Annotated in this window: 43 protein-coding genes and 3 pseudogenes (2 of these 46 running past the window's edge); 19 read left to right on the top strand and 27 right to left on the bottom strand. The window is 47.7% G+C overall.

The window, feature by feature from the left end; genetic code table 11:
• Positions 1–668 carry the 3' end of a diguanylate cyclase gene (locus CEQ32_RS08340; protein WP_122040752.1) on the top strand. It extends 1,000 nt beyond the left edge of the window, so only the last 668 of its 1,668 coding nucleotides appear in the window; its start codon lies off the left edge, out of view; it ends in the stop codon at positions 666–668.
• Between the two features lie 60 nt (positions 669–728).
• Here CEQ32_RS08340 and CEQ32_RS08335 read toward each other — a convergent pair whose 3' ends face one another.
• The 5 genes from CEQ32_RS08335 to CEQ32_RS08315 all read right to left on the bottom strand — a co-directional run bounded on the left by CEQ32_RS08335 (position 729) and on the right by CEQ32_RS08315 (position 7,450).
• Positions 729–3,854 carry an NAD(P)-binding protein gene (locus CEQ32_RS08335; protein ID WP_122040751.1) on the bottom strand — a complete coding sequence of 1,042 codons (3,126 nt, stop codon included), beginning with the start codon at positions 3,852–3,854 and terminating at the stop codon, positions 729–731.
• Positions 3,855–4,093: 239 nt separating this feature from the next.
• Positions 4,094–4,252: a hypothetical protein gene (locus CEQ32_RS08330; protein ID WP_011626757.1), complete on the bottom strand. Its 159-nt coding sequence runs from the start codon at positions 4,250–4,252 to the stop codon at positions 4,094–4,096.
• Between the two features lie 288 nt (positions 4,253–4,540).
• Positions 4,541–5,914 carry an RsmB/NOP family class I SAM-dependent RNA methyltransferase gene (locus CEQ32_RS08325; protein WP_088586964.1) on the bottom strand — a complete coding sequence of 458 codons (1,374 nt, stop codon included), beginning with the start codon at positions 5,912–5,914 and terminating at the stop codon, positions 4,541–4,543.
• Positions 5,915–6,094: 180 nt separating this feature from the next.
• Positions 6,095–6,763 carry a glutathione S-transferase family protein gene (locus tag CEQ32_RS08320; RefSeq protein ID WP_037416621.1) on the bottom strand — a complete coding sequence of 223 codons (669 nt, stop codon included), beginning with the start codon at positions 6,761–6,763 and terminating at the stop codon, positions 6,095–6,097.
• Positions 6,764–6,823: 60 nt separating this feature from the next.
• The gene (locus CEQ32_RS08315; RefSeq protein ID WP_088585843.1) at positions 6,824–7,450 is read right to left on the bottom strand and encodes a glutathione S-transferase; all 627 of its coding nucleotides are present in this window, start codon (positions 7,448–7,450) and stop codon (positions 6,824–6,826) included.
• Between the two features lie 153 nt (positions 7,451–7,603).
• Between CEQ32_RS08315 and CEQ32_RS08310 the strand changes: the two genes are divergently transcribed.
• Complete coding sequence (locus tag CEQ32_RS08310; protein ID WP_088585842.1) at positions 7,604–8,215, top strand: TetR/AcrR family transcriptional regulator; 612 nt, start codon at positions 7,604–7,606, stop codon at positions 8,213–8,215.
• A gap of 86 nt (positions 8,216–8,301) precedes the next feature.
• Here the strand turns inward: CEQ32_RS08310 and CEQ32_RS08305 are convergent, their stop codons facing one another.
• The gene (locus CEQ32_RS08305; protein WP_088586963.1) at positions 8,302–9,009 is read right to left on the bottom strand and encodes a DUF2461 domain-containing protein; all 708 of its coding nucleotides are present in this window, start codon (positions 9,007–9,009) and stop codon (positions 8,302–8,304) included.
• 631 nt (positions 9,010–9,640) lie between these two features.
• On the opposite strand from CEQ32_RS08305, the gene CEQ32_RS08300 reads away from it, so the two are divergent.
• The 3 genes from CEQ32_RS08300 (at position 9,641) to CEQ32_RS08290 (ending at position 12,001) form a co-directional block, all read left to right on the top strand.
• A complete protein-coding gene (locus CEQ32_RS08300; RefSeq protein WP_037416634.1) occupies positions 9,641–10,204 on the top strand; it encodes a PhnA domain-containing protein in 564 nt (187 codons plus the stop codon).
• Between the two features lie 174 nt (positions 10,205–10,378).
• Positions 10,379–10,918 carry a MarR family winged helix-turn-helix transcriptional regulator gene (locus CEQ32_RS08295; RefSeq protein ID WP_069454586.1) on the top strand — a complete coding sequence of 180 codons (540 nt, stop codon included), beginning with the start codon at positions 10,379–10,381 and terminating at the stop codon, positions 10,916–10,918.
• 69 nt (positions 10,919–10,987) lie between these two features.
• The gene (locus CEQ32_RS08290) at positions 10,988–12,001 is read left to right on the top strand and encodes a succinylglutamate desuccinylase/aspartoacylase family protein (protein WP_037416636.1); all 1,014 of its coding nucleotides are present in this window, start codon (positions 10,988–10,990) and stop codon (positions 11,999–12,001) included.
• A gap of 119 nt (positions 12,002–12,120) precedes the next feature.
• Here CEQ32_RS08290 and CEQ32_RS08285 read toward each other — a convergent pair whose 3' ends face one another.
• Entirely contained in the window at positions 12,121–14,148 is a 2,028-nt protein-coding gene (locus CEQ32_RS08285; protein WP_069455418.1) for a methyl-accepting chemotaxis protein, read from the bottom strand.
• 208 nt (positions 14,149–14,356) lie between these two features.
• Here CEQ32_RS08285 and CEQ32_RS08280 point away from each other — a divergent pair, with 208 nt between their 5' ends.
• From CEQ32_RS08280 to CEQ32_RS08270, 3 genes are all read left to right on the top strand, one after another.
• Positions 14,357–14,983 (top strand): fumarylacetoacetate hydrolase family protein, encoded by a 627-nt coding sequence (locus CEQ32_RS08280; protein WP_055646825.1) that lies wholly within the window; start codon positions 14,357–14,359, stop codon positions 14,981–14,983.
• Positions 14,984–14,987: 4 nt separating this feature from the next.
• Entirely contained in the window at positions 14,988–15,596 is a 609-nt protein-coding gene (locus tag CEQ32_RS08275) for a Crp/Fnr family transcriptional regulator (RefSeq protein ID WP_055646839.1), read from the top strand.
• Between the two features lie 136 nt (positions 15,597–15,732).
• On the top strand, positions 15,733–16,251 hold the full coding sequence (locus CEQ32_RS08270; RefSeq protein WP_055646826.1) for a YgjV family protein: 519 nt from the start codon (positions 15,733–15,735) through the stop codon (positions 16,249–16,251).
• Here the strand turns inward: CEQ32_RS08270 and CEQ32_RS08265 are convergent.
• Entirely contained in the window at positions 16,248–16,490 is a 243-nt protein-coding gene (locus CEQ32_RS08265) for a hypothetical protein (protein WP_055646827.1), read from the bottom strand. The genes CEQ32_RS08270 and CEQ32_RS08265 overlap by 4 nt on opposite strands.
• A gap of 262 nt (positions 16,491–16,752) precedes the next feature.
• On the opposite strand from CEQ32_RS08265, the gene CEQ32_RS08260 reads away from it, so the two are divergent.
• Both CEQ32_RS08260 and CEQ32_RS08255 read left to right on the top strand, forming a co-directional pair.
• A complete protein-coding gene (locus tag CEQ32_RS08260) occupies positions 16,753–17,562 on the top strand; it encodes a hypothetical protein (RefSeq protein ID WP_055646828.1) in 810 nt (269 codons plus the stop codon).
• Positions 17,563–17,685: 123 nt separating this feature from the next.
• Complete coding sequence (locus tag CEQ32_RS08255) at positions 17,686–18,096, top strand: DUF3224 domain-containing protein (RefSeq protein WP_088585841.1); 411 nt, start codon at positions 17,686–17,688, stop codon at positions 18,094–18,096.
• Between the two features lie 142 nt (positions 18,097–18,238).
• On the opposite strand, the gene CEQ32_RS08250 is transcribed toward CEQ32_RS08255, so the two are convergent.
• Positions 18,239–18,787 carry a BON domain-containing protein gene (locus CEQ32_RS08250; protein ID WP_037425750.1) on the bottom strand — a complete coding sequence of 183 codons (549 nt, stop codon included), beginning with the start codon at positions 18,785–18,787 and terminating at the stop codon, positions 18,239–18,241.
• 271 nt (positions 18,788–19,058) lie between these two features.
• Positions 19,059–19,523 (bottom strand): hypothetical protein, encoded by a 465-nt coding sequence (locus tag CEQ32_RS08245; protein ID WP_047536301.1) that lies wholly within the window; start codon positions 19,521–19,523, stop codon positions 19,059–19,061.
• A 253-nt stretch (positions 19,524–19,776) separates the two neighbouring features.
• Here CEQ32_RS08245 and CEQ32_RS08240 point away from each other — a divergent pair, with 253 nt between their 5' ends.
• Positions 19,777–21,186, top strand: coding sequence for a sigma-54 interaction domain-containing protein (locus CEQ32_RS08240; protein ID WP_088585840.1), 1,410 nt, complete (start codon positions 19,777–19,779; stop codon positions 21,184–21,186).
• Positions 21,187–21,278: 92 nt separating this feature from the next.
• Here CEQ32_RS08240 and CEQ32_RS08235 read toward each other — a convergent pair whose 3' ends face one another.
• The 3 genes from CEQ32_RS08235 to CEQ32_RS08225 form a co-directional block, all read right to left on the bottom strand.
• Positions 21,279–23,015, bottom strand: coding sequence for a diacylglycerol kinase family protein (locus tag CEQ32_RS08235; RefSeq protein WP_088585839.1), 1,737 nt, complete (start codon positions 23,013–23,015; stop codon positions 21,279–21,281).
• A gap of 154 nt (positions 23,016–23,169) precedes the next feature.
• Positions 23,170–23,364 carry a hypothetical protein gene (locus tag CEQ32_RS08230; protein WP_088585838.1) on the bottom strand — a complete coding sequence of 65 codons (195 nt, stop codon included), beginning with the start codon at positions 23,362–23,364 and terminating at the stop codon, positions 23,170–23,172.
• 22 nt (positions 23,365–23,386) lie between these two features.
• Complete coding sequence (locus CEQ32_RS08225; RefSeq protein ID WP_011626732.1) at positions 23,387–23,563, bottom strand: DUF1328 domain-containing protein; 177 nt, start codon at positions 23,561–23,563, stop codon at positions 23,387–23,389.
• Positions 23,564–23,987: 424 nt separating this feature from the next.
• Here CEQ32_RS08225 and CEQ32_RS08220 point away from each other — a divergent pair, with 424 nt between their 5' ends.
• Positions 23,988–24,488: a hypothetical protein gene (locus CEQ32_RS08220; RefSeq protein ID WP_037430880.1), complete on the top strand. Its 501-nt coding sequence runs from the start codon at positions 23,988–23,990 to the stop codon at positions 24,486–24,488.
• Positions 24,489–24,719: 231 nt separating this feature from the next.
• Here the strand turns inward: CEQ32_RS08220 and pfaD are convergent, their stop codons facing one another.
• The 5 genes and pseudogenes from pfaD to CEQ32_RS08195 form a co-directional block, all read right to left on the bottom strand.
• Positions 24,720–26,387, bottom strand: coding sequence for an eicosapentaenoate synthase subunit PfaD (pfaD, locus tag CEQ32_RS08215; protein WP_088585837.1), 1,668 nt, complete (start codon positions 26,385–26,387; stop codon positions 24,720–24,722).
• Between the two features lie 142 nt (positions 26,388–26,529).
• The gene (locus tag CEQ32_RS08210) at positions 26,530–32,487 is read right to left on the bottom strand and encodes a beta-ketoacyl synthase N-terminal-like domain-containing protein (protein ID WP_181159800.1); all 5,958 of its coding nucleotides are present in this window, start codon (positions 32,485–32,487) and stop codon (positions 26,530–26,532) included.
• An 8-nt stretch (positions 32,488–32,495) separates the two neighbouring features.
• On the bottom strand, positions 32,496–34,922 hold the full coding sequence (locus CEQ32_RS08205; protein ID WP_088585835.1) for a PfaB family protein: 2,427 nt from the start codon (positions 34,920–34,922) through the stop codon (positions 32,496–32,498).
• Entirely contained in the window at positions 34,919–42,793 is a 7,875-nt protein-coding gene (locus tag CEQ32_RS08200; RefSeq protein WP_088585834.1) for a type I polyketide synthase, read from the bottom strand. The genes CEQ32_RS08205 and CEQ32_RS08200 overlap by 4 nt, the downstream gene beginning before the upstream one ends.
• Positions 42,790–43,658, bottom strand: a pseudogene (locus tag CEQ32_RS08195) (transcriptional regulator). Before CEQ32_RS08195 ends, CEQ32_RS08200 begins: the two are co-directional and overlap by 4 nt.
• A 368-nt stretch (positions 43,659–44,026) precedes the next feature.
• Between CEQ32_RS08195 and CEQ32_RS08190 the strand changes: the two are divergent.
• Positions 44,027–45,007, top strand: coding sequence for a 4'-phosphopantetheinyl transferase family protein (locus CEQ32_RS08190; protein WP_088585833.1), 981 nt, complete (start codon positions 44,027–44,029; stop codon positions 45,005–45,007).
• 157 nt (positions 45,008–45,164) lie between these two features.
• Positions 45,165–45,710 (top strand): hypothetical protein, encoded by a 546-nt coding sequence (locus tag CEQ32_RS08185; protein ID WP_088585832.1) that lies wholly within the window; start codon positions 45,165–45,167, stop codon positions 45,708–45,710.
• 63 nt (positions 45,711–45,773) lie between these two features.
• Here the strand turns inward: CEQ32_RS08185 and CEQ32_RS08180 are convergent.
• The 3 genes and pseudogenes from CEQ32_RS08180 to CEQ32_RS08170 all read right to left on the bottom strand — a co-directional run.
• Positions 45,774–46,682: pseudogene (locus CEQ32_RS08180) on the bottom strand (alkyl sulfatase dimerization domain-containing protein); the annotation flags it as partial.
• Between the two features lie 13 nt (positions 46,683–46,695).
• Complete coding sequence (locus CEQ32_RS08175; protein WP_088585327.1) at positions 46,696–47,595, bottom strand: IS982 family transposase; 900 nt, start codon at positions 47,593–47,595, stop codon at positions 46,696–46,698.
• A gap of 98 nt (positions 47,596–47,693) precedes the next feature.
• A pseudogene (locus tag CEQ32_RS08170) lies at positions 47,694–48,782 on the bottom strand (MBL fold metallo-hydrolase); the annotation flags it as partial.
• Positions 48,783–48,904: 122 nt separating this feature from the next.
• On the opposite strand from CEQ32_RS08170, the gene CEQ32_RS08165 reads away from it, so the two are divergent.
• Complete coding sequence (locus CEQ32_RS08165) at positions 48,905–49,849, top strand: LysR family transcriptional regulator (RefSeq protein ID WP_088585831.1); 945 nt, start codon at positions 48,905–48,907, stop codon at positions 49,847–49,849.
• A gap of 47 nt (positions 49,850–49,896) precedes the next feature.
• On the opposite strand, the gene queF is transcribed toward CEQ32_RS08165, so the two are convergent.
• The gene (gene queF / locus CEQ32_RS08160) at positions 49,897–50,757 is read right to left on the bottom strand and encodes an NADPH-dependent 7-cyano-7-deazaguanine reductase QueF (protein ID WP_037416675.1); all 861 of its coding nucleotides are present in this window, start codon (positions 50,755–50,757) and stop codon (positions 49,897–49,899) included.
• Between the two features lie 59 nt (positions 50,758–50,816).
• Here queF and syd point away from each other — a divergent pair, with 59 nt between their 5' ends.
• The gene (gene syd, locus CEQ32_RS08155) at positions 50,817–51,467 is read left to right on the top strand and encodes a SecY-interacting protein (RefSeq protein WP_088585830.1); all 651 of its coding nucleotides are present in this window, start codon (positions 50,817–50,819) and stop codon (positions 51,465–51,467) included.
• Positions 51,468–51,552: 85 nt separating this feature from the next.
• Here the strand turns inward: syd and CEQ32_RS08150 are convergent, their stop codons facing one another.
• Together CEQ32_RS08150 and CEQ32_RS08145 are read right to left on the bottom strand one after the other, a co-directional pair.
• Positions 51,553–52,326 carry a Zn-ribbon-containing protein gene (locus CEQ32_RS08150; protein ID WP_037416681.1) on the bottom strand — a complete coding sequence of 258 codons (774 nt, stop codon included), beginning with the start codon at positions 52,324–52,326 and terminating at the stop codon, positions 51,553–51,555.
• A complete protein-coding gene (locus CEQ32_RS08145) occupies positions 52,326–52,709 on the bottom strand; it encodes a hypothetical protein (protein ID WP_088585829.1) in 384 nt (127 codons plus the stop codon). Before CEQ32_RS08145 ends, CEQ32_RS08150 begins: the two co-directional genes overlap by 1 nt.
• A gap of 147 nt (positions 52,710–52,856) precedes the next feature.
• Here CEQ32_RS08145 and CEQ32_RS08140 point away from each other — a divergent pair, with 147 nt between their 5' ends.
• Positions 52,857–53,255, top strand: a complete 399-nt coding sequence (locus CEQ32_RS08140) for a DUF3192 domain-containing protein (RefSeq protein ID WP_047534614.1) — start codon at positions 52,857–52,859, stop codon at positions 53,253–53,255.
• A gap of 39 nt (positions 53,256–53,294) precedes the next feature.
• Here the strand turns inward: CEQ32_RS08140 and CEQ32_RS08135 are convergent, their stop codons facing one another.
• Positions 53,295–53,528 carry a DUF2789 domain-containing protein gene (locus CEQ32_RS08135; RefSeq protein WP_055648607.1) on the bottom strand — a complete coding sequence of 78 codons (234 nt, stop codon included), beginning with the start codon at positions 53,526–53,528 and terminating at the stop codon, positions 53,295–53,297.
• A 145-nt stretch (positions 53,529–53,673) separates the two neighbouring features.
• Between CEQ32_RS08135 and CEQ32_RS08130 the strand changes: the two genes are divergently transcribed.
• Together CEQ32_RS08130 and CEQ32_RS08125 are read left to right on the top strand one after the other, a co-directional pair.
• A complete protein-coding gene (locus tag CEQ32_RS08130) occupies positions 53,674–54,312 on the top strand; it encodes a GNAT family N-acetyltransferase (protein WP_037416694.1) in 639 nt (212 codons plus the stop codon).
• The gene (locus CEQ32_RS08125; RefSeq protein WP_055648606.1) at positions 54,305–54,610 is read left to right on the top strand and encodes a DUF962 domain-containing protein; all 306 of its coding nucleotides are present in this window, start codon (positions 54,305–54,307) and stop codon (positions 54,608–54,610) included. The genes CEQ32_RS08130 and CEQ32_RS08125 overlap by 8 nt, the downstream gene beginning before the upstream one ends.
• Before the next feature lie 1,831 nt (positions 54,611–56,441).
• Here the strand turns inward: CEQ32_RS08125 and CEQ32_RS08115 are convergent.
• Both CEQ32_RS08115 and CEQ32_RS08110 read right to left on the bottom strand, forming a co-directional pair.
• Positions 56,442–56,828, bottom strand: a complete 387-nt coding sequence (locus CEQ32_RS08115; protein ID WP_047534621.1) for a DUF3301 domain-containing protein — start codon at positions 56,826–56,828, stop codon at positions 56,442–56,444.
• On the bottom strand, positions 56,825–57,671 hold the 3' portion of the coding sequence (locus CEQ32_RS08110; RefSeq protein ID WP_037416706.1) for a DUF3549 family protein. It continues 167 nt past the right edge of the window; only the last 847 of its 1,014 coding nucleotides appear in the window; its start codon lies off the right edge, out of view; its stop codon occupies positions 56,825–56,827. The genes CEQ32_RS08115 and CEQ32_RS08110 overlap by 4 nt, the downstream gene beginning before the upstream one ends.

Genomic DNA, 57,671 nt, shown 5'->3' with positions numbered 1-57,671 from the left:
TACCGGGCAATATGGGGATTACTCCTGATTTTATTGAGCATGCTGAATTTGCTACTTTGCTCGGCGGCACTGTAGATGCCTTACTGTTATCTCTTGCCTTGGCTAATAAACTTAAACTCCTTTCTGAAGAACGTAAGGCGCATATCGAAGAGTTAGGGATCGCTTGGGAAAAAGCAAGGCTTGATGGCTTAACGCGAGTCGGTAACCGTTATGCCTTTGATGAGTTTATGAATTCTCAATTGGCCTTTTCCAATAAGGTGGTTAACCCTATGGCGTTGGTGCTGCTGAATGTCGACAATCTCAAGATGGTAAATGATACCTTGGGACATCAAGAAGGGGATCGTTTACTACAAAGACTTGTGCAATTTTTGCAAGCGACCCAAATTGCTCACCTCAAGATTTACCGGATCAGTGGTGATGAGTTTGTGCTTATTCTGCCTGCAAATAGCATGGAAACCTTAAGTACAAGCTTAAAGGAATTAACGGTACAATTTGCCGCAGAAGGCTTAAAGGATTGTCAGTTTAGCTTTGGTTTTGCCATCAATAGTGATGTGTCAGATCCCCACGAATGGCTACGCTGCGCCGATAGCAACTTATATCAATCGCGAATGGAAAAACGTCGTCAAGAATACGCCGATAGCCGCGCGGGAGAGATAGCTTCGATCTGAGCTTGAACACATTCAAAGATTTGGACTACAAAGGGGCTGCATAACACAGCCCCTTTGTATTTAGGCAAAGTCTTTTTCACCTTTGATAATGGCCGGATGGCCGCAGATGGCTTTAGCGGTATGCATGCCCGCCATGGTTGCTGCCTCGACACAACCGGCGTTGAGGCCGGTTTTAATCCAGTCACCCGTCATATACAGATTGTCGATACCTGTACCATCCGTGGTGATCCGATATTGTGAGCTGCCTTTAACGGATAAGACATAACGCTCCGAAGGATCCACATTGGCGCGCCAATATTGGCTATCGAATCGCGCTTCGCCTTGGCGGTTTTGTTCATCGTGCAACCATTCCCAGGGGAAGGTATCGCCAACATGCTGCCACAGTTTATGAATTTCCGTATTGAGCTGATTGATGGCGCCAGCCTTAGCCTCGGCGGTTTTTCGCTGCTGGAAACCGATATCCGAGCTAGGAGGATAGGCATCCACGGGTAAAGCCGAGCAGAAATAACTGGCATTTTTAGGCTCTAGTCCGCGCCAGTCTTCTTTATCGAGTAATTGGTCCATTGATGCCCACGTATCGAAGGGCTCGGTAAAGCCTGATAAGACAGGCTGCTCGCCATTCTCAGAATAATTGGGCCAACCAATACCATTAAGATCTTGATTCATCCACAGTTGATAGGCTTGGGTCGCGACTGTTTGTACTTTATCGACACAGGTTTTGAGCGCCGGACTCTGCGCCATGACCTCGCTCGCCACATGGGGGACAGAGCCAAGAGACAGCCCAAAAATGACTTTGTCGAAATCTACACCTTTGATTAGACGTTTTTTCGGAAGTGCTTGACCAAATTGCGCCTCGTATAGATTGTCCCAATCGCTCCAGAAGTGCTCAAGATTAATATCATGGGCTTTTAGCAAAGCGGCTTGTGCAGGCTCTAGCTGATCATAATTTGGGGTACTTGGCCAGCAGGCTAAGCCTTTGACATCCACGAGTGGATTATACTCTTTGACAGAAGGTGCCAGAGCTACTTGCTCAGTGATTTCAATCGCTTGAATGCTGTTATTGCGACATTCTAAATTATCGACCCGATTGAAAAAGTGGAAATTAACCCCGCGACGTTTTAGCACTTCATAGTAGGGGGTAAAGACCACATCTCCCATGCCAGCTTGCATTTTCCACATAATCCCGCCTTGATAACACAGTGCGATACGCAGCATAGAGCGGATAATGGTGCCTGCTTCGACATTCGGTTTGTCAAAATTGCCTTTTTCGTAGGCAAACACCAGATCATAAAAACCGCGTACTGGCGCGCTGTCGACCGTGTATTTTTGACTTGCACCGTGTTTGATTAACCATTCGCGGTAATCGTAGTCGTTGATGGCATCGAAGCCCTTTTCAAACACATCGTCGACAAACATCCCTTTTAAGATGGTTAAGCCTAAATCGACGGCGATATACAGATGACGCAACTCGTCGTTAGTGTCTAAATGGTCGCTAAAGCGTTTAACCAGCCTTTGGTGCAGGGCATCGACGGCGGACTCGACCAAACCATCGTCACTCTCGCTGTGGACATGCTCATCGCATTCGAGGCCAATCATTTGATTAAAATGGCATTCTAGCTTGTCACCCAGGGCGTCGAGGGATTCCATCGCATCTTCTACCGAATCCTCTAACTTATCCTTAAGTCGTTCAAACCAGCTGGTATCGAGCCAGTTTTTCGGTGTCGCCATGGCTTTTTCATCGGCCTCCAGCAGGGAGTCCATGTCCTTTAGCCATTCTTTTATCCAAGCAAAGGCGGCCTTAACTACCTTCCAGAAGGTTAAAGTTTCGGTACCATCTCCAGGGATCCCTGGGAGTGTTGGAAAGGTGATTGGCCAGCTAACGGAGCGACCATTAATTTCCTCCTGTAGCACAATAAAGTTATGGGGTTTAAAGGCATCGAAGAAGGTGGCCAGCGGTGCTTCGGGCGGGCGGTTTAATTCTTCATAGGCTTTACGCATCAAGGCGCAGGCATTTTGATAAAAACCAAACCAGATATGCAGGCCATGCTCTTCAATCCGTTGCCCCATCGCGGCATTGCGGCCACTTGCGCCCTTGCCGCCGATTCGCCAGCCTAATTGATAGACATCAATCTCATATTGGTTCTGCCAGCCGGGTCTGTCGGTGAGATAACAGGCGGCGGTCATGGCGGCGACACCTCCGCCGAGAATGGCAATTTTTTGTTTTTTGATTTCAGAGTTATCGACCAGCACTTCGCCCGGCGGTACTTCAAAATCAAAGTTCACATGGTAGGGCAGTAATACATGCTGCTCGCCGACCTCGACGCCTAGGGTCTCTTTGAGTGGGAAGCTAGCGTTATCAAAAATAGTGGCGACAAAGTCATTTTCCAACAGGGCGACACTGTGCACTTTGTTGACCTGTGCGGGCGATGCAGTAATCGCCTGATAAACCGCTTTTTGGCCTGAAGCGTCCGGAAACTGCTTTAAAAACACTTGGTCGATAGCGGGCTTAAACAGCAAATGGAAGAGTTGCTCCTCACCGAGCTTATCCAGCTCTGGAATAAAATCCGTTTGTTCTTTAAAGAGTTGCCAGGTTTGGGCTATGGCTTCTAGCGTGGTGAGCTGCGCCTCGGGCTTGGCATTGCAATTCACCTCAATCAGCGGGTGCATGGCAAGTTCAGTGTCAGGGCTAAAGTGTAAGAAGCTCTTTGTTGCCAGGGATAGGCGGGTTAATGGCTCTCCGACTGCGGGCATAGTGTATTCACACAAATACTTGGGATAACCGAATAACTCGCGGCCATTGATCAGGGCCATTGCATCATTCACCCAAATATGCAGCGGCTGAAAATACACATGGCTGATGGATGTGCTGTTGCTATTGTCTTGGCGACCGACCATGACCCAAGTGATGATGTCGGTTTCTTGGATCCAACCCTTGGCCCTGTCGGTTGGGTCTTCTGAATAGGCTTTCTCGATTTGGGTAAAAGTTGTCAGTACAAAGGGTGACAGCACTTTAAAGTACATGGCGCTTCCGGCCACTTGATTAAGGGTTTTATCGATAGAACGCTGTAAGTTGGCGAGTTTTCCCTTAAGAAAAAAACCGTACATATCGGCTTTATTCAATACTAAGGGCGAGTGCATTAACATACTGCCTGGGGGATAGATAAAATCGGGGCGTTGTTTTTCCATGGGATCATCCTTTAAACCCGTAAAGATGTGTAAGGTAGTTTTTGTCGACAAAAAAGCATGAGTAAACCCTAAAGAGCATAGGGTAAATAGGCCAATTAGCCTATTGATTTTACAATTGAATTAAAAGATGAATAGAGGGAAAAACTTAGATTAACTAGCAAGTTGGATTAACTCCAACTTGCTGGGATTTGACTGCTTATAAAGCTCGAATTTGCTAAGGCAAACGGGTCGTAGTTCAGTTACTTCGATTTATGCTGATAGAAATCCACCTCTGCATCATCTGAATAACGGCGCTTAGTATCCCTGCGACGTTGTTTTACGCGTTTGTTTTTTTGCTTACCTTTGACGTTATCGCCCCATGGCGCATCATCGTCGTCAAATTCATAGGAGTGTGACATGGTCAAAATTCCAAAAATACCTGTGCCATTCTCAGCACCCGATCTTTTTACCCAAAGGTGAGATTAAGCTAAAGCGAAATATTTAATCACTGATGGTGAAAAGTTTTGTCCAAGAAGGGGCGATACGTCTCTGTGGAATTGCGTTGGCGATTTTACCCCGCGCCGTAGGGTTTATCTTGATGATTATTAAATGAATAAGTGAAAAAGCGCATTCATATTGGGTGGAGGTAAAAAGAATGGCACTCAGAATATGAGTGCCAAGTTCTGATAAAAAATAAGGAGTTAGTGCTACTGCTTGTGTTGCATACGCGCCACAAACATTCCATCTGTGTTGGCTTCGAAGGGCCACACGGTCAACATTTCTGTTTGTTCGCCTGTAAAGGGGTGGCGGATCGGCACTAGGTTGAACTCGGGATGTTGTTGTAAAAAGGCGGAAACTACTTGCTCATTTTCAACCGGTGACAGTGAGCAAGTGGCGTAGACTAAGCTTCCGCCCCGTTTTACCGCCTTACTGCTGCGGCTTAATATATCCAGTTGCAGTGCTGCTTTATCTGTGACGGCATCGAGGCTGTCGAGCCAGCGCATATCTGGGTTACGGCGCCACGTGCCCGTGCAGCTACAGGGTGCGTCGACTAATACCCCGTCAAAATGGTTGGCGTCGACCGGCAGTGCATCACTGCGCCAGCGAGCAATGCTGATGCCGTCAAACTTTGCCCGTTGGGCGCGTTTGCTGAGTTCTTCTAAGGCGTGGGCGCGAATATCCGACGAGACTATGCTGCCCAAAAATGGATTGTGCTTAGTCGTGGCCGTTTGCATTAGAGCGCGCAATTGCAGGGTTTTTCCGCCTGCGCCGCTGCAGGCATCCCACCAATGTTGCCAAGGCTCTGGTGCACAAATTTGACCTATCACTTGCGAGGCTAAATCCTGGATCTCGATTTTGCCTTCTTTATAGAGTGATATTTCATTGAGATTCATGCTCTTAGTGCCAAGGTTTATGGCATCTGCAAAATAGGGGCTGAGACTCGCATCAATCTCTAGCGCTTGTAGTTGCTTAACAGCTGTTTGGCTGTTGATTCCCTGTGCACGTCCCCAAATTGGTGGCCGGCTAGACATGGCTTCGATGAGATTTGGGCGCAGCTCTGGGGCAATTGGGCAGACCTGCCAAAACCATTCAGGCAATAAATCCGCGAGTTCGAAGGACACTTCGGGAAATTGGCGCCGTACCAGTGCCAATTTATCCGTTAAGCTATTAACGCTAAGGGATTGAAGCTGTTGATAATCAGCCGGCGATTGGGCGAGCTCATGCCAGGCTTGGGCAATATCTTGCCATGGATGGGCTTCGATTAAGGCGCTCGCGCTCAGCATTGCAAAAAAGTGATCCGCCTGCTGATGATCGGCCGTGGCTTTAAACCAGCCCCACCAACGGAACAGGCTAAATAAGGATTCGCGGATGACCTTGCGATCCTTGGAGCCGTGCTTTTTATGTTCCCTAAAGTAGTTCGCGAGCACTCGGTCGGCGGGTTGCTTGGTATTTAAAATCTCATCGAACAATAACTTAATGGTATTGGCATAACTTAATCCGCGTTTTTGCGCGAGGGTTTGCGGTTCGATATTCACTGTAGATGCCATGGTTGCTGATGATAAGCCGTTTGGATTGCCCATAAAGTTAGCCTGAAAAGTGGCTCGGCCAAGTGACATCCATCCGGTGGGATGAATATGGCCAAGCAAATCAATAAGTGGCGCAGAGTGTAGCAGTTTTACGTATCACTAGCAGTAAAAAAGCCCCAATGCTGAGTTGGGGCTTGATGGGAAAAACGAATGCGCGCGTGAGGAAAGGATGACTTACTTAGTCACCATCTTCTGGATTTGTTTAGCACGCTCTTCATCACTCAATACTGAGGGCGGAGGTGTCACTATGCCTTTTTGGCAAGCGGGCCTGAGCGCTAGCTCGTCTAACCAACGTTGTAGGTGAGTGAGTCCTTCCATATTGATACCGCTCCATTCATGGATGCGCACCCAAGGCCAAGTCGCGATATCAGCAATGGTGTACTCATCACCGGCTAGATACTGATGCTTGGCTAATTGGGTATTCATCACCTCAAACAAACGTCTGCCTTCTTTTTGGTAACGTTCAATAGCCGCAGGGATTTTTTCGGGGAAGTAACGGTAAAACACGTTAGCTTGACCCATCATCGGGCCAACACCACTCATCTGGAACATGAGCCATTGAATGACCTGCGAGCGTTTTTTAGGATCGGCAGGCAAAAACTTACCCGTTTTTTCCGCCAGATACAGAAGAATTGCGCCGGACTCGAACACCACAAAGTCCTCGTTATCTCGGTCGATAATGGCTGGAATACGGCCATTAGGGTTAATGGCGAGAAACTCAGGCTGCTTCTGTTCGTTGGTATTGAAATCTAATTTATGCACTCGATAGTCGAGACCCATTTCTTCAAGCGCGATGGAAATTTTAAAGCCGTTCGGGGTCGCGGCGGTATATAAATCAATCATAGTCATCCCTTAAGTCTTAACTGGTTAATGCTTAACTTGGATGCCCAACGGGCATCGCTGCTAGTTTTTTGGGGTAAGCGACACTATCGCGGGGCGCTGGGCCACTGTCGCAAACCAAGCTTGAATATGGGGCAGAGTGTCATCCACCAGAATATCTAAGTTTTTAATAAAGCTAATAAAAACGTATGCAGAAATATCGGCAATCGTAAAGTTATCGCCCGCAACATAAGTTGATTTGGCTAATTGTTGGTCTAAGGTCGGCAGGAAGTCAATGACCCGTTGGCGTGATTCTGCGCCCCAGGCTTCGACGCAATTTTCTCTATCTTTATAGATACCCGTTAGGTTTCTAAAGGCTTGAAAGCCGACCATCAGACCTTGTAATTCAATGATACGTTGCCACATTTCTACTTTGGCACGCTCTAGCGGGCTGTTACCAAATAGTGACGTTTCACTGGGATGGATTTCTTCTAAATAGCGGCAAATAGCCACGGATTCACATAGGTAGCTACCATCATCGAGTTCGAGCAGTGGAATGCGTCCGTTTAAGCTTTTGGCTTTAAATTCAGGGCTGAGATTTTCACCGCCGCGAATATCAACATTCACACGTGGGATATCGATGCCTTTTTCGGCGAGGAAAATACTCACGCGTCTTGCGCTTGGCGTAGGGGCTAATTCATAAAGCTTCATGCTCTTTCCTTCTGTTAATCTTTAAGTTTGGCTAAATAGAGCTTTAACGGAACGATCGGTTAGGATAAAATTTACGCCATATCTAAACGGTCAGTCAAGAATGTTTTGCCGTATGCACTCCGTTTAATACAGGCATCAATGTAGGTTTGAACCATGGCACGCAGTTGTAATTTTGATAGACAAGAAAAGCTCATTCAGGCGATGGAGCTATTTTGGCAGAAGGGATTTGCCGAGACATCGATTGCCGATCTGGTCGAACACTTAGGGATTAATCGCTTCAGCTTGTATAACAGTTTTGGTGATAAACAGAGTTTATATCGTGAATGTTTACGTTTTTATCTTGACCATTATTCCTTTGGGGCAAAGGAGAAAATCCTGCATGCACAGGCGGGATTGAATGAGATCTTGACCTATTTAGCGCGATTTGTGGCCTTGCAGCGCGAGCAAGAGTATGGCTGCTTTATGCAGAATGCAGTATTAGAAAAATGTCTCGATGATGACTGCGTGCAGCAAGAGTGCCAGCGCTTATTTGCCCAGTTGCAGATTAACTTTACCGATGTTTTACGCTACAGTCAGCGACAGGGTGAGTTATCTCAATCGGTTCAGCCTGAGTCGCTAGCGGCTTTTTTAGTGCTTCAATTACAAGGGATTAGAGTGTTAGGTAAGGCGAAGGAATACACCCTGTTGGATAATGCATTTACGGTATTAAGCGAATATCTTAAGAGTCTCGCGCTGACGCCACTTAAGCCCGTCTATGTGAAATAGGGCGTAGGTTAAACCGATAAGTATGAGACCAAGTCAATGCTTGGCCTCGTGAACCGCAAAACTGATGCAACCACTTATACAGAAACTTAAAAGTCCAACTCGAGGGCAAAGCACAAGTAGGCCATTAATTGGCTACAGTGGGCGAATTGTTCGGCGCAGTAGCGGGCGGCATCGGCTTGGCAGAGCCGTTCAAAGGGGACTGGCTTTAGCGCGATAAAGTCCTTACGTTTGAGCTCGGTTAGCATGGGGTGGTGTTTATCGAATCCCTTTGGCGGGCGAGTCAAGCTATCACCATCCATCATAAATCCATGGTCTATTAAGGTTTGCAGCGCCTTTTTGTAGCCATTGGGATTTTCATCAATACAAGTCCGAATCGCATTGAGCGCCTTCGACTCGGGGTGCCAAATACCCGCGGCAATAAAACAACCGTCTTCGGCAATGTGTAAATACAGCCCCGGCGCATGCACATCTTTGCCCTGAAAATGCCGAAACTGGATCCCCACATTGGTCTTGTAGGGTGTCTTATCGTTGCTAAAACGGCTATCGCGCTGCGGGCGCATTAAGCTGCCACCGACTTTTTTGGCTACCGCGGTCAATCTTGGTGAAATCGCAATAATATGAGGCTGAATTTTTTCGATAAAACGCAGTGCGGGCGTTCTGACGTTATCTTCATATTCATCCTGATGAGCTTTAAACCAGTCGCGGGAGTTATTGAGCGAAAGCCGTTTGAGAAAATCTAAGCTGGCAGCGGTAAATGTGCCTTCAGTCTGAGGTGGAGTGGTTAGCTTAGTCATGTCGATAAAACCTGTGATGTGCTTGAAAGAAAACCATTTAATCGGCTTCACGGCAGCAAGTGTGCATTATTAACGTGTCATTCTTATGGTTTTTTACTACCTTTTCAATCTGTTTGTGATTTAGCCATCTCTTGGTTACAAGCAGAACATTGTGGGTTACTAAAAGACTGCCAAGGTCAGAACAAGTACTTAGTCAATAATTCCTCTCTGGCTATTGGGCAGCGAGTAGCTGAACCGATTTAGTCGCTTAGCAAGGGACTTAGTACGATGCGCAGGATAATGTGCCTGAAGGTGATATTTTGAATGCTGAATCTTCAAGTGAAAATAACTTATTTAAAAATATATAGTTAACCTTTCATATCCAAGAGGCGCTAAAGGGAATATGCGTATATTGAATGGCAAAAAATCTCACAAATCAGCAGGTGACGCCGTTTCTGTCGGATGGCATCCCCGCGTCGGGGCGAGATATCAGACTCAGTTTAGCTTATGAATTTTAAGGATTAAATGGCAATTCCAAGGGTGAATAAACAGATAACTCATATAAAAAATAGGGTTATCTTGCCTTCCCCCCTGCCGTGAAAAGCCAATTTATGGCATAATCCGCGTTTTATTACGCATGTAGACAGAAAAAATGACTGAAAATGAATTGCTAACTCGCTGTGGCGGCAAATGTGAACTCTGCGCAAGTGACGTCGAACTCTCTATTTATGACTTACCGGCTTCCGATGGTCATGAAAACGAGATTATGATTTGTGAAAATTGCAGTAGCCAAATTGCAGCGCCGGATACTATGGACATGAACCACTGGCGTTGTCTGAACGACAGCATGTGGAGCCAAGTCCCTGCGGTTCAAGTGATGTCATATCGCATGCTGAAACGCTTAAGCGGTGAAAGCTGGGCGCAGGATCTGCTCGATATGTTGTATCTTGAAGATGATTTACGCGCTTGGGGTGATGCCGAAGCCGCTGCCGCCAGTGATGATACGCCACCGACTTTAGACAGCAACGGTGCCGTGCTTAACGCCGGAGATACCGTGGTCATCATTAAAGATCTTAACGTCAAAGGTACCAGCTTTGTGGCAAAACGTGGCACCGCAGTACGCAATATTTCGTTGACCAACAATCCAGAGCATATCGAAGGTCGTGTGAATGGTACTCGCATTGTGATCCTGACCTGTTTTGTGAAAAAGTCTTAAGTCATTTCGCTTAAACTTGCTTGAACGTAAAACCGCCCAATTTGCATAAATTGGGCGGTTTTTTTATGCAGAATTTACTCTTATCTACCCACTAAAAGTAGCCACATATACAAATCATTAAATTAGGCGATAAAATGGTTAGCATGTGAAGAATCTTTATATAGAGATAAACCTATGGCAAACGACTCGCAACTACTCGACGCAAAGCAAATGTCGGCTTCAGTTGAAGATGGATTAGATAAAATCCTCGGCCAGTGGCGGGCTGAAGGGGTGACAGAGGATTTAGTCCCCATGGCGGTGTTAGGGCGCATCGCAAGGCTGACCAAATATATGGAAAACGCTATCGCCTTATGCCACGGCGAATTTGGCTTAGGTCAGGGGGAGTTTGATGTGCTCGCGACACTCAGACGCTCAGGTAAGCCTTATACTTTATCGCCTTCGCAGCTGTATCAAAGCATGATGTTAAGTTCAGGCGCCATGACCAGTCGTTTAGACCGGCTGGAAAATAAAGGCTTGATTGCCCGTGAGCACTGTAAGGAAGATCGCCGCGCCGTGCATGTTTCGCTCACTTCGGCAGGTAAATCACTGATTGAGGCTGCGCTCCCCAAACATATCCAATGTCAGAGCGCGCTATTATCGGGGGTCCCGACTGCTGAGCGTGTGGCATTGCAGCAAATTTTAAAACACTGGTTAACCCAGTTTGAAGGCGAATAATAGCGTGGGCGTGTTAAGGCTTAATACTAGAGTTATCACATACAGCGCAATGCAGATCAGGGAGTGACCATGGTTAAAAAACGCGAAGCGTTTGAGATTGAAGGCAAACGAGTCATTGCGGGTACGCAAATGGGGATTAAATTACCCGCTGCCAAGCTTTATACCGATACCCAACTCGATATTCATGTCGAAGTCTTTCACGGCCTCAAACCTGGGCCGACACTCTTGGTCTGTGCTGCTATCCATGGCGATGAGCTCAATGGTATTGAGATCTGTCGGCGGTTACTTGGACGGGTTAACCCTAAAAATTTAGCCGGCACCCTGATTGTGGTGCCCATAGTCAATGTGTTTGGTTTTATTCAACAATCCCGTTATTTACCCGATAGGCGCGATCTCAACCGTTGCTTCCCTGGCTCCAGTAAAGGGGCGTTGGCAAGCCGGTTAGCCAACCTGTTTGCTACTCAGTTATTAGTCCATGCAACCCATGTGATTGATTTGCATACGGGGGCTATCCATAGAGATAACTTACCGCAAATCCGTTGCGATACCGGTGATGAAACTATGTTAGCCATGGCGAATGCCTTTGGCGCACCGCTTATTATGCACTCTAAGGCGCGTAGCGTGTCGATGCGCGGCTATGCGAATCAGCAGGGCATTCCCTGTATTTTGTATGAGGCGGGCGAGGCGCTGCGCTTTAGTGAGCTTGCAATTAAGTCGGGTCTTAAGGGCGTGCTCAATGTAATGCGTAGCCTTGGTATGCTTAAGGGGCGAGTCAGTAACAAGATCGCGAGTGTCAGTGCGATACGCAGCTATTGGATCCGCAGTGAGTCCGATGGCTTAGTCAATATGAAGCTCAAACTCGGGCAGCGGGTTAATAAGGGCTATATTATTGCCCATATTGTCAGTCCGCATGGCGGTGATAGTGTGGCGATCCGCGCGCCAACCGATGGCATTATCATCGGGATCAGTAATATTCCTGTGACGAATGAAGGCGAGGGCATGTTCCATATTGCGCAGTTCGAAGGCGATGAGATCGAAATTGCTAACGAGCAACTCGATGAGTTTTTAATGGAATATGCTTAGGCTGTTATTCTGCCAGTGTTTGCTAAAAAAGCAGCCATCAGTTTACTGATGGCTGTTGTTTTTATGTGGTTATCTCGGCTCTGATACATTTAGCCATATAAGTATCAATGCACTTATGGCTACAGTGTAAAGCGTTCGACAGAGCGGGTGAGCGAGTGGGCTAACTGAGTCACTTGGTCACTGCGTTTTGCCATATCCATTGCTTCATGGGCATTTTGATCTGCCGCGAAGGCGACCTCCCCCATACTGGACTCAATATGTCGGCTGTAATCGAGTTGTTGGTGGGCTGCTTGGGTAATTTGTAAACTCATCTCATTAATGGCACTGAGTGTGACTTCAATCTGTGCTATGGCATGGTGTAGTGTTTTACTTTGCTCCACACAGTCGTTGGCTTGTGTTTGCCCTGAGCTTATGGCCGTTGAGGCCGTGGTAGTTTCCTGCTGTAACGCTAAGATCATCTGTTGGATTTCGGCGGTTGAGGCTTGTGTCCTTGAGGCTAATGAGCGTACTTCATCGGCAACGACCGCAAAACCTCGACCATGTTCGCCAGCCCTTGCGGCTTCGATGGCGGCATTGAGGGCGAGTAGGTTAGTTTGTTCTGCAATGCTACTAATGGTGGTGAGAATCCCACCAATATTGTGGCTGTGTGCACTAAGGCGCGACATGATAGCGACAGAATCACTTAGCTTTGTGCTTAACTCCGCTATTTTGGCTTGATTATCGGCGGCAATAAGCTGGGCTTGTTGGCTATGTTTCGATGCTTGGGTGATTTGTGTTGCCGAACTACTGGCTTGTTCTGCAACAAGGTTAGAGCTGGTAAACATTTGTTCTGTTAAGGCTTTCGTGCCATTGATGCGCTCAATTTGTGCGGTAGCTGCATTAGCGATGTCTTGACCTTGCTGATGTGTTTGTGTGGCTGAATTATCTAAAGAGTGGGCGTCATTGCTGATATGGGTTAATAATTTAGCCAGATCATCACAAAGAGTATTCATATTATCAATAAGTACCCCAAATTCATCATTGTGACGTTTAGGTATTCTCTTGGATAAGTCTCCCCTTGCAATGTTTGCTAGCGCACTATTTGCCAAGGTGAGTGGTACTAACATGGCCCTTAGGGTAAAGAAGGATATTGAACTGACCATAAACACAAACATGGCCGCTAGTACAATGGCCAATGTTTGACCGCGTTGAATATCGTCATTTGCAATGTTTTGCAACAGACTAAAACGTCTGTCAGCTAGGGCTAATAATTTATCTAACGCAAGGGTATTGGCATTAAATTCTTGTTCCGTATTTTTAAAATGCTGTTCTGCTTGAGTGTGATTATCAACCACTTGCTGTTGTGCCAGATATAGCTCGCCTGGGGTTGAAAGTAACCGATTGAATATGGTGGCTTGTTGCTCAAAAATCTCCAGCAATCCTAGGGTATTTATCCCCGAAGCTTGTTGTTTTAAAAAGGTAAAGTTAGTACTTAGATTCCCTAGCAATAGGGCTATATCCTGTTTATGCGAGTTTATAGAATGAGAATCCTGAGCATGCGTTAGCTCTGACATTGTGTTGGTTAATGTGTAAAGCATATCGTCAATGCGGGTTCCTGTTCCGATTATCTCCTCCAAAAGTGCCGGATTATCGGGCAATGAGATCGTTTCTAAATCGATCATTGCATTACTTGCTTGCGTTTTTGCCTCAATAAACTGATTAAAAAGTGTTTGATAATGTTGTTTTGCTTGTTCGTTCGCGAGCTTAGCGCTAAACATATCTTGGCTTTGTTGCTGGTAGGCTTGGTAGCGTTTTTGAGCTTCATTCAGTGATGCTTGCATCTGGGGTTGGTCGCTAACCATCTGTTTCAGCTCGTTTTCAATACTTTGATATTTATGCTCTAGCGCATTGAATCCTTTTTGGCTTTGCATGAGCTCTGCGGTGTCATTTTGGCTATGGGCTAAAGTTGCAAGGCGCGACATTTTAACGAGCACAAGTTGTAAGTTATTGCTTTGCTTCTGAACTGGTATGGCGAGTGTCTCGATATTGCTATAACTGATTTGAACTTGATAGAGCGAATAGTAAAAGAAGCTATTGCCAGCTAAGAGCAGGATACCAATTGCGCTGAAGCTTAAGAGCATTTTTTGCTTGATACTGAGTGTTAACATTGAGTCATCGACCTTTTCGTCTATGATGTCAGCCAAATAAGGCGATAACATCGCGTGGACAAGGGAAGAATACGCCGTAGTACAAGTACTTAGTTGCTTGTTTTTATTGGGGTATAAAAATAAGTGTAGCAGAGAGTTGTCAGAGTAAAGTCTTAACGAAGAAGGCTTGGATAATTATGTTGTCCCGCTGATGTTTAAAGGAGCGTTAATGAAAACGGTGATGTTAGAAAATAAGGCTATTGCTCCCAGCAAAATCCTTTGTATTGGGCGTAATTATGTTGACCATATCCATGAGCTTGGCAATGAAATCCCCGATGATATGGTGGTGTTTTTTAAGCCTAATTCGGCCATCAGTACTCAATTAAATTCCCAGCATCTTGGTGAGACGCTGCACTATGAAACCGAGCTGTGTTTTTTGTATCAGCAGGGGCGCTTTAGCCATGTGGGCGTGGGGCTGGATCTGACTAAGCGGGAACTACAGAGCAAACTTAAGGCCAAGGGATTACCGTGGGAAAAAGCCAAAGCCTTTGATGGTGCAGCGCTTTTTAGCCCTTTTGTTGCGATTGATGATCCGAGCGCGCAATTTCAATTTAGCTTAAGTATTGATGGGGTGTTAACCCAACAAGGCTATATTGATTTAATGATCTATCCGCCGCAAACCATTTTGTCTGAGTTGCAACGCTTTACTCGTTTAGAAGATGGCGACATTGTGATGACGGGCACCCCAAAAGGCGTCGGCATCATTCCACCGAATCGCGTCTTTAAGGTGACCTTAGGATTAAAGGATGCGTCACACCAAGTGCCCTTGGTCGAATGTGAATGGCAAAGTCGGTGATGCAATGACAGCGCACTCTGCATCGGCTCATCAGGCGGCAACTGAGCAGGCAATCAAACCCCTTTGGCAATATTTGCTCGCTTTAGGGGCGGAGCCTGATCACTTAGCACTGCTGCTCACCCAAGCAAGGGCGCTTTCATGTCAGCCCGGGGAGTGCTTATTACCCCAAGGCGAGCACCAAACCTTTGCCTACTTTGTGGTGGATGGCATAGTGCGTGCTTGCCACTATACACAAGAGGGGAGTGAGCGCTGCAAGGAGTTTTACTTCGAAGGAGAGCTTTGTTTCTTATATAGCAGCTGGCTAAAGCAGGATGTTGCGCCCTATCAGTTAGAAACCGTCGGTGCTTGCAGGTTAGTGCAAATACCACTTGCTGTGCTAAATGAGCCATTTATGCAACAGGTACAACTTGCGCTACTTAAACAACAGTTATTGTATAAAGAACAAAAAGAAGCCTTTTTACTCCTCAATACGCCAGAGCAGCGTTACTTACATTTACTCGAATATTTTCCCCTCTGGGTTGAGCGCTTAACCCATGCCCAACTGGCTAATTATATTGGTATTACCGCCATTAGCTTGTCGCGTATCCGTAAACGTTTACAAGATTCGCCGTAAAATTGCCTGCCAATTAACTTAAGTTAATGCGCCTAAAAGTGATTCCCTTCATGCTCCTTAGCGATTGCTAATCCAAGCAAATCCGTTTGTTGTTGGGCGACGTCTAAGCCTATACCGAACTTTTAAGGAGCCTATTGTGGATGCTTTTACTCTGTCGCAATTGTTGGTGGCCATTGCCATCGTATTTGACGTGATATCGTTTCAATTTAAAGCGCGCGAACGCATTGTCGCTTGCTTATTTATGTCGGGGATCTTGATTTCAATCCACTTTTGCTTTTTAGCACAATGGACTGCGGCGGGATTGATGGGGATTGCCACAGTGCGTTATCTCACCAGTATTTTTACTACGTCTAAAAAGGCCATGTGGGGTTTTAGCGGGGCAGCGGTACTGATGAGTAGCTTGACCTTCAGCGGGCTTGTGAGTGTGATCAGTTGTATCGGTACACTATTTCAAACCCGTGCGGCATTTTGTCAACGTGATAAAGACTTGCGGCTACTGATGATAGTCGGCACCAGTTTTTGGTTAGTCCACAATATCTTAGTAGGCTCGCCAGTGGCGGTCTTAATGGAAATGTTGTTTATTGGCAGCAATTTAGTGGGATATTATCGCCATTATTTTCGTGGACAATTGCACTCGTCCAAAAGGAAGGCTTAGATACCTGCTACGGCCTCCATGTCTAGCTCGATATCGGTACAGCCTTTGGGGCAGAAAATACCTGCTGCCTGTTCGGCTTTAGCTGTCTCCGGCAAGATGACTTTGAGGGTTTGATTGCAGCTTGGACATTGCACTGGTTTGCCCTTAAAGACGCGCTTAATTAAGTTTTTTTGTTCATTAAACGAGTGTGCCGTGGTTTGGTTTAACACGGCAAATGGGCTAGTAGAGGCATTGGTCATTGGCAATTAAATCCTTAATACTCGATCGTTGTTCAAGACTGCTGGTGTCGTTTAAGCCAAGGAATTATAGCCCGATTGCGAACATTAATGAAAAGGCTGAATCATATATATGCCAGCATGGGTTAACTTGCTGAACTTGTGCTGACTAAAGCAAAAATATGCGATTTTGGCCTTGTAGAAAGAGCGATTTTTTGATGCTATCAGCAAGGCTGGTTTTGCCATCAGCGCAAATGATACAGCACTTAGGCTATTGGGGGAGAAAATGAGTATGTTTGTTAAAGTCACCATCGCGGCGACAGTCCTAGTGCTGAGTATTCTTGCCGTGGGAGTTTATCGCTTTAACATGACCAATGATGATATTTACATGGTCATGGAAGATGGCCAAGTGTTGCAATACGATGAGGCCATGGCGCAGGCTGATGCTAAGGCAAAAGCCCAAGAAGCCATATTATTAAGCAGTGAAGATGCGCTTGAATCTGTGGTACCCAGTGAAGTCAAGCCCGTTGCTAATGCCTCGGAAGTGATGCTTAAGCTGTTTAGTTTAAATACCGCTAATAAATTTGAAGTGAGCTTACCGGACAGCCACAAAGCCGTAGTGTTAACCCACTTTATTAACGTTAAACAAACGGAGTTTGCTATTGGGGATTATCAGGATGGCGAGGCTAAAGGCCGAGTGTTATTAGATTATTTACGAGTTACTCCGCTTAATTTTGACCCCGCTTTAGAGCCTGATACCCAAAGTGATGCGCCATTACAGGATGATCCACAGCAGCAAACCATGCCCTTTGTGGCGCCTTTTATTGTGACTAACCAAGGTTCAGGTGTGTTCTGGTATCTCGGCTTGTTTAGCCTAGATTATGGCCAAAATCGTGTGCAGCACTTAGGCAGTGTATTTATTGGCGATCGTATTGAGGTCGATAATATTGAACCTGTTTATCCCTTTGAATCCCCATTTAAAGTAGCTGTTACTTACCGTGAGAGGGCGGCTGAACAACCCATGACAACACCGCCAACTGTAATTAAAACCCTTAAAATCGGTGTCAGTGAATCAGAAATCAAAGCGCTGCATTAGGTTTAGAGCGGGGCTTATGCTAAGTTAATTTTACCTCAGCTGCGGCTGAGGTATTTATTTCATCTAGCGGCCGGAAAGCGAAGGTTTTGGCATAAAGCATAAAATTAAAACAAGGAGCGTGTTATGGAAATGACCAAAGTCACAGGCAAATTTGATGTTAAGCTCAATCCCGAGAATGCCTATGCCACAGGTGTGGGCGGTGTGAACTTGGGCAGAATGACTTTAGATAAAACCTTTTATGGTGAGCTAGAGGCCCGCAGCCAAGGCGAAATGCTCAGTGCCATGACCGCGGTAAAAGGCTCTGCTGGTTATGTGGCGATTGAACAAGTCGTGGGTAAACTGTGCGGCAGACAGGGCAGTTTTGTGCTGCAACATTTTGGCATTATGACCGATGGGCAAAACCGCTTACACCTTGAGGTCGTCCCCCATTCTGGCGCGGGTGAACTCACAGGGCTATATGGTACGATGGCGATAAGCATTGAAAACGGTCAACATTTTTATGAATTTAGCTTCTGCCTTGAACAGGAAGCCTAAGGCATGATTAACATAACATCGCGCCGATAAAACAAAACCAGCCGAAGCTGGTTTTGTGGTTTTTGCCCGAGTGACTAATACCAACAGCTGAGTTATCAAGAGTATCTAGAGCTGAATTAGCAAGGGCTGAATGTTAAGACCATTATGAGGTTTTGACTTTGATCTTATCGACGACCTTTTTCACATCATCGGTATTTTTGGCAATGGTCAGTGCTAATTGACGCTCGGCATCGCTGGCCACTTCACCCTGTAAGGTCACTACGCCATCGGCAACGTCTACATTAATTTGGGTGCCCGAAACGTCGGTCGAGAACAACAGGCGGGTTTTTACGACCGTTGCGACCTTAGAGTCGGTTAAGGTCTTCACTACCTCACTGGTGCTCTCGTTTTCATTCATCACGGTTAATTTGTTTTCAACCCCTTTTACCCCATCCAAGCTTTTGATCAGCTCCGCTGCGAGCGCCTTATCGACACTGCTTTCCACTTTACCGGTTAAGGTCACATGGCCGTTTTTCACGTCGGTCATAATGTCAAAGGAGTTGAGGTTAGTATTAAGCAACAAAGTCGTTTCGGCCTTGCCATCGAGCCAAGCATCTTTGGCATCGTCTTTCCAATCCTGTGCGGCGGTCACATTTAAGCTGATAGAACCGACAAGTAAGGTGGTTAAGGCTAAAGTTGTCGTGTTTTTCATAATGATATCCTCCGTTGTTATCTCGAAGGGACTAAAGCGTGAATCGTGCCAATATTTTTATCTGATTGATTTTAAGATAATTATATTTGTTTTCGGCTCGTTTCGACTGTTTAATCCAAAAGCAAGCTCGGCGCTTTTTACCGACAAAATGTAAATATTACCGAGGGTGATAAAGCGATTGGGCTTAAGCAAGATAGGCGTTAAGAATCGCCAGATCGCAGGCAACAAAAACGCGGCTCAGTTGGCCGCGTTATTGGCTGGCATTGCTGCCTTACAGGGCTTGGCTACGCAGGTGTAAGGTATCCAAATGGATTTGTAGCCAAGCAATATCCTCGGCCAATTGGCTGATTAACCTTGGGTGATTGGCTTTTTTAATTAACTGTTTGAGGTGGTTAAGGCGCTGACGCTCAAGCTCGCAGAGCACGGTGAGGGCATCGGCGAGTTGCTGTTTAATAAGTAAAGCATCGACATCGGCATAGGGCCGAGTCTGCGACGGCGGCACCGAGTGCGGGCCTATGTACTGTAATGATTGGGCGAGCAGTTGCCTAAATCGCGCCAGCATCCCTTGGTATGTGTTGATTTGGGCAATAAAAATGCGTTTTAGGCTGTAGTCATCGACAGTGGTATTGGCCCGAGTATAAAAATCCACGCCGGTTTGCGTCAGCTCGATTAACTCATTAACCAGCTTAATATCGGCGCTCAGCTCGGTCTGATGTTGCGCAACATTAGACGTCATAACGACCTCCTGTGGTAGTTTGGGCAGCTCCGCCGACACGGATTGCCCACATTTTCATGGAAATATCAGTTTCATTCAGCTTCTATGCATATTTCGTTCACTTTTTAATGATAAGTTAATGGTTTGATTTAACTGATGATATTTATCTATTGTCGCCAGTGCCTCGCTTATTATCGGCAACTCTTACCGTTGAGATTGTTAAAATTTCACGGCTGGCATACAGTGATTCCTTATTCACAGGGAGTGGCACAAGATGATCCGACCAACGCTTTTCTATCATCTACAGGACGTCGAAACCGAGCAGGCATTAGTGAAGCTCGAGGGCGCGCAGACCTACAACAAGCTACGCAGTAGCGATGATTTATCTTGGATTAGTCAGCTGGAGGCCAATCGTATCGATGTGGCGATCATTGAGCTGCCCCGTCTTAGCCGTGAAGATTACTTAGCCTTACTCGAGTCCAGCGCCATTGCGGATGTGGAGTTTATTTTCCTCTCCGACGGCCTGCCGAATCCTCACCTCGATACACTATTGTCCAAATACGCGGGCTACCATTTCCGTAAGCCCATCGATATGTCCTTGCTGTGCGAAACCTTAGCCGATTTTGCCCAGCATCTGGTTGCCAATACCTCGACGCGCATTCGTCCCTATGCTAGCGAGTTAGACCAATATGGTTTGCTGGTGGGCTCCTCGTTACCTATGCACCGTTTGTACCGCACTATCCGCCGCGTGTCGGCCGCCGAGAGCAATGTGTTGATTATCGGTGAGAGTGGCGCGGGTAAAGAACTGGTCGCCAATACCATTCACTTAGCCAGCCCGCGGGTGAATAAGCCCTATATTGCGATTAACTGCGGCGCCTTGAGCCCAGAATTGGTCGATAGTGAACTCTTCGGCCATATTAAAGGCGCCTTCACCGGCGCGACTCGCGATCACCAAGGGGTATTTGAGCAGGCCGAAGGCGGCACCTTATTCCTCGATGAAGTCACCGAAATGCCGCTCGAGCATCAAGTTAAGCTATTAAGAGTGCTCGAAAATAATGAATATCGTCCCGTCGGTAGCCCTAAGGTGCTCAAGGCCAATGTGCGCATTGTGGCGGCGACAAACCGCGAGCCTTTAGTGGCGATTGAGCAAGGGCAACTGCGGGAAGATTTGTACTTTCGTTTAGCGCATTTCCCCATTCAAGTGCCGCCATTGCGGGAGCGCGGGGAAGATATAGTCGGACTTGCGAAGCATTTTCTGGCCTATCGCAATGCGGCGGAAAAACAGAGCAAAGTGTTCTCGTCCTCAAGTTTAGAGGCGATTGCGGCCCACGCTTGGCCGGGGAATGTGCGCGAGTTAAAGCATGCTATTGAGCGCGCTTATATTCTGGCGGACCATGAGATTACCCCTGAGCATTTACAGCTGACGCCCAGTGCGGAAAAAGAGACGACTGCGGAGGAAAATGTGGTGATCCCCCAAGGTATGCGCCTTGATGAGCTGGAAAAAATCGCCATTTACCAAGCGCTTGAAACGAGTCAGGGCAATAAAACCGACACCGCCGAGCAGCTTGGGATCAGCGTTAAAACCCTCTATAACAAGCTCAGTAAATATGAGCAGGAGTCAGACGCTCAAACTGTTGTTGATGCCGTTAGCGAAGATTCCGTTAGCAATAGCGTCGCTAAGTAGTAACCTACATTAAATGCCTAAAAATAAGCTAATGCATTGATTCAACTTTTAATGCAGCTTTTGATTCAGCGTTTGCTTTTGAATGTGTTAGCTTATTTTGACTCTGACTGCGGTTCAGCATTTTGCGCTTGATAGGGCACAAACACCTTCAAAGAGGCGGGTAGGATATCGATATTGAGTTCCTCCGGCTCACAAATCTCGCCATCAATCACATACTTGCATTGGGGCTGACTGCTGATCTTTACCTTTTTCGCGTGGGCGTGTTTTACTTTGCCCGTGTTGCCCGTGTTGCCCGTGTTGCCCGTGTTGGCCGTGTTGGCCGTGTTGCCCGAGGGCGCAGAGTCGCTATTGGCGGCCTCTTTAATCCAGCCGGTAAAAGCCAGCTCAGCCAGACTGATAAGCTGTTCATTCGGCTCATTATTTGAATCCAACCAAGTGATATCCAACAAGCCGTCGGTCATATTGGGTTCGCCCTTACCTTGGGCGAGTAAGCTGGTAAAAGGTGCGGCATTGGCAACCACTAGGCTGTGGGTTTGCACTGTCATTGGGGCTTGGTCATCTAAAGTCAGCTGCAACTCGAGGTTGGTGTCGGTGTTCACCGCGCGCCACAAACCATCGAGATAGGCGAGTTGGCCGAGGGCATTTTTACGCTCGCGGCTCGCCGACTCAATCATTTGTTGCTCAAACCCAATGCCGACCAGCAGTAACACCAGCCGATCATTGCAACGCGCCGTATCTATGGTTTGTGTCTGGCCTTGGATAATATTATCAATGGCTTGGGAGACGGCATTGAGCTTACTGCTTAAACCAAAGAGGGCGTGTGACAGGGCATTGGTGGTGCCTAACGGGATAATGCCTAAGGTGATATCGGTGTCGATAATCTCCGCCGCGACCTCTGTGACTGTGCCATCGCCCCCGCAAGCGATGATGATATCGGCGCCCTGAAGCCGGGCTTTTTTCGCTTGGGTTTGGGCGCTAATCTCTGGCGTGGTGAGCGCTAACTGCACCTCAAAATAGCGTTTCAGTTCAGTGCAAATTTGTTCGCCATGGGTTTGCCATTTACCCGCGCCAGAGACGGGATTGGCGATAATCCAGGCTCGCTTATGCAGTTTGATTTCCCCTTGAGTGTACATCTGCTCCAGCGCTTTAAGTTGCCAGCGATTTAACCCTGCGGTTTTACGAATGCTTTTAATCTGTTGCAGCACCTCGGCAAAGCTGAGCTCGGGGCGGCGGCACACAAGATAAGCGGCCAGCACCATTACGGATCGCCCGCGGCCGAGCGCACAGTGGATTAATACCCGCTTTTGGGCGCGTACTTGACGGTGTAACCAGTTAATCGCCTGATTTAATTGGGCGCTAGTCGGCACGCTGTGGTCAAGAATAGGGATATTCAGATAGTCGATATGCTCTTCATACAGAGACACATCGAGGCCGTCGAATTCGGCGGTGACATCTAAAATAGCGGTAATGCCATAACGATTCAGTTTAGGTAAATCAGCAGCGCTTAAGCGGCTACCCAAGTATAGATATTTATCAATGGCTTGCATTGAAGGCACGCTATCACGGCGCCGCGCCCAGAGATTATAGAGTCGGCATCCTAGTAAAAATGGAATAAAGCCCCAACGAATATACCAAGGGATGGAGCCATCCTGACGTTTTCTAAAAATACTGGCGAGGTTAAACCAATAGGCCGAGCCGACAAGGGCGAGGGATAGGCTGGTCCATGCCCAAATAAAGGTGAGGATGGGGGAGTGCCCCGTTACGGCGAGATAGCCAAATAACAGCGCTCCGAACAGGTAGAAATACTTAATGTGGATCCTACGCAGCATTGGCATCTCCTCCATCGATAAACGGCGAACCTCAGGAAAATCCACTTTATCGTAACCAATGACTGTCGCGATAAAGTGGCTCGGTGGTACTCAATTGAACTGTGGTTATCCTGATAGGCTCGTTTGTGGGACTCACTACTCGCTGTCATCCGTTTTAGCAGCGTGTATCTTTCGCTTTAACGCCTTCTTTCAGTTCTTCACAGGCATCTTCAATTGCATTGCCGGTATCAGTGATGGCTTCATCGATTTTTTCGCCTGCGTCCTCGGCATGGTTGTCGCTACAGGCTGACAGTCCAAAGGTTAATAATAAGGCTAAAAATGCATTGGTAATCATGGTCATAGGTTTCATATCGATTCTCCTTTTATCCAATTTAAGCGCGTGGTGCCTTACCCTTAAGGGCGTTGACCAGCAGGGAAATCACAAGTAATACAATAAATAGGAAGAAAATAATCTTTGCGATTCCTGCTGCGGCGCCAGCGATCCCCGTAAATCCAAACAGTCCGGCGATAATGGCCACAACCAGAAACATTAAGGTCCAACCTAACATAGCCACCTCCTTTGTCTTATTTCGGTTTTTCTGTATTCTTCACTCTGCATGTTTACGTCGAGTGAGCTAGTTGCCGGGTGAGTTGGATAAGCTAGGTTACGTCTTACATCCCGTTATCACTCAATCCCGCAATAAACTCACAAATGAGATATTGCGAGCTTAATGCCAACTTTGAAGATGTTGATTAAAATTCTGATTATTAACGTTATTTTTAATTGGTGTGTTGGCAGGAGTAATGGCTGATATAAGCGAGATAGGCAATTTTTACCTGCGATTCGGTAAGAGTTGCAGTGAGAATATTGTGAGAAACAGCATAATGGCTTGATGGTACGTCGAAATGGCATTATGTTGTTGATTTAAAAGTGAGAGTTAATTTTTTTGCAAAACCAATGTTATTAGAACCGTGGAGTCACACATTCATAATATGTTAGTTCCTTCAAGCAACTCCTACTTCGTAAGCGAAATAGAAGCTTTCAGTTCAGATCCCGTTAGCCTAATTGGCTTTGTCATTGCAGCTGTTATATTTATTGTTGCTTATAAATATACGCCTTTCATAAAACACCTTTCGGAAACCGTTAACTTAAGACCAAGCACTATTTTTGTGCTGAGTTTTAGCTTTATCCTAATCGGTTTTTTCGCGACTCTTTCTACATATCTCGACATTTACCAAGTTCAACAATCCGTTTTGGAAAATAAAACACAGTTGATTTCTGGATGTATAAAGGATCATCAAGTCAACCAAAGCGCTAGCAGAGAGGAATCATTTTCGGTATCGGGTGTACGCTTTGCATACAATGACTACGTTACTGCAAGTTACTTTTTTTCAAATAAAAACCACGAATCATTTATTCGAAATGGCCAGTGTGTTTCCATTCTCTATTTGCCTAACTTTAAAAATGGCATATTAAAAATCGATAAACTGTAATTTTACAGGCCAGTTGCAGGTGAGCATTGTCGCGCTACGTTCTGTGACAGAGTGGGCCATCGGAAAAAGGGGTTTTTCCGTTGAGTCCCTAGGATGGGTTTACGGCGTGCCATTGAAGTGACAATGCAGAGCGGAAACTGAACTCCAATCGGTTTTAAGCCCAAAAAATGAATGTAAAAAAAGCGGGTTAAGTGTTCACTTAACCCGCTCAATAAGGTTTACCAATGCGAATTAGCAGCGTTGTAGTGGTTTCCAGCGTTGCAAGCTGACCGGAATACTTACCCCTTGGGATAACAACAGGTTAATCCGTGCTTGGTAGGCGGCGCCCTGCATTAAATGTTTAGCTAAATCGACTGCATTGCGCTCACGGTAATCATCTAAATAACTGCCTTTAGCCCAAGCATTAAAGGCGCCGAGGGCGGGGCCTGCCCAAATCTGATAATCCATTTCGCGACCAACTTCGCCCGTGTTTGACCAGCGACTCGAAAGACCTAAATACCAGCGGAAAATCAGTGCCATTTTGCGTTTTGGATTATCCAGCGCGCGCTCAATTTGCTTAGGATCGCGTTCATTAAAGTGCGCCACAGTACCTGCCCAAATCTCATCTAATGAGGCGCGAAACACTTGATCTTCCAGCTTTTGCCTTTCCTCTGGTGGGATCGCCTCAATCGAGTCGTAGCGGGTGTAAATCTCATAGAGTTTATTGGCGCGCATAGGGAATAGGGTGCCGCGCTTAACCACTTGTAACTTAACGCCCATTTCAAACATATCGGCGGCGGGCGCCATAGTCACATCGGCCATTTCGGTGGTGGCGAGTAATTTACGGGTATGTTCGCTGGCCCCAGCCTCAACACAGGCTTGGTTGATTGAGCCAGTGACAATATAGGCCGCGCCCATATTGAAGGTCGCCAGCGCCGCATCAGGCGTGCCGATACCACCACCAGCGCCCACACGGATAGGCGTTTTGTATTGGTACTTGGCTTGAATGGTATCTTTGAGCGCCAAAATGGTCGGCAATAACGTGACCAGAGGGCGATTGTCGGTGTGGCCGCCTGAGTCGGCTTCGGCGGTAATGTCATCGGCCATGGGCACAGATTGCGCCATTAGCATTTGATCTTCGCTGATAAGCCCTTCGTTCACTAATTGTTGCAGCATCTTAACGGGGGCGGGCTCCATAAACTTGGTGGCCACCTCGGTACGGCTGATTTTAGCAATCACTTTATTGCCAATCACAATCTCGCCGTTGGCATCGCGACTCAGGCCCGCGGCGCGGTAATAGACGATTTGCGGGGTTAAGCCCAAGAATGCCGAGGCTTCAACCGTACGCACTTGATGCTTGAGGAAGAGTTCGACACTGCCACGCTCCAGCGCTGGCTCGCTCGGGCTGTGAATCAGGTTAAAGGCGTAGAGGCCATTGGGCAATGCCGCTTGAATGCGTTTAATCGCGGCTTCTACGCGCGATGGAATTAACCCCGCCGCGCCAAAGGAACACAGAATGCCCGCCTGACCTAGTGCGATAACTAACTCTTCCGAGGCGATACCGTTGGCCATAGCGCCAGCGTAGTAAGCGTATTTCACTCCATGCACGCGGCGAAAATTGCTGTCACCCAAGCTTTGAGTGCCAAGGGCGGGGGCGAAGGCGCTCACCGGATGCAAACCATTGCTTTTGTGTAAGCTATTGCTGGGTTGAGCTTCAGCAAGACCCACCACCTCGGCGGTTTGGGCTATGCCTAGGCCTTTTTCGGCATGATTGATTAAGTAGCAGGCTTGATTGAGATCTTTAAGCTTTTTGCCAAGGGAATCGATATCGAAACTGATGGCGGCTTCATCAACCTGCCATGGCCAAGGACTGAGCTTGTTATTATCGAGAGCGTTATTATCGAGTGTGGTATTCGTCATTTGGGCTTTTCACTTTTAGGTGTTTGGGGCCTGAATTTGTTTGCCGCAGAGGGGTTATTCCCTTGCACTGCGGCAGTCTATGCTTCTGAAGCCAATTGTTCTTAAGCTAACTGTTGTTAATGCTGCAAGTTACGCGCAAGCGTTATGCCTCTTCGATGCAGATAGCAATATCGGTCACCTCATAAATGCGCAGGCCATCCTTACTCAGGTTGGCATCGCCCTTGATGATGCGTTTACCGTCTTTATCTTCAATGCTGGTGATATGCACATCCAGCGACATCTGTTTGTTTAATGGATTAATTTGACCGCGATACTTCCATTTAATTTCTGACAGAATTTGGCCAAATTTCGGATTATTGAAGCCTGCGCCTAGGTCTTGGTCTATGGCATAGGCTTGCAGTAATTCGATAATCGCCTCGACGCCGAGGGAGCCTGGCATTACCGGGTCCTGATGGAAATGGAACTGGAAGAACCAATCGCTTGGGTCAATGGTGCGCTCGGCGTACAAGTATCCCAGCCCCTTCTTACCGCCAGTTTTTACAATCTCAGCCTTGTCGATAAAGTTCAGCTGCCCACCCGCGAGGCGGTAGTATGGCTTGCCCTGCGGCGCCACAAAGCAGCGGCCATTTTTATCTAACAGATTGATTTGGCTGTCGGCTTTGATACCGCGCTCAATGTGCCAGGCTTGGGTAATTTTACCATTGTCGATACCCAACTGGTTTTTAAGCGCATCGGCCTTAAAGTAACCGAAAACCGCATTACCACGGTAGAAAGGCTCGCCATCGCAGCTCAGTTCGAAACTAAAGTTTTGAATGATATTGCTGCCAGCAATCACGGTGGACAGTAGGCGCGAATCGTTGACTATGGTCTTACCGCGTAAATCCACTTCACGCAGTAACTTGCCACTGCCGTCGAGGTTGCGGAAGAATAACTCCTGCCCCGGGAAGCCTAAGGTCGTGCCCATATAACCCGAGATAAAGCCATTGGGTTGCAATGAGATTTCCATCAGCACAGAGTAAGGCATCACGGCATGATGGCTGTTTTTAGCGTAATACCACGCGTTGCTGGGCACTTCATACTCGGCAATACAGGAAGATGGCTTTTTCAGCTCGCCACGTTTGCCCTCAATGGCCACCACGCGGGTGGTGAGTTGCAGATCGCCGCAGGGCGTACGCGGCGGGATTAAGCCACGGTAAATACTAAAATCGGGGCCGAAGCAGTTTTCAATATCGCCGGTGGCAAACTCAAACAAATGGTAGGGCGTAAACGGCAGGGTGTCGGGCACGCGGTTGGCGTACTTAGAGCCTGCTGGCGCAATCGGCGCACTTACATGCTTAAGCGGCACAACGCCTTTATTTACGGGAGCTGCCATATCCGGGATTTGTGCCATCAGCGGCGCTTGTTCCGCTTGGTTGTCGATATTTGCTGCTTGGGCATCATTACTCTGTGAAGAACTGCTTTGCGAAGATCTGCCCAGTGAAGAATGGCTTTGCGAATAGCGGGTGCAATCCGCTTCTTCTTTAATCATCACCCCGAGGTTTTGGAAATCCACCACCACTTTGCCATTGAGCAGAATATCGATATTCGCCTTGGCATAGGGGCGAGGGCTCATGCCAATTTCGGTAACTTCCATGCGATAGGTGAGGGTGCCAAATTGCGGCAATACCTGACCGCGGCAGCGCACTTTTTGCGATGCGTTTTCAAGGGGTTGGAAACGACCGTTAGTAACCCCAAGGTGCATACCAATATGCAACATAAAGAATTGCAGCAACTGGCCACAACCTTCGGCCATGAGGGAGCCTGCCATCACTTGGTCGCCCTTGAAATGGCAGGGGAAATACCAATGGTCGGGGGCTAATTGCTTGTGACCTTCAATCAAGCCTAAGCCCCATGCGCCGCCATGCACGTCGAGCTTGCTGACTTGTTCGATCATCAGGAATTTTTCCGAGGCGAAGCACAGTGAAGGCTGGAGACCAAACTTTGCTTGATGGGCTGTATGCTCACCGCCGAAACAGCCGCCAATGTCGGCGCTCAGCAGGCGATGGATTTGGCCGTAGCTAAAGGCCGTTTGTGCGCAGTTAAGTAGCGGCGTGAAGCGTGGCTTATTGCCGTTTCGGGCATATTCATTGGCCAGTGCAATTTGTGCCTGCTCGCGCGCCTTAATTTCGGCCTCGGTGTGGATCACCCCTTTGCCATCGGCCAGTTCTTTATCGGTAAAGAATCCCGCGCAGCCGCCGTCCATCTTGAGGATTAGCTTATCGCCCACGAAGCATTCGTAGGAGAAGAAAAACAGCAGGGTATCACCATTGCGGGCAAAGTGGTTGATGGAGATATCGTAGCGCAGGGTATCACCGCCGCGGGGCAGATCTCCAAGGAAGGTGAGGGTGCAGTCGAGCAAGCGATAGACGCGCTCGCCCTTGTTTTCAAAATCGATACCTAAGTAGCTGATCAGCATCAAGTCGCACTGGCCCGATTCGACCGCCACCGCCCACGGAATTTGGCCATCGACCAAGAAGGGCGCATCCACGGGAATGTCGTACTCTGTGGTCATAGTGCTCGGCTGATAGCGGTTCATTTGCGCGTTGAGCTTAGTCACCCGCGAGACCAGCAGATAATCCGAGGTTGGCAGGCGCACGCGGCGGGCGTAGCTATCGATAATGGCGTAATCGGCGCCAAAGACCTTGGCAATGTCGCCCTCGGCATATTCCACCAGATCCTGATAGTTCCAAATGCAGGGCTTATCCGCTGGGATAGGTGGTGTATAGGGCGGGACTCTTGCATGATTAGGTGCATGATTAGGCATGAGCTCTGGGATTGATACCGCTTGCTGCGCCTTCGTTTCAGCGACATTTATGCAGGTGACAACATGGGTTGTAACAGACCCCGTTTGTGTTGTCTGGGATAATTGTGCCTTTAACAACGCATCGGCCAGTTTGAGCCCTTGCTCACGGCTCTGTAAAAAGGCTAAGTGCGCCTCGCGTGCAAGCTGCTGGTTTTGCAACAGTTGCTGGTTTTGTAACAGTGCCGCGCTATCCTGCGACGCCCTATCCTGCGCCAAGGGCGCCGCCGAATATTGGTGTGGTGCGTTAGATGACATACCGCTCTCTACTGCTGTTGGTGTGGCAAATGGGGTGGCGTTTTTTGCCGTGATATCAAGTGCTGTTTCTACTGTGGGCTCAGTTTGTGTCGCCTGTGGTACTACAGGCTGCAACTGGCGCATTTTGCCTTGGATGGCGGCAAGTGCGGGCAGCGGCGTATCCACAATATGTTGATAGATATCGCGGCCACCGAGCGTCACTGGTTTGATTAAATGCTTTTGCTCACTCAAGGTTAAATCCTGTGCAAGGCGCAGTTCTAGTTGCGCCGCCTGCGTTGCAGTCTGGCTTAACAGCAGCAGCGAACTCACTCCTTGGCTTTGGGTAGACACTAGTGCCTGCTTATCGACGTTTTTATCCGAACCCGCAGACCCATTTTTTAGGCTTAACAGGGCATTCAGAAGACTAGCCATACCCGCAGCGGCAAAGTTATGCCCAAGGGTATTGGCGACTCGATTGCATGGCGTCCCCATAAGATTAAGCTGCGCTAATAGCTGCTCCGCTGGCAGTTGCTCTTCTGGGGCAATACATTGCTCAACCATATGGATGGCAGCGGGTACTGAAGGATTGGCGATAGCCGTTTCGGTTATCAGCGAATCAAGCAGCTTGGGCAGCTGATGGTTTGTGCCAAATGCTTGACCACGAATTTGGCCGTAGCCCTTTTGAGAACTGTTACTCGCTTGTTGACTGTTGCTCGCTTGCTGGTTTGTCAGCACGATAGCGCCCGAGCCTTCACCCACCTTCCACTGTGGATTCGCGCTGTTGGCATCGAGATCAACGGCGACCTCGGCGTTTTTCAATATAACCTGTTCAACACTGCCGCTTAAATCCACGGCGGCAATCACGACGCCATCGAGGGCCTCTTGGGACAGTAGGTTTTGCGCCACATCGATACAGCGAGCGACCGATTGTTCGGCGGCTGAGATGGTAAAGGCCGGGCCGTTAAAGTCCCACAGCGAGGCGATGCGCGACGCCATAATATTGCCAATAAAGCTGGTGTATTGATTGAGCTTGGCGGCATCGAGCACGCTGTCCATGGCGATGGCTTCGAGGGCAAGGTATTCATCATTGGAGAGGTGAACGCCTTGTCGCGTTAAGCTATCTGCAAGTTGGGTGTGCAAATTCACGCGGCCACGGAATTGGTGCAGCTCAAGCTCGGTTTCCATCGCCACTAACACGGCGACCTTGCTGCCCGCGGTTAACTTGGCATCGCGAATCGCCTCATCAGCGACTTTGATCAGCAACAACTGCTGGGAGATAAGCCTGTCATCCTCATTGGGCGGCACTTTAAAGCGCAGAAAATCAAAATCAAACTGCTCGATATAGGCACCTTTTGGCGCGCGATTTAGACCAAACAGGTTAAGGATATCGGGGTGTTTATCTAAGCCTTTCCAGCGGTTAGGTGGCAGAGGGATAAAGGCATCCGTTTGGTTTAATAGCGCCTTATCCAGCGCATTGATGGAGGCCAAAGGTCCAAAGTGCGACGCCATGCCGATAACGGTTAATGCTTGCTGTTGATAAACAGGTTTGTTGGCTTGCTTCTCGGTGCTGTGCGCTGTTGGTTGATAGGATTCCAACAATAGATGGGCATTACAGCCACCAAAACCAAATACAGATACCCCCGCATGGCGACGATCGTTGCCTGCTTTATCGGGCCAAGTCTGCAACTGAGTAGGGATATTATTACCGCTAAACAATCCCTTAGGCGATGATATCGGCGCCTTAAGGTTTATACTCGCCGGTAGTTGCCCTGAGCGCATGGCGAAGATCATTTTCATGATCCCAGGCATGCCGGCAGCTGTGAGTAAGTGGCCAAGGTTGGATTTAGCCGAACCTATCAGCGGCGCTTTAGTGCCGCCGAGTTTATCTTCGAAAAAACGCTCCATCGAGGTGAGCTCAACCTTATCCCCCAGCGGTGTGCCGGTGGCATGGCATTCAATCACTTCGATATTGCTCGGGTGGGTGTTGGCAGCGGCATAGGCGCGCTCGAAGGCTTGTACTTGACCCTTACTGTTGGGGCTTAAGACAAATTGGCCTTTGCCATCGTTCGATAAACCAATGCCACTGACCACGGCATAGATATTATCGCCATCGCGCTCGGCATCCTCTAAACGCTTAAGCACTAATACGCCTGCGCCTTCGCCCGCGAATAAGCCTTTGCTATTGCTATCGAAAGGCGCCGAAATCCCATGGTCAGGATAGGCGTGGAAAATCGAGAATCCCATATTGATAAAGAAGGGATCGGCGCCCGATACCGCGCCTGCGAGCATCATGTCGGCCTTGCCCGTGGTTAAATAATCGCAGGCAAGTTTGAGGGCATAGACTGAGCTGGCGCAGGCGGCGTCGAGACTGAGCTGTGCGCCGCCAAGGCCGAGGGCATCGCTTAACAATTTAGACGCCGTATGGGCAATGGCACCATTGGCTGCCTGTTGTGTGTCCGCAATCGAACCATTGGCGAAGGGCGCTAAGGCAAATTGTGGTTGATTAAGCTTGGTTTTTAATGCCTTTTCAACCGCTTGATGGTAAATCGGTAAAAACAATTCATTAGAACTTGCGGTCGGGAACGACAGGGTGCCCATTACAATCCCTGTGCGTTCAAGTAATGGCGCCGTTAAATCCACGCCCGCATCCAGCAGGGCTTTTTTACTGCAATCTAATGCCCATAAAAAGCTTTCATCGAGCCCGTCAAAGGCCGTCGGCGGCAACTGATAACCCTGTGGGTCAAAACGAAAATTGCGGATATAGCCGCCCTTATCGCAGTAAAAACGGTCGGCTTGGCCTTGAACGCCTTGGTAATCCGCAGGATTGGCATTGAGTTTAGCCGCATCAATTTGGCTGCGGGAATCTTTTTTATCCAGCAGATTTTGCCAAAACTGCTCAGGTGTGTCGGCATCGGGATACTGGACGGCAAGGCCGACGATGGCAATCTTTGGCATCGCCTTTGAGCTTTGGCGCTGGTCGTTTGGCACAGCGGTGCTGTCTTGCAGAGTCGGGTGAGCATGCATTTGAGAACTCAAAGGGGTTCTCCTTCTTGGAATACGTTTGAATAATGGCCTAAAGCGCTGGCGCTGGCCGAGTGCGGCGCTATCGTTTTCGCTGTAGCCTTATCCGCCGATTGAGGCATAAGCGGCGCAAGGGAGAGTGGCACTCTATGGCTGATAAGTTGAGCTAAACATTTGAGTAAACTGGTGATCGTATCGCTGCCCTTGGCATTACATGCCATGGCTAATATCGGTTGTTCCTGTGTTTGAATGCCATCGGCACCCAACTCTAATTGGCGGCCGATTTTATCGATAAGGGTGCTGGTTTGCCGATCGGCGCCCACTTCAACAAATAAGCGCGCACCTTGGTGATACGCGGCGTTAATCAGCGCGGTAAAATTCAGCGGCGCACAAAAGGTGTCGGCAATACTCTTGGCAATGCTTTGGCTGTCGATACTGACGGTGCTTTGCCGCGCCGCGCTAATAAAACGCACCTGAGTCTCGCAGGCATTCGCCTTTAAGCCCAAGGTATAAAACTCTTGGATAGCGTTGTGCTGTGATTGCGAGGGCGGGGTATGCATGGCGGTGACTTTATTACTGGCAATGCCACGCTTATTCAGCCTTTTAAGGAGTTGTAAGCAGCTTGCTTCGCAGCCCGCGAGAATACAGGTATCGCCCTGTTCGATGGCTAGATATACCCGTGGAAAATCAGTCAGCAGGGTATTAATTTCGGCGCGAGAGGCTCGCACTAAAAAGCTATTCCACGCCAGCGGTGCATCTTCACTCAACTGCCAATCACGGCGCACCGCAAGCAGTGGGCCTGAAATCTCCTGATTGAAGATGGCGCTGTTTTGGGTGGCGTTAATCAGGGCATGTGGCGTTTGCCAGATATCCAAACTTGCCCACATGGCCGCTTCGCCCATGGAATAGCCCAGAGCGAGTTGCGGTTGAATAGTAAAGACTCGAGTTAGCAGCCGACTAAATAGGTAACTGGCGCCAACACCACTAATCGCAAGCTGGCTTAAGCTCATGTCTGCTGCGTCTTTTACGCTTACATTAATTGCAGTTTTCGCATAAGCAGCGCCTTGGTAAATCGCCTCGGCCTGCAACATGGCGGCTAAATCCCCTTCGCGTTCAAGCTCGCGATAAAGCTCTGGGAAATAGCCATGTAAGTCGCTGAACATATTCGGGTAAACCGTGCCAACGCCGGGGTAGACAAAGGTTAAGCCTTTATCACCAAGGGGCGAGGCCGTAAAATAACTGCCCACAGGAGTTTTAAAGGCCAGATTGGCCGATGGCATTAACACTGGCGTTTGGGCTGGAGCAGGAGCCTGTTGCGTCTTTTCAATATAAGCGCGCATCGCCTTGGCTTCTTGCATTAACTCCCCAAGGGAGCCCGCCATCAGCACTAAGGCTAATTTATCCTGTGCTTGATAACGCTCAAACCAATCACTACCTTGGGTACAAAGCCAATCCGTATCAGGTTGGTTTACTGATAAATCTAATGAATCAATCAGTTGCGACAACTTAAGCGTTAAAGATTCAAGCGTGTTGCCGCTGATGGGAATAAACAGCCTGTTGGCATTAAGCAACGGCTGAGCGATAAGCCGAGTGCCTTGGGTCAAGATAAGGCTTTGGGCGGTGCTCGCTCGAGGGGCCTTATCCAAGGGCTTATTCAAGATATTCCCCAAGAGATTTAGGCTTAACACCCTTGCCTGATGGGGCTTGGTAAACCAATAGCCGTTCTGCGCGTTTTTTACGGGCTTTTCAGCGCGCTGTTCAGCGTATTGTTCAGCAAGTTGCGCTGCATTAGTCGCATCAAGCATTGGTTCAATGCCTTTGAGACTGCGATGACTTAACGCCTCAGCCGCTTGAGATAATACATTCAACTGACGGGCAAGATTGCCTGCCTGCGTGTAGCAATTAACCACCTGAGCACAATCGCGTTTCGCCAAGGTAAAAGCGCTGTTTAAGCAGCGCCCGACTGTATTTGTATTGATAGTATTTGTTTCTTCAGCTGTTTCAGCTTGGATTTGCGCTAATGCTGAAATATAAGCCTCGGCATGCAGGTGTAACTGCGCGGCAAGCAGTCCATCGAGCAGATACAGACTACGGACTTGCTGTTGATATTCAAAGCGGATTTCAACGAGTTGTTTTTGCGCAATATGGGCGAGCTGATCCGTGATCAAGGCAACCAGTGTTGGCTCATCAGATGGCTCATCAATCAGTGGCTTATCTTCAACATTGAGCAGAACTCGACAAGCCATCAACTGTTGCAGCTTACTGACATCGGTTTGTGCATGGTTAAGCACACTCAGCATCCGCGTATCGTCAAGCCTGGCATCACCAAGCCATACGGCTATTCGCAGTGGCTTGGCATTGGGATGTGGACTGTTTAGTGCCGCATTACTTAATACAGGATTGCTTAATGCGGCATGTGCGCTTGGGTCGAGTGTCACTTAACACTTACCTCGGCCATGTTTTGGATTGATGCCTGCACTTGCGCCAGTTGTTGAGGTTTATTAGCCAAAAATGCTTGGTTAAGCGTCTTACTGATCGTGACTTTTGCTCGTTTCATCTCGCAGCTTAATCGACCATCTTGATGATAAAGCGCAATATTGGCTTCAAGTGAGCGGGAGGAATGCTTGATAACATCCAGCACTAATACCGCCTTCTCGCCAAAAGCTAAGGGCGAATAGGACACAAACTCGCCAATGGCACTGGGTAAGCTTGCCGCTTGATATTTAAGGCGCGCCCACACGAGCATGGCCTGCAATAACAGATCTTCGGCAAAGGGTTGTGTGCCTTTATCCTCAAGATTTGGCGCAAACTCACCGCAGTCATCTAAGGCCACCGTTGGCAGTGCTACCTTAGCGATAAGCTGCTGATCATCAAAGGCGAGCACTTCGCTTATGCCTTGCAGCCTTGGGCCATGGAACAGTGTGCCATCACTGTAGAGCGACTCTCGATCTGCGATAGCGGGTTGCTGTGGCATCTCCTGCATCAGAGAATGCAACTCGCCAACCTCGAAACGCTGCGCGTCTGCCGTATCATCCGTCTGCGCCACTAACACCGCCTGATACTGCGGGCGACCTTCAAAGCTTATCAACGCGGTTAACGCTTCAGTCGATTGCTGTGTAGCGTCGGCAAGCGGCGTGAGCATTAGTTCGAGCTCAATAGGCGCATCGCGGGCAAGTAGTACCTCATCGAAGATAATTCCCTTGAGTAGTCGATAATCGCTGACACTCACCGTCTTACCTAAATGGGCCTTGGCGGCCTCACGCATCCAATCTATGGCGCATACCGTTGGCAACACCGCATGACCGTTGATGCAATGATCCTCAATAAAGCTCATGCGTTTAGGGTCGAGGCTGCGCATGACGCGAATACTCTGCGGCACCGTTTGGGCCATAGGCTGCGGATCTAACGCCGTGGTTAGATCCGCTTCAGGCTTTTTTGCTGATGCAGCTTCAACAGTATTAGCGGTATTGCCCTGCATATCGGTTCCGACCAACAGCTGCGCTCCCGTATCACTCAATAATTGGCTGGCAAATAACTCGGCACCGGCTTTGAGTGGAATGACATAGACCCCACGGTCGATAAACATCTTTTTCAGCGCAGGATTGACCATGCCGCCATCCCAAGGCCCCCAGTCAAAGCTCATCACCTTGGCTTGCGGCAATTGCTGCGCGAGTTGCAGCGCGGCCTTGTTGAGAATGTCGTTAGACATGGCGTAGTCGCTTTGGCCTGTATTGCCGTAAAAACCCGCTGCCGAAGAGAACAGAGCTATGAGCGTTAACTGGCTAAGATCCAGTGCCGACAGCAGATTGTTAAGTCCGGTCACCTTAGTGCCATAAACGCGTTCAAGTTCGCTTAAGGTTTTGTCTTGAATATGTTTATCGGCAAGTACGCCCGCGCCGTGGATAATCCCCGTGATGGGCGATAGGGCGCTGATAGGCGCAATAGTGCTGGCAATGGCGTCAGGATCGTTAACATCTAGGCTTAAGTATTCGGCGCTGGCGCCAACCGCTTCAAAGGCCTGTAAGGCATGGCTGATTTCAAGGCTGCTTTGTACTGGCCAAACTAAGGCATCCACTTGTTTTGGTGTGGGTTTATCACCCAGGCTTTGCAAATGTGCAATGGCAGCGGCTTTCAGCTCGTTGCGATTTTTACCCTGAGCCCAAGCGGGGATCCCTTGATGGGCGCTGCGACCCGCGAGGATAAAATGTGCCTTGCAACGTTTCGCTAAACTTAAGGCGCACTCGAAGGTGACGCCCTTAGCGCCGCCTGTGACGAGGATTTTATCTGCATTGCTAAGGGCGGCGGGTGGATGACGAAGTGCTGCACTGCCCGCGACTAAGGTGGTGCGCTCAAGCTCGCTATCAATACCGACTTCGACTGGCGCATCTTGGAGGTAGTATTCCTGCACTACCGCATTGGCGACCGTTTTAGCGTCCAAGTTTGGCGCGATATCCAGCGCGCGGCAGACCACTCCTGGCCACTCGTGATTTAAGGTTTTAGTGAGTCCAGAGAGCGCCGCTTGGTTGAGTTCACTCTGACTGATGAGGGCTCCTGCCGACTCGTCCATGCCGATATAGCCAAAGCCGCCGTCGATACGGCTGACGGTGACAAAGCGGCAGTAGTCGCGCTCCGTTAACAGCGGTTGTAAGTGTTTGGCGAACAAGAAGGCTTGCTCGACCGAGGCTTTGGCTTCGTCTGCCAGCACTAGGCCAGCACTTTTATCGGCAACGGACTTATGCTGTGGCTGCAGATGAATAAAACCAGCGATTTGGCCAAGCGCTTCAATCTGATTGATGACCTCACAAATGCTTTCATCATCAATCGCCTTCAGCGTGAAGTTGGCAATATGGCTATCGAGTGGCGATGCGCTGGCCACAACCGTTTTAGGTGAGCGTACAACCGCAACCTTAACCCCTTGGGCGTGAAGCTTTTCGGCAATCACCCCCGCGTTGTGGCCATCGTCGCCGATAACGACGTAACTGTTTGCCGTCAGTTGAACATCGCTAGTTGCTATGATGCGCGCTAACTCAGCCGCCGCTGGCAACTTTTTTAGCATCACCTCACTATGGGGCGGCAGGTCGATGATTTCCTCGACTGTTTCTGTAATCGCCTCTTGAATTGGCGCAGCATGGTTTTGTTGTAGCGCCTCACTTGAGGCTTGCGAACCAGCATAGAGGGCGACAATTTCACCCAAGGTGCGACATTCAGCTAAATCTTCAGGGCTCAGTTCTGGCAGGTTCGGCAGTTGGTCTTGTACCGTGCCTAGAATTTCCACGCGCTTGATAGAATCGATACCAAGGTCTGCTTCCATATCCATGCTAAGTTCTAACATTTCAACCGGATAGCCCGTCTTGTCGGCCACGACCGCCATCATAGTGCGCTCAATCGCGCCATTAGAAACCGCCGCACTTGCAGCAACTGCATTTTGTGTCGCATGGCTCACTGTGGCGGCAGCTGTTACGGCTGTTGATACTAGAGGAATTGCTTGGCTAAAGAGCGCCACTATTTCCCCTAGAGTGCGACACTCGGCTAAATCTTCTGGGCTGAGTTCTGGCAGGTTCGGTAATTCGTCCTGCACTGTGCCTAGAATTTCCACCCGCTTAATAGAATCGATCCCAAGGTCGGCTTCCATATCCATGTTCAGTTCCAGCATTTCCACGGGATAGCCGGTTTTATCGGCCACCACCGCCATCATAGTGCGTTCAATTTCATCATTAGAAACCGCTGCGTTTGTGGCTACTGCACTTTGTGTCGCATGGCTAACAGTGGCGGCAGCTGTTACGGCTGTTGATACTAGAGGAATTGCTTGGCTAAACAGCGCCACAATTTCCCCTAGGGTGCGGCACTCGGCGAGATCTTCTGGGCTCAGTTCTGGCAAGTTCGGTAATTCGTCCTGTACTGTGCCTAGAATTTCCACGCGCTTGATGGAGTCGATACCAAGGTCGGCTTCCATATCCATACTCAGTTCGAGCATTTCCACGGGATAGCCCGTCTTGTCGGCTACCACCGCCATCATAGTGCGTTCAATTTCATCATTAGAAACTGCAGCTCCTTTAGCTACTGCACTTTGTGTCGCATGGCTGGCTGTGGCCGCAGCTACTACGGCTGTCGATACTACAGGAGCCGCTTGGCTAAACAGCGCCACGATTTCCCCTAGGGTGCGACACTCGGCGAGATCTTCAGGGCTGAGTTCTGGCAGGTTGGGTAACTCGTCCTGTACCGTGCCTAGAATTTCCACCCGCTTAATAGAATCGATACCCAGATCGGCTTCCATATCCATACTGAGTTCCAGCATTTCCACGGGATAGCCTGTCTTGTCGGCTACCACAGCCATCATAGTGCGCTCAATTTCATCATTAGAAACCGCCGTACTTGCAGCTACTGCGATTTGTGTTATTGACTGCGGGCTTGCTGTAACGGCTGTTACAGGAGTCGCTTGGCTAAAGAGCGCGACAATTTCCCCTAGGGTGCGGCATTCAGCGAGATCTTCTGGGCTCAGTTCTGGCAGGCTGGGTAATTGGTCCTGTACCGTGCCTAGAATTTCCACGCGTTTGATGGAGTCGATACCAAGGTCGGCCTCCATATCCATGCTAAGTTCCAGCATTTCAACCGGATAGCCTGTTTTATCGGCGACCACCGAGAGCATAGCGTGCTCGATTTGCTGCACAACTGACTTCTCGGAAAGCGCGCGGGTTGCTGCCGCCACAGTTTGCACTTGTGGTTGCTGAACCTTGGGCTCGCTCACAGGCACCGCAGTAACTTTTGGTTCTGCGGCTAAGGCTTGAACCACGGGCGCCTGCGCTGGAACGACAGGCGTTGCCACTGCTACCGCCACTGGTGCAGCGACTTGAATGGGGGCTTGAACCTGAGGCGCAGGCATTTGGCCGAGTAGGGCTAGTGCTGCTTGGCTGCTGCTGGTCTGCAATTGCATAAATTCAGCATGGCTCTTTAGGGTTTGTGCCTGATGCTGGTGGAACAGCTCCATAGAGCGTTGCAGGCTCTCCGGAATGGCGATGCCAAGGCTTGCCATTTTGGCTTGCTCTGCCATTAGGGAACTGACGGTATCACCGTATTGCTGCGGGATAGCTAAAAATTGTTGATGTAATTGCGCTGCCTGGGTTTGGGCGGCAAAAAAGGCGCTCAGGGCATCTTGATTCGCCTGTCCAGCGGCAAAGCTGGCTGGCTGTGCAGACGTTTGTTGTTGAATATTATTGCTATTTTGTGCCACTGGCTTTTCCACTTCGACAACCTTTTCTAGAATTTTTTCGACGATCACTGGTTTTTCAACGACTTTTTCAACCACTTTCTCAACGAGGCGATCCACATACTGCACTTGGCTGGTAATTTTGCCCGATTGCAGCGAGTCGACCATTTTGTTGCGGGTCGCTGGGCTGATGTAGTTGGTCGCGTTGAGCTTGATATTCATGGCTGAAGGCGTTGCTGGCGCAATCAATTCGGCTTGATAAGGGTCGATTTCCCCTAGTGTTACCCCCGCAACCGCCAGTTGCACCGCAGCGCTGCGCAGTTGGCTGTCGGAATCAGCTTTAGGATTCGGGTTAATGCTGATAAGGCACAGCTCGTTTAACTGCGCGGCTAAGGTATTTTCTGTCAACTTCTGCAGAATGTTTTTCGGGCCGAACTCGACAAACACTCGTGCGCCAGCGGCATACATGGCCTCTAGTTGCTCGCTAAAGTGCACCGATTGCAACATATGCTCTTTAAAGGCGGTTTTGATGGCATTTGGATCGGCGGGATGTAACTTGCCTGTGCCATTGGCATAAAGGGCAATCTTTGGCGTGTTGAATTGAGCCTTATCAATGGCTTCACTAAACGGCTTTTGCGCATGGGCAACCAATGGCGTGTGGAAGGCGCCGGAAACTGGCAGGGCAATTGCCTTAAAGCCTAACTCGCCAATGGCCTTAGCGGCCTGTTGTGTCGCTGTGGTAGCGCCTGCAATTACCAACTGAGTGGGGGAGTTGTAGTTGGCAATCTTGACGTCGTCAAACTGCGCCAGGCAATCGTTGATAGTTTCAATATCCTGTTTTTGCTTAAGAATAACGGCATACATGATGCCAGCATCACGACTGGAGTCGGCATCCAGAGGTGACTGCGCCATTGCCTGTCCACGTTCAAAGGCAAGCTTGATGTAGTCATCCATGGAAATCACTCCTGCGGCGCACAGGGCCGAGAGTTCACCAAAGCTATGACCTGCGAGCATATCTGCGGTGAAACCCGCCTGAATAAACAGGGCGTACTGCGCCATAGAGATCGCGCCGATGGCACTTTGGGCATAAAGGGTATTGGTTAACGCACTTTCCTGCGCTTTTCTCGATTCATCATCGAAGGCGGGGATCGGGTACAGCACGTTTGAAAGCGTCGCTTCACCACGGTCGCTAAACACTTTATCGCTGGCGTGGATATGGCGACGAAGCTCGGGGAAGTTATTGGCAATTTCCAGTCCCATATTCAGGTACTGTGAGCCTTGGCCGGCAAATAAGGCCGCGACCTTGTGGTTATCCTTGACCAGCGCTTGGGCGCGGAAACTTATCCCTGAGGGCAGTTGCCAGCCATCGGCGCTATTGGATTCTAGCTGCGCTATCGCTTGGGTTAACAGAGTCTGTAACTGGGCATAGTCCTTGGCGATAAAACCAAGGCGAGCCGATTGCGGTGCTAGTTCACGCAGGGCGTAGGATTTTGCAAAGGCAACAAAATGGGCATCAGAAAGCTCTGCCTTAGCCGCAGTTGCTTGCTGTAGCGCGTTTTTTAACTCGGCAAGCAGTGCGGTTTTGTCGGCGGCGGCAAACAGCCAGCTTTGTGCCACGCTACGTTGACGATAGGCGTCATCGCGCGCGTGCTCGGGGTGATATTCTTCGAGCACTAAATGGAAGTTAGTGCCACCAAAACCGAAGGAGCTGACCCCAGCGCGGCGGGGCGTATCGTCACTGCGTTGGATCCAAGGGCGCGCCTCGGTATTGAGATAAAAGGGCGAGCGGGCAATGTTTAATTTAGGGTTAGGCTGACTGACGTTTATCGTAGGCGGCAAGACTTTATGGTGTAGTGCTAATGCTGCCTTAATCACACCCGCTGTGCCCGCGGTGGACTTAGTATGACCCACCTGAGATTTGACTGAGCCTAAGGCAATATGCTGTAACTGCTCATTATCCTTAGAAAATACTGAGGTCAAGCCATTGAATTCGGCCACATCGCCTGCGGCTGTGCCTGTGCCGTGTGCCTCAATCAAGCCAACGGTGTGCGGCGCAAAGCCTGCGTCATCATAGGCGCGCTCTAATGCCTTGGCTTGGCCTTCGGGACGCGGCGCATAAATGCTCTTAAATTTACCGTCCGATGAAGCGCCCACGCCTTTGATTACCGCATAGATACGGTCGCCATCGCGCTCGGCATCGTCGAGGCGTTTTAAGGCGACCATGCCGATCCCTTCGCCAATCATCATACCCTTAGAGTCGATATCGAAGGGTTGGATCTGTTCGTTTGTGGTAAAGGCTGGCGTCTTTGAGAAACTCATATACATGTAGGGTGAGTTGTCGGTACAGACACCGCCGGTAATCATCATGTCGCTGCGACCTTCGGTCAGTTCGGTCAGCGCCATACGCATGGCGGCAAGCGAACCGGCGCAGGCGGCATCGACGACGCAGTTCATCCCCCCTAAATCGAAACGGTTGGCGATACGTCCGGCAATCACGTTACCAAGGGAGCCGGGGAAAGAGTTTTCTTCCCAGTGGACATATTGATCTTGGAATTTTTTGATCAGCAGCTCGCTATCTTCATCGCTCAGGCCACTGCTTTTAAATACTTTTTTCAGCACTGGATATTGCAGGCGCGCATTGAGGCTATGGCTTAACTTTTGACCGCCGCCAATTCCTAGGGTGATACCGATACGGTCACGGTCGTAATCGTCTGGCAGATTGGCATCCTGCAAGACTTCCTTGGCGACGACCAGTGAGAGTAATTGTGAGCTGTCGGTGAGTTCCAAAATATTGGGCGGCAGACCAAACTCCATCGGATTGAAGTCGACCTCAGGCATAAACCCACCGCGTTTGCAGTAGCTCTTATCGGCCTTGGACTTATCCGCATCGTAATAGTCATCAATCGACCAGTGGGATTCGGGCACGTCGGTGATGGCATCAATCTTGTCGCAAATTAAATCCCAAAACTTATTCAAATAGCGGGAGTTAGCAAAGATACTCGCCATGCCAACGATGGCAATTGGCATATCTTTTAAGCGTTTATTCAGTCTCTTATCGGCTTTTTCATCGGTTGATAATTGAGGCTGTGATGGGGTATGGCTCATAAAGAGTCTCCACTGGCAAAGCGGGTGGCTGTGCCTTATTAAGGGATTTAGCGAGGGCTTTTGGGGTTTGCACACCAGGAAAGCGGGCTAAAAATGTGTGGTAGTTGCGCACCAGCAATTTACGCAGATGAAACGGCCCATCCTTCAGCACATAGGCGATGTAGCGATTGGCCGCTTGGGTGTTACTATCTTGATAAATATCGATATAAATCCAATCTGTCTTGCTATCTATACCAAGGAGCACTGATTTAGGCTCGGCTTCGGTTAATTGCGGTGGCAGCGTTAATGACACCACTTGCACTACGGTGTCGCCATCTGTGCTTGGCAGAGCGAGCGCCTTGGCTAAGGTTTCGGAGTTAACCGTATAGGTTTGTACGTCGCTGCCTTGGGCAATCGGTAATTGATTAAAATACTGTTTAGGCACAAGTTCTTGATCAAACTCATCGAGGCGCGAAACCCCATAACGCTTAAGGCAGCGGGCTAAACCTGAGCGCGATACATTGGGATTAATAAAGGTTTGCGTCGCTTTAAGTAGCCTATCGAGTGGCAGTTTTAGCTGATACCTCAGTCCCACCACCACATATTCTTCAATTGGGGTGAGGGTGGTATTGAGGTTATGCGGGGTATTCGGGCTGTCGTTCACTGACTCGCGCTTGCGCCATTTACGCACTGTGGCTTCGGTAATATTTAAAATTTTGGCGAGCTGACTCACACTCAATTCAGATTGCTGAATAAAGTGGCGCATTTCCGGCGTGGTGGTGGCATTGCGGTGCCTTGCCGTGTTATGGCGAGACTTTTTCTCTGTGCTCAATTTCTTTATGCGAGCGTTATCAGAAACTTGAGTGTCGACTTTTGGAAAACTCATACTTGTTAGTGCGGTCCCATCATTATTATTTTCACCCACATAATCTATCGGGACTGCATGATATTGCCATTTTAACTGAGTCAACACTCATGCTTAAAAGAGGCTTAAAACCCGTGTTTTTGGGTGTTTTACAGTACACAGTGGTGATGCAGATTACCCTAGGTTTTTGCTCGATACAATCATATGGGACTTGAAATGGTTTTTTAATGATCAAATTGTTTTCGAACAAAGCAGCTAAATGCAATTTCATCAAAAATAGTTTTTAAAATTCAGTTGGTTATTGGTAAGGTTCAGATATTGTTCGTCAGCCGAGCAGAACTGAGTAGAATAGGGCTGCCGTTAAACTCAGGTGTTGTTGGGATAAATTAATGAATATTGAGCTTTTTTTTATACCATTAACCGAAATGGATGCGGCTAGCACGAGTGCCTGTATGGCGCTCTTGAGTGAGGACGAGCGCGCTAAAGTGGCGCGTTACCGGGCACCCAAGGCACAAATGAATGGCTTATTGGTGCGAGCGGCGCTGCGCTGCGTCTTATCCCAAGGACTGCAATCTCGTGGTGGAGCCTCACCTTACTCCTCCCAACGACTGATTGCGCCGCAGGACTGGTGTTTTGAATACGGTGAAAAGGGCAAGCCTAGCCTCTGTCATAAGCAGTTTCTGAGCACTGGCATTGAGTTTAACTTAAGCCACAGTGGCGACTGGTTGTTGATTGCCTTGGCGCAAGATGATAACAAGGGAGAAACCGCTAACACAGCGCTGCCCCGTTTAGGCTTGGGGGTGGATATAGAGCGTTCCCGCGCTAGCACTAATATTTACCCGATCCTGAATCATTATTTTTCCCCGATTGAAGCCGAAAGCTTATTAGCCCTTGAAGGTGAAGATGCGCAGCGGCAGCGCTTTTTTGACCTTTGGGCTCTTAAGGAATCCTACATCAAGGCAACGGGTTTGGGCTTAGCACAGTCGCTGAAATCCTTTGCCTTTGACTTAGCACCAAACAGTTTACTGGCGGTTGATGATGGCGCGCTGCAAGCTGCCGAACCCCGTCACTGGGTTGAGCTTAATCAGAGGCATAACGTTGCTTTACCGAGCCAAGCTAAGCACCGTTCTTATCTTCAACTCCCCTCGCATATTCAGCTTTATTCCAATATTAAGCTGTTGATTGAACCTAGAACAGCACTCGATGCAACAAGCTCTGGTGTACAGCATTGGCAGGGGTTCTTTGGTCGACTTAATGATGAATATCGTTTTGGTTTGAGCTTAATGCATAGTCATAGCTTGGGGAATGTGGCGATTTCCATGCAGCTAACCAGTATTACCGGATTACTGGCGGCATGCTCAGTCGTCTAATGTACTCAGTGGCGATAAGGCTTTTGCTTGCAATGAGTCACTTTGAATTTAGATTACGGTTTTTTAGCTGAGTTTGTTATTCCTTCCTTGATTATTCATTTTAGATTAAACCTCGCTCGCTATAGTCATGCAAGAGAACTCACTGATAAGGTTGTTAATGATGAAATTCAAATGCCTTTTATCGACTAGCACTTTGCTACTGCTCGGTGGCTGTGGCTACTTTGGTGGCGATGAAAAACAGCAATTAGAGCAGGCATGGCTTGCTCAAGATCCGCAACTACAGCAAGTGGTTGAGCAAATTCGCAGCCGCGGACTCGATGTTGTGGCTCAAAGTGCGGCGGCGGGCACAGTGTCGGCCTGCGTGACAGAGAAACTGACGCAAGATCCCTTAGGTAAGTTAGTCAATGTCGAAGGCGCCTTAGTGGAGTCGGCCAAGGTGACAGAATTACTCGGCGACCTACAGAAGCTAATGGAACAAGAGGTGAGTTTTGATCAAGTGGCAAGCTTGCTGCAAAAGGGCGCCGATGCCGCGGCCTATGCGAAAAACCTTATTGAGCAGCAAGGATTAGATCAAGCAATGCAAAGCCTTAAACAAATGGCACTGGCGAGTGAGCAATTTGCTCAGCAGGATTTAGGCACGCATTTTCAGCAGTTATTGTTGGAGTGTAAAACCACATCCCCAGCGACAAGCACTGCCAACTAACCAGTGTGAACGTCACGCCTTCATCCTATAAAAACGCCCTGAATATTCAGGGCGTTGAATTATCTACTTGGTAATCGGCGGTAGTGGGACAATTTCAAAGTTGGCATCGAACTGGACTAAGGTCGACATAATTTTACCGAAAGCGGTTTTATCGCCTTCCAGTTTGGCACTGCCGTTAGCCAGCAAGTCTTTAAGGGTCGTTTTACCGAGTAAAATGCCGGTAATATAACGCTTATCAATATAAAGATTGGTATCAGCCTCCATCGGTTTATCAACTTGAATATTGCTTAAATTACCATTGCTTAGCTCTACATAGAGCGTTTCTTTAGTGTCAGGATTAATCACATTAAGCCTTAACAGCCCAAGCTCAGCGGCCTTGATGCTATCGACTTTGACGGCGAGAAAGTCAAACAGGGTTGAGATATCCATTTCACCTAAAATATCAGCTGAGGCTGATTTAGGTGCACCGGGCTGGACTCCTGTGCGTAACTCTTGGGCACCCGTCAGATAAATATTGCGCCAGCCAGCGCCTTCGGCTTGATAACCCAGTTGTTCATAGGTATCGGCAAGTAATTGTCTGGCTTCAGTGTTATTAGGTTCTGCCATCACGACTTTATTGAGTGCGGTGGCTACAAAACGGTATTCGCCTTTTGCATAGTCGGTTTTGGCATGTTTAAGCACGGCGTTAGCGCCGCCCATATACTCAACAAATTTGGCGGATTCATCCTTTGTGGGTAGTGGGTTTAAGTTGGCCGGATTCATATCAAAATAGCCTAAATACATGTTGTACACGGCTTTAGCATTGTGGCTATAGGTGCCGTGATAACCATTGGTATACCAAGTATCGCGCACGGCTTGAGGGATAGTGGTTTGAATCGCATCGCCAATATCTTGAATACCCACCCCATTATTGGCTAATCGCAGGGTTTGATTATGGACTAGGCCATAGTTATCCCTTTGCATTCTTAAGTAACCTCAGATCTGGTTAAGCCAGCACTAAATTAGAGCTATCTAACAGTTCAAGCTCCTGAGCTGTTAGATTTAACGATGGCTTTTCTTCTTTTAAACAATATGCAATCAATCCACCAAGTAGATTGAGCATGAACCCATGCTCGCTGCGGTGTCTTGAGTGTTCAATATAGGAAATGTTCTTCAATTGGTCATTCACTGTTTCAATGATGAATCGCTTTTTTAAGATTGCTCTATCCCATAGAGAAATAAACTTTTTCTTCATGTTCTTACGAACTGTGGTGATTAACTCAACGCCCTTTTCCAAAAGCTCACCTGTTAGGGCTTGGCTAATATAGCCTTTATCACCATAAAGCTTACCAAAAAGAGACTCAGCCATTTCACTGACAGGTTGCCTGTCATCGACATTACCTTTCGTCAGTTTTAACGCTACAATTTCACCCAAGTGATTGATAATAAGATGCAGTTTAAATCCAAACGACCAGCCCATAGTTCCCTTTCCATGTTCGGCAATGCCTTCAAAAACCTTATTTCGCTTCGCTCGAATAATATGACAGACTTCAATTTTAGTGGAGTCGACAAACTGAATTCCCGTTGGCTTTCCAAGCTTTGAAGTCAGATAGCTACACATAGGGACAACGACGCTAGGCATTAATGCAAGGAAACGAGTGTAGCTCAACAACTCTGGAAAATAGGGTTTTAGCTGGCGACAAACATAGTGCAGATAATAATTTTTGAAATCTCGGTAATGTGATTGATGGAAATGAATGATAATGGTCATCACTTCTGCGGGAGAAAGGCGACAAGGTCTATTACGCTTCATTTCACCATTATCAAGCAATAAGCGTTGCCAATGTGGGATAAATAACTGACAGAAATCATCGACATCACAGTAAGTTTCAACTAGTTTGTTCATGCTCGTTCCTTTTTCTAATCACTCTTGGTCGAATGATCGGATCAGGGAACGAGCATTTAGTTCCTTTTGGGAGCTAAATTCTTATCCGAAGCTCAGGTTAAGTAGGCGTTGACATCCGTATTACCAAACACGGGCGCGGAGTGTGCTTCAAACAGTACCTGCGCATCATCACCAAAGCGTGTTAGCAACGCATTGATATCTTTAGACCATTTGATGGCATCCCGTACTTTTGCCCCACGTAAGGTGTAAATGTTGTGCATGCCATGGTAGGTGAGTTCAGCCGTCCATAGGGCCTTCATTGAGGGAATATAGGTGGCCATTTCCGACGCAGCTTCGGTGCCCGAGGCATCCATAAACACCATTTCGATACCATCGATAGTTAGCGTTTCCCATTTATCTTTGCTGTTAAGGGTGATATCGGGTTTTACATAGGTGACTTCGCCTTTGGATAAGCCTTTGGCAAGTGCGGCATCGACAATGCCTTGTTCATTGCGCTCTAATGTGGCGCCGTATTGATAGGCGGCGCGGCGACTCATGGCATTTCCTGCGAGGACGTTTTCGTCAACAATTTCTTTGGTGATGTTATGGGAACCATAGACTTTGACGTTTGGAAACATGTCTTTAATGGCGCGGGAACCGCCAAAATGATCTCCATGGCTGTGGGAATAAATCATCGCGACCACAGGTAAATCATTGCCCTCTGGTAAATGTTTAAGCGCAAATTCCAATGACAACTTTGCCGATTCTTTGGTGAGTAGCACGTCATACAGGATCCAGCCTGTTTTACCGCGGATAAGGGTTAAGTTGGCTAAGTCGGTGCCGCGCACTTGATAGATGCCGTCGGTGACCTTGTATAAGCCGTTAGACACCATATTCAACTGGGCCTGACGATACAGTGACGGGTTAACTGTGTCAGGAGTTTTATCGCCAATAAAGCTGAAATCGGCCCGTAAAATCGCTGCCGTAGGTTCATCGAGTTCGGCGATAAGATTCTTCGAAAACGCTTCAAAGGCTTTTTTATCGGCAAAGTTAAGGGTGGCTGCTGTGGCCTTGTTTACCTCTATGGTTTGTTTGGTAGCAGGCTTGCCTTGATAGTGCAGGCTGATGTGTTCATGCTCGTGTTCAGCGGCGACTGCGCTTAAGGAGAAGCTAGCGATAATACTGATTGTCATCAAAGATTTTTGCATCATTTTACCTACCGATAAGTGGGATTGTGTCGTTGATGGTTTGAGTATAGCCAGCTTGTATATTTAGATAACTCGAGTTAGCTTAGGTTGTAATATTTATCTTGTGAATGAGTGTTTCCCCTATGCCGACACAAAAGCCGTTAGATTTAAACTTATTACGTGTGTTTATGGTGGTTTATCGTACACGTTCGTTTACCCAAGCGGCGCAGGAGTTAGATTTAACTCAGTCTTCCGTGAGTAATGCCATTGGCCGATTGAGATCATGGGTAGGAGAGTCGCTGTTTACTCGGGTTGGGCGTGGAATTGAACCAACCGCAGTAGCTCGAGAGATGTATCGCAAATTTGAGCAACCCATGGCCGATATCGAAACCGTATTACTTGGGTTTGAGCATTTTGATCCCCGCTCAAGCCAGCGGCGCTTTTATGTATATGCCAATGAGTCGGTTATTGAAACGCTGCAAGCAGGTGTGCAAGCTTTATTGTTGGATGCGGATATCGAAGTGATTTTTCGTGAGTCGCCGCCACAGGAGGCTGAGTTATATCGTGATATCTTGCTTGAGCAGGTTGCGGTGGCGATCGATATTAAACCCGCTCAGCAAACTTTGCTCTCAAGCAAATTACTCTTTACTGAAAGTTTAGTCTGTATTGCCAGTAAGCAGCATCCTCGTATTCATGGAGCCATTACTCATCAACAGTATTTTGAGGAGAAACACGTATTTTTAAATTTGCGGCGTTTTAATTTGACGGCGGGGGATTTGTTTACTGAAGGCGTGTTACCAAGGCGCAGGATGTACAGTGAACAGTCCTCTCTATTAAGTATGTTTGCAACCGTAGGTAAAAGTGAGGCGATAGGTATCGCCCCTTTACGTTATGCCAGTCAATACGCTGAAATGTTTGGCTTACAAATACTACCTATGCCACTAAAAACAAGACCAATTGATTTATATATGGTGTGGAGCAGTAAATATACCCAAAACCCGAGTCATCAATGGTTACGAAGCTTATTACTTAGTGCCAGTACCATGACAACAAATGAAAAAGCGCTGGTTCAGGCTCGTAGCGAGTGAATCAGCGCTTTTTGCGTGCTTATCTTATTGTTGTAAGAAGGTATCTATTACTGTCTGGCTAACCTGTGGCTTTCACCCGGATGCTCAAAGTCACTGCGGTAGGGGTTAATGTCTAAGCCGCCACGACGGGTGTAGCGGGCGTATACAGTTAACTTAGCACAGTGACAGTAATGTTTTAGGTCGACAAAAATTCGCTCGACACACTGTTCGTGAAACTCATTATGTTGGCGGAACGAAATCAAATAGCGCAGTAATTTTTCGCGATCGATTTTTGGCCCTTGATAACGGATCATCACACTGCCCCAATCGGGTTGAGAGGTAATTAAGCAGTTTGATTTCAATAGATTAGAATTGAGTGTCTCTGCGACAATCTGTTTTTCATCTGTGCTGTTTTCAAGATAATCAGGATTAAAATCATAATCACTGACTTCAATATCCAGATCGTCAATGCAAGTGCCTGGCAGTTCGACGACACGTTGAATACCAAAACTTTTAGGCTCAATAATCTTAACGTTAACATCGCCTTGGGCACATTCACTTAGATCTTTAACTAAGGTTTTTTGCACCGCATCGAGATTGTCGAATTTGGTTTGATTAAAACTGTTTAAATACAGTTTGAAGGATTTTGACTCGATCAGATTTTGGCTTGCATGACTTAGCTGAATGTCGGCGATAGCCACCATAGGTTTACCCTTGGCATTTAGCCAAGACAGCTCATAGGCCGTCCAGATATCGGCTCCGTGGAAAGGTAAACTCTCCGCAGTCAGGTTGATAGCGTTACGGTTAAGTGAGCGAGGAACCCCTTGCAGCAGCGATGCATCATACTCGGCTTGGTAATCAGTAGCTTTACCTAAAGTTAAGCTCGCAAGTTCTTTTGCATCACTATAGGGATCGTGATTCTGTGTCATCAATACTGTTTCCATGTCAAAATAGGCGCACATTATACCCGAAATTGGATTGTGCTTAAGTGTCTTGTCTGCCTGCTCTCGATAAATTTTTGCAAAACTATCATCAGTCTTACCTATCAACTTTAGGCGAATTACCGCGATATTACCCGCGAGGTGAGCCATCTTTGTGCATTCAAGGAGAGTTTGATGAATCATCCGATGATGCGGTGAGCTGGTTACCTGTTAAACGTGAACCAGTAGGCAGCTTTGCGAATGTTGAGCATGCACTTGAACTTAAATTATGGTCTGATATCAATTACTTCTATGGTGAGTATTTTGCGGCGCCCGTGCTATTTGATTCACCATGGGGCACAGGAGAATTACTACAGGTATGGAACGAGGCGGATTTTGACGCGCTGCAGCAAAATATCATCGGTCACTTGATGATGAAGCAAAAACTTAAGCAACCGTCCACCTGGTTTATTGGTTTGCTTGATGAAGGCGATAAGATGCTAACGGTGGATAATGCCGATGGTAGTGTATGGGTGGAAATCCCCGGCGAGCTTCCCTCTACCCAATTGGCGCCGAGTTTAGCGGCGTTTATTGAGGCGTTATCGCCACGTATCGCGCCACCCGTGAAACATGAAGAATTGCCTATGCCAGCGCTCGAGCATCCTGGGATTTTTGCCAGCTTTAAACGTATGTGGCACAACCTGATTGGTAAGCGTTAAGCGCGTTGAAATGCAGCAAGGCCTAAACATAGTAAACTCGACATGCATATCTAGCCTGTCGAGTTTAGGCTTTAATAAGGCAAGGCTATTGATGATCCCAAGACAAGTTAGACACTATGCGGCAAGGTTCGCAGCGAAAGTGGAACATATCTAATAGCGGTTCATCGAGTTTCCAGTCGTGGCTGCCACAACGCGGGCAGGGGCGTGCCAGCTCAGATTGCAGATCCTGCCCTCCGACGCGATACAAATAATAGTAAGTGGGAATTTTAGTAAGGTATTCGATTCGGCCACGTAAGTCCCAACCTCGTCTAAATAAATCACTGTTTGGGCTCGATAATTCTTCTAGCGCTGCAAATTCTGCCTTAGTGGCGGCCGCCATTTGTAACTCATCACAGGCTTGCCACTCGGTTTGCCAGCGGATAACTCGCTTATGATCGCCATTAAAGGTCGCAGGGATTTGATACAGCGGAATAGGTAATAAGTTATCACCACTACGCAGGGGGGAACACATATGCACATAGCTAGTGTAGAGCAGCTGCCAGCTGGGCGGCTCAGTGTTACTGACCTCAGAATTAATATCCTGACCGATAAACTTTTCACGTGGCGCCAGTAGTTTAGCCTCGGTTAATTCCGCCAGCGCTTTTTTCACCCAAGGGCTGTGGTAACGATGGGCCAAACTGTTTTTTTCCGGCGTGAGTAGACGTACTCGAAATTCGCCCTCATTAAAGGCTACGGCAAATTCGCGGCCGAGGATTTGACCATTAGCGCGATAGGCTTCGAGTAATTGATTGATGGCACGTTCTGCCGCACTGATGGTGGTATCGGCAAAGCATTCAAAGCGCAATTCGGTGACAAACATTAAGCGGATTTTCCTTGGGATTCGAGTTGACTGACATGTTGTTTCAGCTCGATAAGTTCATTTCTGAGTTGCATGATCTCGTTGTTTTTTAACGCGAGGGCCTGTTCAATGCCTTGTTGCAACTGGGCTAACTGTTGCGCCAATGTGGCGACTGTGAGTGGCGAAGCATCGGTGGTATGTGTTTCTTCAACCACGGGCTGTGATTGGGCCGCTAAACGTTCCCGCTCGGCTTTAGGTACCGATTTAAATTGCTGTAATCCTTGGATTAATATTGGCATAGGGATTTTGTTACCGACGCGGCTTTTTATCAGGGCAAGGCTTGGGGTTTTACCGCTGGCTTCGAGTGCGCAGGCTGCTGCTAACACTTGGTCAATGGGACTCATAATAAGTGAAATTCCTTAATGTATATCGTGTTTTTCACTAACTTACTGTGATGTGGTTATTTTAGTTCTTATAAATCAATGCATTGCTGTTTGGCATTGATTTTGCTTTTTAACAATTTTTATAACAAGTACACAGGAAGTCATAATATGAACGCAAATATTAATCGCAAACTCATCGCGGTCACGTTTTTAGGGTTAGCAAGCTTAGGTCTTAGCGGTTGTGTGGTCAATGTCGGCGATGGTGAATCTAAGTGGGATAGTAGCGAATCTTGGGAAAAAACACAGGATAAAAACCGCACTAATCTGACTAAGCTCAGCCTTGGCATGAGTAAAGACCAAGTGATGACGCTAATGGGAGCTGCAGACTTTAGCGAGTCCTATTTACAACAAAGCGCAGGACAAGCAGATAAAGAAGTGTTGGTCCTCTTTTATCGCACTCAGCACTCCCATAGCGATGGTAAAACCACTAAGGATGAATGTACGCCTGTAGTCTTGAGTAACCATGTTTTAGTCGGTTGGGGCGACACTGCGTATCAAAAGATTTAACCCCAACTGTCCCAAAATACACTTGAACGCCCTAAAAAATTAGGGCTTTCTTAACTGAGCATCAAGCTGCTCAATCAGTTCGGTCCATTGTGCATCAGCCTCTAAGGCTTCGGTGAGAAAACTCTTTTGCGCTTGTGTCCAAAAAGGCGCTTCAGTTAAATGTATTTGCGCTGCTAGCTTGTGAGTAGCAATAAAATGCGCGATAGCATTGGGTTGGTTCTCTAATCCCAGTTGTTCAAATAGATGGCTTAAATCAATTGGTGTAGTATCCATTCGATCTCTCCCTTGGTTAGCTTTTTATCTAGGTTATGCATCTCTTTAGGAAATGCAATCGATGATTAAAATTTGCACTTTTGGGTTTCCTTGATACATTGATAAAGACTCATAAGAGTGTGATCTAAATCAAGGAATTCTAACAATGGACAATAAAACCTTGGATGAGTATCGTGCCGTTTATCTCACCGCAGAAGATTTACGCTTGGCCGCTTCAATTATCTACAATGCGTATCACGATGATCCCTTTTTTATTAATGCGTTATCCACCGCAGATAAATTTGCCTACGAACAAAAATTACGCGCCGCAATTCGCGAAGAACTCAATACTCTATGGCAACAAAAGCAGGCCTTAATCGGACTCTTCGATGGTGCTCATTTAGTGGGAGTTGCTTGCGTTGTCACCCAAGAAGTGCCACTCGGAGAAGGTCGCTATTGGCACTGGCGGCTCAAAATGTTGCTGGGTACGGGGTGGCAATCGACCCAAGCTATGATGAAGAAGGAATCGATTATTTTGGAACTGTTACCCAGCCAGCGTTGTGGGATTTTGCAATTTATTGCTTTAGCGCCAAACGAGCAAGGTAAAGGGCTGGGCCATCAACTTGTTCAAGCGGTAGTGAGTTGGTGCGATGAGCAGCCAAATCTTGAAGGTATTGGGGTATTCACCTCGCAGGAAGCTCATATGCATTTATTTAAACAACATGATTTTGTTTTCTTGGGTGAATTGACTATTGGTGGTGTGGCTGGGCAATTACTTTTTTATACAGGCCAACAAGATGAATAAACGTTATCGCTCTTTCGCTGAGTTTTATCCTTTCTATCTCTCCCAGCATCAAGACAGTCGTTGTCGGCGGCTACATTTTATTGGAAGTATTCTGGTATTGTTATTATTAGGAGCTGCATTTATCACTGCCGCATGGTGGTTGTTGATGCTGATCCCGCTTGTGGGATATGGATTTGCTTGGGTTGGTCATTTTGTCTTTGAGCGTAATCGACCTGCGACCTTTCAATATCCTTTGTACAGCTTGATGGGGGATTGGGTGATGTTTGTCCAAATTCTTTTGGGAAAAGTAAAGTATTGAATCTGATATTCCGGTAAGAAGCTGACAAGCGTGTGAGAGATCGCTTACAAAGCCTGTAAGACAATATGTTTTCTTTTTGATTGTTTTATAATCTGTAGTTTTAAAAGTTATTTAATTTCAATTTGTTATAAATTCCACTTTGCTGGTTGAATGAGATTTTCCCGGGTTGTTGTTCTTATGGGGGAACAACAAAGACAGAATTCACGTAGAATTTATTTGTCGCCAAAACACATGGATAGCACGGATTGCAATACGGGCGAAACGGACGCAAGAAGCAACTAATTTAGGTTCTTGGATTTGAACCTCTGGCGGTAGGAAAACTGTCATAAACCAAGGATAGGCTAAGGAAAAGCAGGATAGCTTTGTCAAGGATGATACAGGATATAATACTTGTTAGGACGACAGGTTTCAGGATGATAAAGGACAAGCTTAAGGATTAAGCATGTACTCGGTGCAGGATGTATCGAGTTAAGGGATAAGTATAAGGGTGAACAGCTTGTACTCGTCTATGGAAGGCATTGAGCAGGATGCATTATGGAATGAGTCATAGGATGTGACTGGTGCCGGAATAGGATTTCCGGGTCAAAGGATTGAGTGTTATGGTTAAGCCATAACACAGGGAGGATTAGGGATACAGGGATGCTGTAGGATGCACGTAAACGCATGGATGGTGCAGGGAGCACAAATAAGCAGGATGGCTTACAGAGAATAAATGGGGCGTACACAGTACGCCCTTTTCTTTTTTGTCTTTTGAAGCCGCAGCTTGTATCCAGGCATTTTCTAAATATTGAATTGCAAATCCGTCCAATCACCCAGTTCACAGCTCATCAAGATTCTAATATCAACCCGCTTATACATTGATAACAATGCGCAATGATACTTTTGAGTTGCTTGGTTCTAGTGGTTGATACTAACCAAAGTATATGGAACTTGGCGTCGCTTAGAGGCTGTTCATAGTTCTGTGTCAAAATGTCCATTTTTATAATTTTAACGGTAGTGGGATAAAAGAGATTGTCGATTATTGCTCCTTTATGCGGCGATTTACGGCTTGGTTGGTTCTGAGTCTTTCTTGGCAAGCAAACTAAATTAGTTGAGAGGATTAAAATTGCCAGTTTCTTTGTGAGATATGTCTCACAAGTATGTAAGTAATTTGTAAGTTTTTTGACTGATAAAAACCGTCATATTCCATCAAATATAGTTTAATCAGTGTGTTAGGTTTTGCTTTTAATTATGTCGTTATTATTGCGGCTTATCTTTTTATTTTAACTAGCGCAAATTTCATCATGACTATCCTAAGATTCATTTGCAGAGGGAGCGAGAGACAACAGGATGTTAGCGGTCAGGATGGCCGGACAGTGTTTAATGGATTAACACTCACGGAATGGTAAGGAAAGACTTTCAGGATGAAAGCGTTACGAACCACGGAAGGATAGACTATCACGGATAGATAGCCTAGTTGCACAGGATTGCGATGGCACAAGGAGTGCAGCAGAAAGGAAGCAACTTAACCTATTTCATGGATGATGCTGGAACCGCTCAGGAAAGAGCAAGCTTGGTAAAAGGAACGCCAAGAGGTAGGGATGTACTTGAGTACAGGGAGATATCAAGGATTGAACAGGGATGATGCAGGATGCAAGTTGACGCATGGATGGTGCAGGGAGCACGAAAATAGCGGGATAGCTTAACAAAGAACAGAAGGGCGTGATCTTAGGAGCACGCCCTTTCTTTTTGGTATTCATACAGATGATGCAGATGTTGAGCCGCGCTATGGCTGAGTGTTATCAATACGGCTTGGCGTGATCAATTCAGCTCAAAGGTCAACGGCAGTGACTTAATGACACTTGCCAGAGCTACAACTACTTTGGCTCCCACAGCCACCAAATTTACCTTTCGTCGTCGGTGCTTCTTGCCATTCGGGTTCTGGGAATATAGGCCATTCAATCTTTTGAATTTTTTTACCTAGCATCCATATATGACCACGATATTGATTTATACCATCTGTGCTGAACTCGAATAGATACTTTGCCTTCCAACAGATCCCGGTAGTGCCGCCAAGGCTAGGACGAGCGGTTTCCATTGCGATCGCTAATAGTTGTACTTTTTGTCTACAGCATTCTTTTTCAGCAAAAATACGGCTTAATTCTGCCATTTGACGAAGTTGCCAAAAGAAAGCGGCAACGACAATCAGCGCAATAATTAACAGAAGATCTGACATCATTTACTTGCAGCCTTAAACAAGCCACCAATGGCTTGTGATAGTTGAACACTACGATTGGGATTTCGTAATTCACGCAGTAAGTGATTGCGTAAATTAGGAATAGCCACAATATCAGCAAAGACCTGATTAAAAAAGGCTTGCGGCTGAAGTGCAAGTGCTTCTAAGTAAATACTGCGACTCAGCTCTTGCTTTAGTATCGACCAATTTCGACCTGCAATACTGATGAGGGCGTTTGCATCAAGCTGGTCTGTATGCTGTAAGTGGGCTAAGGCTTGTTGGCTTAATTCAGACTGTGATGCTAATGCTCGCATGTAATAGGATTGGTACTCATTAGGTGCCTTGATGAACTTACTAAAGATCTTCTCCGCAATAGCCTCAGTCAACTGTAGATGTTCGAGGCACTGGCATAGAGCGATTTGCACTTCAATGGCGGCATGGTCAAAACTGGCAAGTATATGTTGCTCATGATCTAATTCATTGAGACGGACACAAACATCACTCAAACCTTGCAGGCCAATATGTTGCCATTCACTCGGAGCAATTTGGCCTGATAAGTATTGCATGGCAAATTCATATTGGATTGATGCCTTTAACCCTAATTGCTTACGCACTAAGGCGTTGAATAACGCTAGTTTCTCTTGGCTAGGTTTAAAACTAAATGGATTATTGGCGAGGCGATCCTGCTGTTCATCGGTTAATGGCTGAGTTGGATCTTGTCCCAGTGCCGTGAGTACCATTTCAATAAATTGTGAACGGGGTGCAGGCGAGAGCAGGCCTTGCTCATCTAAAGGAAGCTTGAGGAACCAAATAAAATGCTGCTGGCTTTCATTCCAAAAAACAATG

Source organism: Shewanella sp. FDAARGOS_354 (assembly GCF_002209245.2).
In the GTDB taxonomy this organism is placed as follows: domain Bacteria; phylum Pseudomonadota; class Gammaproteobacteria; order Enterobacterales; family Shewanellaceae; genus Shewanella; species Shewanella xiamenensis.
The sequence above is the reverse complement of the archived record's forward strand: the minus strand, read 5'-3'. Positions and strand labels throughout refer to the sequence as shown.

Bases quoted from the DNA above. Each gene is read 5' to 3' on its own strand.
- CEQ32_RS08330 (WP_011626757.1), bottom strand. From the start codon at position 4,252: ATGTCACACTCCTATGAATTTGACGACGATGATGCGCCATGGGGCGAT.
- CEQ32_RS08305 (WP_088586963.1), bottom strand. From the start codon at position 9,009: ATGACTAAGCTAACCACTCCACCTCAGACTGAAGGCACATTTACCGCT.
- pfaD (WP_088585837.1), bottom strand. From the start codon at position 26,387: ATGACGAATACCACACTCGATAATAACGCTCTCGATAATAACAAGCTC.
- CEQ32_RS08265 (WP_055646827.1), bottom strand. From the start codon at position 16,490: ATGACCAATGCCTCTACTAGCCCATTTGCCGTGTTAAACCAAACCACG.
- CEQ32_RS08240 (WP_088585840.1), top strand. From the start codon at position 19,777: ATGATCCGACCAACGCTTTTCTATCATCTACAGGACGTCGAAACCGAG.
- CEQ32_RS08250 (WP_037425750.1), bottom strand. From the start codon at position 18,787: ATGAAAAACACGACAACTTTAGCCTTAACCACCTTACTTGTCGGTTCT.
- CEQ32_RS08165 (WP_088585831.1), top strand. From the start codon at position 48,905: ATGCCGACACAAAAGCCGTTAGATTTAAACTTATTACGTGTGTTTATG.
- CEQ32_RS08210 (WP_181159800.1), bottom strand. From the start codon at position 32,487: ATGCATGCTCACCCGACTCTGCAAGACAGCACCGCTGTGCCAAACGAC.
- CEQ32_RS08175 (WP_088585327.1), bottom strand. From the start codon at position 47,595: ATGAACAAACTAGTTGAAACTTACTGTGATGTCGATGATTTCTGTCAG.
- CEQ32_RS08290 (WP_037416636.1), top strand. From the start codon at position 10,988: ATGGTTAAAAAACGCGAAGCGTTTGAGATTGAAGGCAAACGAGTCATT.
- CEQ32_RS08225 (WP_011626732.1), bottom strand. From the start codon at position 23,563: ATGTTAGGTTGGACCTTAATGTTTCTGGTTGTGGCCATTATCGCCGGA.
- CEQ32_RS08235 (WP_088585839.1), bottom strand. From the start codon at position 23,015: ATGCTGCGTAGGATCCACATTAAGTATTTCTACCTGTTCGGAGCGCTG.
- CEQ32_RS08285 (WP_069455418.1), bottom strand. From the start codon at position 14,148: ATGTTAACACTCAGTATCAAGCAAAAAATGCTCTTAAGCTTCAGCGCA.
- CEQ32_RS08245 (WP_047536301.1), bottom strand. From the start codon at position 19,523: ATGACGTCTAATGTTGCGCAACATCAGACCGAGCTGAGCGCCGATATT.
- CEQ32_RS08320 (WP_037416621.1), bottom strand. From the start codon at position 6,763: ATGATTGATTTATATACCGCCGCGACCCCGAACGGCTTTAAAATTTCC.
- CEQ32_RS08260 (WP_055646828.1), top strand. From the start codon at position 16,753: ATGAGTATGTTTGTTAAAGTCACCATCGCGGCGACAGTCCTAGTGCTG.
- CEQ32_RS08115 (WP_047534621.1), bottom strand. From the start codon at position 56,828: ATGATGTCAGATCTTCTGTTAATTATTGCGCTGATTGTCGTTGCCGCT.
- CEQ32_RS08150 (WP_037416681.1), bottom strand. From the start codon at position 52,326: ATGTTTGTCACCGAATTGCGCTTTGAATGCTTTGCCGATACCACCATC.
- CEQ32_RS08135 (WP_055648607.1), bottom strand. From the start codon at position 53,528: ATGGATACTACACCAATTGATTTAAGCCATCTATTTGAACAACTGGGA.
- CEQ32_RS08145 (WP_088585829.1), bottom strand. From the start codon at position 52,709: ATGAGTCCCATTGACCAAGTGTTAGCAGCAGCCTGCGCACTCGAAGCC.
- CEQ32_RS08190 (WP_088585833.1), top strand. From the start codon at position 44,027: ATGAATATTGAGCTTTTTTTTATACCATTAACCGAAATGGATGCGGCT.
- queF (WP_037416675.1), bottom strand. From the start codon at position 50,757: ATGACACAGAATCACGATCCCTATAGTGATGCAAAAGAACTTGCGAGC.
- CEQ32_RS08230 (WP_088585838.1), bottom strand. From the start codon at position 23,364: ATGAAACCTATGACCATGATTACCAATGCATTTTTAGCCTTATTATTA.
- CEQ32_RS08185 (WP_088585832.1), top strand. From the start codon at position 45,165: ATGATGAAATTCAAATGCCTTTTATCGACTAGCACTTTGCTACTGCTC.
- CEQ32_RS08140 (WP_047534614.1), top strand. From the start codon at position 52,857: ATGAACGCAAATATTAATCGCAAACTCATCGCGGTCACGTTTTTAGGG.
- CEQ32_RS08220 (WP_037430880.1), top strand. From the start codon at position 23,988: ATGTTAGTTCCTTCAAGCAACTCCTACTTCGTAAGCGAAATAGAAGCT.
- CEQ32_RS08295 (WP_069454586.1), top strand. From the start codon at position 10,379: ATGGCAAACGACTCGCAACTACTCGACGCAAAGCAAATGTCGGCTTCA.
- CEQ32_RS08200 (WP_088585834.1), bottom strand. From the start codon at position 42,793: ATGAGCCATACCCCATCACAGCCTCAATTATCAACCGATGAAAAAGCC.
- CEQ32_RS08275 (WP_055646839.1), top strand. From the start codon at position 14,988: ATGACAGCGCACTCTGCATCGGCTCATCAGGCGGCAACTGAGCAGGCA.
- CEQ32_RS08315 (WP_088585843.1), bottom strand. From the start codon at position 7,450: ATGAAGCTTTATGAATTAGCCCCTACGCCAAGCGCAAGACGCGTGAGT.
- CEQ32_RS08300 (WP_037416634.1), top strand. From the start codon at position 9,641: ATGACTGAAAATGAATTGCTAACTCGCTGTGGCGGCAAATGTGAACTC.
- CEQ32_RS08310 (WP_088585842.1), top strand. From the start codon at position 7,604: ATGGCACGCAGTTGTAATTTTGATAGACAAGAAAAGCTCATTCAGGCG.
- CEQ32_RS08125 (WP_055648606.1), top strand. From the start codon at position 54,305: ATGAATAAACGTTATCGCTCTTTCGCTGAGTTTTATCCTTTCTATCTC.
- CEQ32_RS08280 (WP_055646825.1), top strand. From the start codon at position 14,357: ATGAAAACGGTGATGTTAGAAAATAAGGCTATTGCTCCCAGCAAAATC.
- CEQ32_RS08325 (WP_088586964.1), bottom strand. From the start codon at position 5,914: ATGGGCAATCCAAACGGCTTATCATCAGCAACCATGGCATCTACAGTG.
- CEQ32_RS08255 (WP_088585841.1), top strand. From the start codon at position 17,686: ATGGAAATGACCAAAGTCACAGGCAAATTTGATGTTAAGCTCAATCCC.
- CEQ32_RS08335 (WP_122040751.1), bottom strand. From the start codon at position 3,854: ATGGAAAAACAACGCCCCGATTTTATCTATCCCCCAGGCAGTATGTTA.
- CEQ32_RS08130 (WP_037416694.1), top strand. From the start codon at position 53,674: ATGGACAATAAAACCTTGGATGAGTATCGTGCCGTTTATCTCACCGCA.